Here is a 55,734-nt window from a genome sequence, read left to right as displayed (position 1 = left end):
GAAGTTGGATCCACGGCCATAGGTCGCGACGAGCGCCTGCGCCTGATCGACCAGCGATTGCAGCTTCTGCGTCAGTTCCGGCAGGCGGTCCGAGGCTTTCGACACCGAATTCGCGGCGTTCTGCGCCGCATCGAGGGTCTGGTTCAGCTTGTCGGCGGCATTGGCCTCCTTCAGCTGGTTCAGGATCGCCGCCGTCTGCGTCAGCGTATCGTTGAGCGATTGCGGCAGGTCCTGCGTGCCGGGCTTGTTCAGCAGCGCGTCGATACTGGCGAGGATCGTGTCGAGCTTGTCGCCCACGTCCTTGAGCGGCATATCCGCGATCGCAGAAGCCGCGCGATCCGCGGAAGCGAGCGTCTTGTCGAGACCCGAGATTTCTTCAAGCACCGAAGAAGCAGCCTCTGTCACCCTGTCGAGCGCGGATACCGTCTTGTCTGCGGCATCCTTGTTGTTCAGATCGGTCGCGAAGGTCTTGAGCTGCTCCAGCAGGCCGGACAATTCGCGCGGCACCTTACGGGTGTCTTCGCTCTCGGCCACGGCGGAGATCGAGTCGAGTGTGCGGATGGCAGAGTTCATCACTTCCTCGATCGGCAGGCCTTCGATGCGCTTGAACACCCCTTTCGCCGATTTCGCCAGATCGTTCTCGGCCGCAGGCGCGGTCGGGATCGTCGGATAGGGATCGGCATCCAGATTCATCTCGGCATTCGGTAGATCCGGCACATCGGTCAGTTCGATCACCATGGTGCCGCCCAGAAGGCCGGTATTCGCGATACGCGCCCGCAAGCCGTTCTGGATTTCGCCCTGCAGGAACTGGGTCACGGCCTCTTCGCCGGCGTCGCGCGACAGCCCGAGCCGGTCCGGCGACAGGGCGATCGTCAGCTGTTGCTGCGCGTAGCGCTGACCGGTGCTGTCCTTGCGGATCTTGATCGCGAGCGCGGTGACCTCGCCCGCCTCGACGCCCCGGAACTGCACTTTCGAGCCGACTTCGAGCCCTTGCACAGGGTCGTCGAAGAGCAGCGTGTATTTTGGCGGATCGACCACATCGGACTGGAAGACAGAGTTTTCCGCAGTGTCTTTGCTGTCATAGAGCCGGAACGCTTGTTGATCTTCGACGATCCCGCCGCCGCTGGTGAAGGTGTCGAACTCCACCCCACCCTGTACCAGCGTCGCAAGCGAGCGCACGTCGAGGCTGAGACCCGAGGTGTCGAATTTCACGGAGAAGCCCGACGTGTCCCAGAACCGGGTCTGGGTGGTGAGCAGCTTGTTATGCGGCGCTTCGATGAATGCGTCCACGATCACGCCGGAGCCGTCGTCGTCGAGTCGCAGGTTCTGAAGATGGCCCACGGTCAGCCCGTGATAGAGAACCGGCGCCCCATCTACGATCCCGCCCGCGTCCTTCGCACGCAACTCGATGATGGTGCCCTTGCTCGGATCGGGAGAGACCGGCGGCTTGTCCAGTCCCTGAAACAGGGTCTGCGAACCGTTGGGCTTGTTGTTCCAGAAGCCCTCGATATAGGTGCCCGACAGCACCGTCCCGAGGTTCTGAATACCACGCGCCGACACTTCAGGGCGGACCAGCCAAAATTTCGCATCCTGATCGACGTAAGGTGCGACCTCGTTGTCGAGGCGCACGCCCAGCCGCACCTGCTCCAGATCGTGGGTGAACGAGACGCTCTCGACCTTGCCGACCTCGACCTCGCGGAACTTCAGAGGCGTGCCCACCTCGACTCCGGTCGCGTCCTTGAAATCGATATGGATCAGCTCCCCGCGATCCGAGACCGTCTTCCAGGCGACACCAAGCGTGATCAGCAATGCGATCAGCGGTACGATCCAGACCACGGAAAGCCGCGTCCAGATCGGGCGCGGGGCGTTGGAGGTTTCCAGTTCTGCCGGGCCGGTCTCGGGGGTGTCGTTCATGAACTCACTCTGTCAGGGCCGCGCCAGATCAGGCGCGGGTCGAAGCTTTGTGCGGATAGCATGGTGAATGCAACCGAGAGGGCGAAAGACGCGGCGGCAGGGCCGGGATGGATCGAGGCTACGAAGCCAAGCTGCACCAGCGCGGAGAGGATCGCCACAACGAAGACGTCGATCATCGACCATCGACCGATGAACTCCACCACCTCGTAGAGGTGCAGATGCGGATGACCACCCTTGCGGCGCTCGTTTCCGACCGCGATGGCGAGATAGGCGATGGCGATGAATTTCCCGATCGGGATCATCACAGAGGCCCCGAAGACGATCAGCGCCACGCCGTAATTGTGATGGCGCCATAGCTCGATCGCGCCGCCGACGATGGTGTTTTTCTGCTCGTGACCGAGCGTCGCCGTAACGAGCATCGGGTAGAGGTTGGCCGGGATGTAGAAGATCAGCCCCGCGAACCACCATGCCCAGACCCGCTGCAGCCCGGTCTTGTCGACCTTGTGCAGCGTCGCGCCGCAGCGCTCGCAATGCGCATGATCAGGCGTCCAGACCCGACCGCAGCGGGTGCAGCCGATCAATCCGGCATCGGTGGCGGTCAGCACGTTCATTTTCGCTCGATCGCGTCCCATATCGTCCATTTGCTGACAAAGGAGTTCTTGAGCGCGATCACGATGATGAGCACGCAGAAGGCCCAGAAGGCGGGCCCGAGCGACACCTTGGCGAGACCCCCGAGTTTCACCAGCGCCACAGCTGTCCCGATGATGAAGATCTCCGCCATCGCCCAGGGCTGGCTCTCTTCGGCGAGGCGAAACATGGTCGCGGCGTGTTTCCATGCGGGCTTGCCATTGGCGAGCGGCCAGAGCGTGTAGATCAGCGCGACGAAGCGGAAGATCGGCAGCGCCACGATCATCGACAGCACGAAGAAAGCCAGAGGCGCGATCCAGCCGTCGGAAAACGCCATCGCGACGCCGAAGATCGAGCTCTCGTGACTCAACCCGCGGGTGGAGATTTCGAGGAAGGGGAAGAAGATCGCCCCGATCATCAGGATCATCCCGGTGAAGGAGAATGCGACGACGTGCAGAAAGGACCTCTCGCGCGGCGAGATCAGAACGGTTCCGCAGCGCGCACAGGTCGCCCGCTTGCCGTCGGGCAGATGCGTGGCGCGGTACAGCGCGTCGCATTGCGGACAGGCAATCAGATCGGCCGGGTCAACGTTCATTGTGTTCGGGTCCCCATCCATCCGCTAAATCTAGCGACTGCCAGCGCCACGACAAGGGAAGACGCCGATAGCGCGCTTTTTATCCATCAATCACCTGTTAACACGCGACCACTATAGCGGACGCGGGTGAAAAGAGGTGGTGGAATGAGCAACCGCGAAAACGCCGCGCCAATTATCATCAAGCGCAAGAAGGTCACCGGCGGCGACGGACATCATGGCGGGGCGTGGAAAGTCGCCTACGCTGATTTCGTCACTGCGATGATGGCGTTTTTCATGCTGATGTGGTTGCTGAACGCGACGACCGAGAAACAACGCAAGGGCATCGCGGATTACTTCAATCCGACGATCCCGATCAACCGGATCTCCGGTGGCGGCGAAGGGGCTTTCGGCGGCGATTCCGTCTTCTCCGAGGATCAGATCGCGCAGACCGGCACTGGCGCCATCTCGCAGCGCCCGACCGAAGAGCGTCAGGCCCGTGGCGAGAAATCCGCCGAGGACAAGCAGAACAACGACAAGGCCGCTTTCAGGGAGGTGGCCCGGGCCATCGAACAGGCGCTGATGGGCGTCGGCGGAGAGTCGATGGTCAGCGAGCAGCTCGCCCGCCACATCGTGACCCGGGTGACCGACGAAGGTCTGATCATCGAGATCTCCGATCTACCCGACGCGCCGCTGTTCGTCGGTGACACGGCCAAGCCGCAGCCGGTGCTCACCGATCTGGCGAAGATTCTTACGCGGGTCTTCTCGATCGTCGCGAATAACGTGGCGATAAACGGCTACACGAAATCCTATCCGAAAATGTTGGCCAAGGACCCGGTCTGGGAGCTTTCGGCCGCGCGTGCGCAAGCGATGCGTGAATTGCTGAACGGGGCCGGGTTCCCTCCCGAGCGCTTGCAGCGCGTAAGCGGCTTCGCCGATCGCAAACCGAAGGTCACGCGCGCGATGGATCTGCGCAACAACCGTCTCGAAGTGATCGTTCTGCGCAATGGCCGGTAAGGCGCCCTTAGCGAAGAGGTAACCACAGAGGTAAAAGGACGGACTCGTTAGGGCGATCTTAAATACCCGCGCGCAAAGGTAAGGGGAATTTCGGACTTAGCAGCAGAAAGGCGCATCCATGTCCATTTCTTCCTCGCTCAATGCGGGCGTGGCCGGCTTGGCCGCGAATGCCACCCGCCTTGCAACGATCTCGGACAATATCGCCAATTCGGGCACCTACGGCTACAAGCGCGCCGTCACCGAATTCGAGAGTATCGTCATCAATCAGGCCGCGAAGACCGGCTCCTATTCCGCCGGTGGCGTCCGCGCAGCCACGAGCCGCTTGATCGAGGAGCGTGGCTCGCTCGTCTCGACATCGAACGCGCTCGATATAGCGGTGTCCGGCCGCGGCATGCTTCCCGTGATGACTGCGGTCGCGCTCGACAATTCGACGGGAGACGAGCCGCTGAAGATGACGACGACCGGCGCCTTCCGCAGCGATGTGAACGGGACGTTGATGACGGAATCCGGGCTCGTTCTCCTCGGTTGGCCCGCCAGCGCGGACGGGACGATCCCGACCTTCGCGCGCGACACGATGTCGGGCCTGGAACCCGTCGTGATCAATGCCAACCAGACCGCCGGCGACCCGACCACGACACTCAATCTCGGCGTCAACCTTCCCGCCACCGACACGGAGGCCGGGGCGAGCGGCGATACGCTGCCGCTCTCGGTCGAATATTTCGGTAATCTCGGAACCTCCGAAACGCTCGATATCACCTTCCATCCGACGGTCCCCGCAACTGGCTCCTCCAACGAATGGGCGATGGTCATTCGGGACAGCGCGACGGTCGATGATCCCGGCACCGCCGGAATCGATGAAAGCGTCATCGGGCGCTACGTGCTGACCTTCGACGACAGCCGCAGCAGCGGCGGCACCCTCGCCTCCGTCAATGTCATCGATGGTGGCTCCTACGATTCCGCAACCGGCACGCTCGATCTCACCGTGGCAGGCGGACCGCTCAGCGTCACGATCGGCAAGATCGGTGATACCAACGGGCTGACCCAGCTATCCGACAGCTTCTCGCCCACATCGATCACGAAGGATGGCTCGCCAGTCGGTAATCTCACTGCGGTCGAGATCGACAAGGACGGCTATATCAAGGCGACCTATGACACCGGCTTCATCCGCACCGTCTACCAGATTCCGCTCGTCGACGTGCCCAATCAGAACGGCTTGATCGCGCTCGACAACCAGACGTTCGAAGTGTCGTCGAAGTCGGGCTCCTTCTTTCTCTGGAATGCTGGCGACGGTCCCACAGGCTCGATCGAGGGATATGCCCGCGAAGGATCGACAGTCGACGTCGCAGAGGAGTTGACCAATCTGATCCAGACGCAGCGCGCCTATTCCTCCAACGCCAAGGTGATCCAGACGGTCGACGAAATGCTGCAGGAAACCACCAATATCAAACGCTGATCCTGATCGGACCGGCTAAAGGAGGTCAAAATGGGAATCTCGCAAACGCTGTCCAATGCCTTGTCGGGGCTCACCGCGGCTTCGCGTATGGCAGAGGTTGTCGCCTCCAACACCGCGAATGCGCTTACCGAAGGTTACGCCAGGCGCGAGGTTTCACTTGGTGCCCAGATGGTCGGACGGCAAGGCGCCGGAGTCCGCGTTCTGAGCGTGAATCGTATCGTCAACGAGACTCTTCGAAGCGATCTTCGCCTCTCCGAGGCCGCAACACAAAACGCGTCGATCCGCTACGATTTCCTGTCGACCTTCGAAGCCCGTATCGGCACACCAGAGGACGCGAGTTCCCTGTCGTCCAAATTTGCGCAGTTTGAAGCTTCACTCGTTGAAGCTGGCAGCCGCCCAGAAAGCGAAGCCCGCCTAGCCACTGTGCTTGACTCCGCCCGGGCCGTCACCGATCACTTGAATGCGCTTTCGGCACATCTGCAGGACAGCCGAATGACTGCAGACCGGCAAATCGCGGCACAGGTCGACACCCTGAATACCGCCCTCTCGCAGGTCGACGAACTCAACGCTTCGATACTGGCTGGAAAGGCCGCGGGCCACGACACGAATGCGCTCAAGGATCAACGCCAAACATTGGTCGACCAGATCTCCAGCATCGTCCCCATCCGGCAAGCCACCCGCGAAAACGACCAAATCGCCCTCTTTACCACGGGCGGCGCTGCTCTTCTCGAAGGGAACCCCGTAGAAATCGGTTTCACATCAACCGGCATTATCACACCGGATATGACCTACGTCGGAGGCACCCTCTCCGGCTTGACCCTCAACGGAAACACCGTCTCAATGGACGAGGGCGGCTTCCTCGGCGGCGGATCACTGGGTGCTCTCTTCACGATCCGTGATACGCTCGCCCCAGACCAGCAAATCCAGATAGATGCACTCTCTCGCGACCTCATTGAGAGGGTCAGCGATCCGGCGATCGACCCGACACTCAGCGGCGGCACAGCAGGGCTTTTCACCGATGATGGAGGCCCGCTCGATCCGCTCGATGAAACCGGCCTCGCCGGCCGGATCGCTATCAACCCGCTTGCGGACCCTGAACAAGGCGGCGCGCTCTCCCTGCTGCGCGACGGGCTCGGTGCCGCCTCCCCCGGCCCTGTGAGCAACGCGGAAAATCTTTTTGCCCTCGCCTCCGCCTTCACGACCCCATCCGCGCCCAGCTCTGGCAATTTCGGTTCCTCGCATCATTCGAGCGCGGAACTTTTCGCGAGCTTTCTCTCCCAAGTAACGAGCGACCGACAACGCAATGAAGCGACACAAACCTACGCAAAGACCCGCTACGATACATTGAAAGAACAGGCGCTCGCGGATGGCGTTGATACAGATCACGAAATGCAGAAACTTCTGCAAATTGAAGAACTTTATAGCGCCAACGCGCGGGTCATCCAAACCGCGGACGCGCTGATCAAACAGCTTCTGGAGATTTGAGATGAATTATCTCTCGTTCGGAGACATGGCGCTGAATTTCCAGATGCGACGCCACAGCGCCGCGCTCGATACGAGACTGGCAAGCCTTACCCGAGAAGTGACGTCAGGCGTAAAATCCGACCTCGGCACCGCGGTTGCGGGCGATTTCAGCGCGCTCACTGCGATCAATCGAAGCCTCAGACTGTTCGATGCATTCGCTCTGGCTACCAGCGAGGCGCGCCAATACACCGAAGCGATGCAAAGCAGCCTCGAGCGTGTTGCCAACCTCGACGATGGCGTCAGCATGGCACTCATGTCCGCGGCGACAACCGCCAGCAAGACAATGATCGACACAACCGTAGCGTCTGCTGCCGAAAAGTTTGACGCCTTGATCGCAACTCTCAACACGAATTCAGTCGGGCGATACATATTCGCGGGCGACAGCGGCGACACGCCCCCGCTGCCCGATTCAGAAACGATTCTCGTCTCCCTTTCCACGGAGATCGCGGGAGCGACCAGTGCGACGGACGTGCTCATGACGCTCGATGTTTGGTTCGACGATCCCGCCGGATTTAGCGCAATCTTCTATCAAGGCGGCGAAGCGCGAGGTAAATTTCACATCGCAGAAAGCGAGACCGCGGCAATCGACGTCACCGCGGACGATCCACGCATCAAAGATACGATCAAAGGCTACGCCATAGGCGCGCTTCTGGACCGCGGGTTGTTTGACGGAGATCTAGTCCAGCGAAGTGCGCTCGCAAAGGGGGCAGGCGAGAGAATTCATTCGGGATCTCTCTCGACTGTCGAACTGGCAGCGAAAGTCGGCTCTGTCGAAGGCAAGATCGCCTCGGCCGCTACGCGAAACGATGCCGAACGCGCCAGTCTCGAAATCGCACGAACGACACTCATCGGGGCCGACCCCTACGAGTCCGCGACCGCGCTCGAAGCGGTACGGTCTCAGATCGAGACGCTCTACCTACTGACCAGCCGGCTCTCTAACCTCTCGATGACGGGTTACATGTGATGTGGCGCTATTTTCTTATTGCGCTTTTGATCATTCCGCAGCTCGTCCTAAGCGCACCGATCCGGATCAAGGATCTCGTCGAGTTCGATGGCGTGCGCGGAAATGACCTCGTCGGCTATGGGCTCGTCGTTGGGCTGAACGGAACGGGCGATGGGTTGCGCAACGCTCCCTTTACCGAAGAAATCATGTCAAACATGCTCGAACGACTGGGCGTTAACGTTACCGGGGAGCAGCTTCGACCGAAAAACGTCGCTGCCGTCATGATCACGGCGAGCCTGCCGCCCTTTGCCCGCGCAGGAAGTAAAATCGACATCACGGTCTCAGCAATTGGCGATGCGAAGAGTCTCCTCGGCGGCACCCTCGTCATGACCCCCCTGAAGGCGGCGGATGGAGAGATTTACGCGGTGGCGCAGGGCGCCATCATTGCCGGCGGAGCGGTAGCACAAGGGAACGGCGCTTCGGTGACTCAAGGGGTGCCGACCGCGGGAAACATTCCTTCCGGCGCGCGCGTCGAACGTGAAATCGCGTTTGAGATAAATGATCTGGAGACGGTGCGCCTCGCGCTACGCACGCCAGACTTCACCACCGCAGCCCGGATAGAAAACGCGATCAACCGCGAATACGGCCGGCGCGTCGCGGAAATGCTCGATGGCGGCACGGTCGCATTGCACATCCGCGAGACGCGCGCGCGCTCGGTCGCACATGCAATCGGGCGAGTGGAGAATCTCAGCGTCGAACCGGAGCAGCGCGCTCGGGTGGTAGTCGACCAGCGTTCGGGCACGATCGTCATGGGCCGCGACGTGCGGATATCGCGGGTCGCCGTCAGCCAGGGGAACCTAACCCTCAAAGTGGAAGAAAGTCCCCTCGTGGTGCAGCCCAATCCATTTTCACAAGGTGATACGGTCGTGGTGCCCAGATCGCAGGCAACGCTGACGCAAGAGCCCGGCATTCGTATGGCTGAGGTCGCGCAGGGCAGCTCGCTATCGGAAGTGGTGGCGGGACTGAACGCGCTCGGCGTCAGTCCGCGCGATATGATCGACATCCTCAAAAGCATCAATGCCGCGGGGGCATTGCATGCTGAGTTTGTGGTAAATTGATCGAAAGGCACTCGAAAAACGAGGCGGAAACAAGCGAGGCGGAACCTTGCGGTTCCGCCTTTGCGCCTGAACTTTCAGGAAGTGGTGCCGGTGATAGGACTCGAACCTACGACCCCATCATTACGAATGACGTGCTCTACCAGCTGAGCTACACCGGCACTCTGGCGGGCGATTACCATGCTCTTTCGGGGATGTGTAGCCCCAAAATGATCAAGCTGTCGCAGTTCGGCTTTGTGCCTCCTTCGATGCGCCTGCAGCATCGCCCTCATCCTTCGGCGGGTCGACGATTTCAGCGTCCTGAATGGCAGCGTCCTCCGACTGAACCTCCTCCTTCGACGCGGGCTCCGCAGCCGGTTTGCCGACGATCAAGGGCAGCATCTCCGCCCCATGCGGCAGCGGCGATTGCGCCTGTTGCGGCTCGCGCCAGCTGAGCGTGTCGAAACCGTTGCAGTTATCACAGATCGGTGTCCATTCGGATTGGATGTTCTGACACTTGTCGCAGCACCATTGCGGACCGCGCGGCGCGGTCAGGGCGCGGGCCAACCAGCCGCGCACGACGACATCTTCCGCCCCTTCGCCACGCTCGACCGCGGCCATGATCGTCAGCGACCGCGCCGTCGGATGCGTCTCGACGAGATCGCCCAGCGCCCGGCGCGCCGCCGGGAAATCCTCGGCCGCGATGTTCAGTTCGGCTTTCAGAAGCCGCGTTTCCTCATGGTCTGGACGACTCGAAAGCAACTTCGAGAATCGCTTCAACCGTGCATCGGGCGACTCGTCCGGGGCGATCTCGGCGAAGGCGGTGGCAAGATCGGGATGCGGCTGAACTTCCCACGCCTTGCGCAGGATCCGCTCCGCCGCGCCCTTCTTACCCTTGTCGATATAGGCGCGCGCCGCCATCACCACGGCCGGCACCAGATCGGGCGACGCCTTGGCGGCCGAAATCGCGGCCTCACGCGCCTCGACGCTCGCTCCTTCTTCCCAAACACCCTTCGCCTCTTGCAGCGCGAGCACCGCGTCGCGGCGTTTATGCACATCACGCGGCAATTCGCCCTGACGCATCTTCGCCTGAAGGATCTCGCGCGCACCTTTCCAGTCGCCCGTTTCGGTCTGCAGGCTCAGAAGCGTATCCTGAACCTCGCGATGGCGCGGTTTGATCGCATAGGCTTTCTGCGCGAGCTTCAGCGCGGTTTCGGTGTCACCCGCTTCGAGCTTCTGCCGCAGCAGCCCCCTAATCCCGACGAACCGCGTGCGATCATCCGCCAGAAGCCGCTTGTAGACTTCGGTCGCTTTCTTCGAGTCGCCCGAGGCTTCGGCAGCCTGCGCGGTGAGAAGGTTGGTCAGCTCCGGGCGTTGCAGATAGCGTTCGGCCTTCGCCGCTTTCGACATCGCGAGCTTGCCCTCGCCGGACGCCGCCGCGAGCAACCCTTCGGACAGCGCCTGATAGCCTTTGCGTTCGCGATGGCGGTCGAAGTAGCGGGTAATCGCGGTTTCGTCGCCCGCCAGGAAGCGCAAGAACGCCACCACCAGACCGACGATACGGATCACGATCCAGATCGCGATGAACAGGACAATCGCCGCGATCACCGCCTGAAGCGGGCCGAGGGTGAATTCCATGCCGAGCGTGGTGATCCGAAGACCGCCCGTCATCTCGGCGAGATGCGCGAGGCCCAGCGTCGCGGCGGCGACGACAATCAGAAACAGCGCGATTTTGATGAATGACCAGATCATGTCTGTCTCCTTATTGCGTCGCGCCAAGCTGGTTGGCCGCGTCGATCGCCGCCATCCGCGTTTTCGCCCGGTTCACCCAGTCGGACATCGCCTCCTGCGCCGGGTCGGGCAGCTTCGCGATCTCGTCGAGCGCATCGGAGAGCGCGCCGCGATCGACATCGGCCTGCGCCCGCGACAGCACCGCATCCGCCCCGTCGCCCTCTCTAGGCGCTACCGACCGGGCCCCGGTCTGCGCCAGAAGGAAGGCGCCAACTCGATCGCTGATCGAGCCACCCGTTTCGGTCCGGCGCGCCGCCTGAAGCGCGGCTCGCGCGGCATCCGGGAAACTCGATTGCAACGACTGAAGGCTCGGGATGTCGCCGTTGAGCGCCGCCGGAATGTCGACACCCGCGTCGCGCAGATCGGCCAGCGGCGCGTCGAGCGACGTTCCCGCATCGAGCGCCGCTTTCACGCGCGCCGCCGCGGCCTGCGTCATCGCCGCCTTGGCCGCCGCCTCGCTTTGCGATTTCAGACTCTGGGCCTGCGCTTCGGCCTCTTTGATCCGAGCCTCGGCGGCTTTCGCTGCCGCCTCGATTTCGTCCTGAGCCGCGCTGCCGCCATTGTCGCTTTGCAGGGACGCGATCTGCGATTTCAAGTCCTCGAGCGCCGATTTATTCGTCCGGATATCCGCGTTGACCTGATCGAGCGCGCCCTGCACACCGGACAGATCCGGCGCCGGCGGTTGCGACGATTTCAGGGTCGCGAGCTCTTCCGAGAGCTGGCTGATCTGTTTCGATTGATCGTCTAGCTGGCTTTGAATGGCGGCCCCATCGACCGGGGTCGGCGCGTTCGGAAGCCATCCCGAAAGCTGCGGCGGCAGGTTCGGGATCGCCCAGATCGCAACGCCGGCCCCAATCACGGCAGCAATCACGCCTCCGAGGAAAGCAGAGCCGAACCCGCCCCGCTTTTCGATCACAGGCTGAGACGACGCGCCGGACGTTGCCGTATCGCTTTTCGGCGAGGTCTTGTCGGCGTTCGAGCTGCTCGTCGAGCTCGTCGCAGTCGCCGGCTTCGTGGTCTGCGACTTATTCTCCGAGCCGCTCGCTGTCTCGCTTTTCTTCGGCTCGATCTCCCCCTTGGCGCTGCTCGTAGCCGGAGTCGAAGTCGTCTCAGCCTTCGCAGGTGTAGAGCTGGACTTCGACGCGGCATCCGATTTTGCGGGGGTGTCGGATTTGGTCGCTGGCGCTGAGGTCGGAGTGGAGGTCGACTTGGCTGCCTCATTCGCGGTCTTGGAGGTATCCGTTTTGGACGAAGACGTAGAGGTGGAGGACGGCTTCGCCGACGCGCTCGATTTCGCAGCGGTGTCCGTTTTACTGGCGGCAGCCGTGCTCGGCTTATCTTTCGCCTCGGGCGACGCCGCCGCCTTGGTGTCCTTCGACGAGGTTTGAGAAGTGGCGGCGTCGGTTTTGGCCTCGGACTCGGCGGTCGATTTCGCGTCTTCCGGCTTACTCGTCTCGGAAGATTTTCCGGTTGTCCGTTTCGCCATCGTCTAAGCCCTCCGCTGCCGCACCAAATTGCGCGTTCATATCAACTTAGAAGTCCGCCCGCGCCTGCTCAACCCGCCTTTTGCCTTTGCAGCAAGACGGCAAGCGCATCGAGCATCCCTTGCGCGTCAGGATGCCGAGCGACTTCCAGATGGCACAAGCTAGCGCTTTTGAGGCGAGACGCCACTGCCTCGCTCATGGCTGCGACAAAGAGCGGCGGGTGCGGCGCCTGCGGCAGCGCATCAAGGAAGCGGTCCGCCGCATTCGGCGAGAAAATCGGTGCCAAAACAGGGCGCGATGCGCGCAGAACCGCCTTCGCCTCGGCGCTCAACGGACGCGGAAGCTGGCGGTAGAGGATCATCGATTCAGTCTCTATTCCCGCGGAATTCAGCCGTTCCTCAAGGTCGTAGGCAATCTGCTCCCCTCTCAGGAAGAGCAGTTTTCCGCCGAGTTGCTGCCGGGCGATCAATTCGCTCAGAGCCTCGGCATCGCCCGGCCCGGCGATCGCGTCGAACCCGGCCTCGCGCGCCGCTCGTGCCGTGCGCAGCCCCACGCAATAGGCTTGACGGCCCCTTCCCTGCGCCATCCGATGAAACGCGGCCACCGCATGTTGCGATGTGAAGATCGCTGTCTGGAACTCGGGGATCGGCGTGTCCAGCAACTCGATCTCGGTCAGTGGCGAGATTACAGCCGGCCAATCGGCGCCAAACCTGTCGCGAAAGGCCCGAACGAATCCCTCTGCCGCAACAGCGGGTCGCGTAACGAGGAGAATCGGTCTCTCAGACTGGCTGTCCATGCACCGCCCCGGGATTGTGCGAACGCTTCCCCGGTGTTACCTGCGTTGGATAACCCACGCAACAGGCACCCGGATGACCGACACGCTGACCTTTCTCGGGCTTGAATCGAGCTGCGACGATACGGCGGCGGCGATCGTGCGCCTCACGGATGGCAAGCCGGAAATCCTCTCGAGCGTCGTCGCCGGGCAGACCGATCTGCATGCGGCCTTCGGTGGCGTGGTCCCCGAAATCGCCGCGCGCGCCCATGCGGAGAAGCTCGATCTCTGCGTCGAAGAGGCGCTGGAGCAAGCCGGGCTTGGGCTCGGCGCATTGGATGGCATCGCCGTGACGGCGGGTCCGGGGCTGATCGGCGGGGTGATGTCGGGGGTAATGTGCGCCAAGGGGCTCGCAGTTGGGGCAGGTCTGCCTTTGGTTGGCGTCAACCATTTGGCGGGCCATGCGTTAACCCCGCGCCTGACCGACGGGTTGGAGTTTCCCTATCTCATGCTGCTCGTCTCCGGCGGGCACTGCCAGTTCCTGATCGCGAAGGGGCCGGAAGATTTTTCGCGGCTCGGCGGCACGATCGACGACGCGCCAGGCGAGGCCTTCGACAAGGCAGCGAAACTGATGGCACTGCCCCAACCCGGCGGCCCCTCCGTCGAGGCCGAGGCGCGCAAGGGCGATCCCAAGGCTTTCGCCTTCCCGCGGCCCCTTCTGGATCGGCCCGGCTGCGATATGTCCTTCTCCGGGCTGAAGACGGCACTGCTGCGCGCCCGCGATCGGGTGGTCGCGGAGCATGACGGGCTGCCGCGCCAGATCCGCGCCGATCTTTGCGCCGGTTTTCAGCAGGCAATCGCGGATGTTCTCGTCGAGAAATCGCGTCGTGCCTTGGCGGAATATCTAAAGCTTTCGCCCGCCAATCCCGGTTTCGCGGTCGCAGGTGGCGTCGCGGCAAATCAGGCCATTCGGGCCGGATTAGAGACTGTTTCACAAGAAATGGGCGCCGAATTCGTGGCCCCTCCTTTAAAGCTTTGCACCGATAACGCGGCGATGATCGCGTGGGCCGGGATCGAACGGTTCCGCAGCGGCGCGCAGGACGGGATGGATCTGGTCGCCCGCCCGCGCTGGCCGCTGGACCGGAGCGCCGCGCCGCTTCTCGGATCGGGAAAGAAAGGGGCGAAGGCATGACGATTTCGATCTTGGGCGCGGGCGCTTTTGGCACCGCGATGGCGGTGAGCCTCTCTCAAAACGGACCGGTGACCCTCTGGGCGCGCGATGCCGAGCAGGTTCGGAACATGCAGGCAAGCCGGGAGAACTCGCGCCGCCTTCCGGGTGTGAAGCTGCCCGAAGACATCACTGTTTCGGCAGACATCGAGGACGCGCTCGCCGCCGAGACGCTGCTTCTCGCGATGCCAATGCAGAAGATGGCCGGGTTTCTCGATGCCCATTCCGAGACGCTCGCGGGCAAAACCCTGGTCTCCTGCTCCAAAGGAATCGACCTCTCCACTGGCCAAGGGCCGACGGCCCTGATCCGCGCCAAGGTGCCCGGCGCCCGCGCCGCCGTGCTGACGGGGCCGAGTTTCGCAGCCGATATCGCGCGCGGTCTGCCGACCGCCCTGACGCTTGCCTGCGCCGATCATTCCGAGGAATTGCAGGCCGAGCTGTCGACGCCGACGCTGCGGCTTTATCGCACGACCGATACGACCGGGGCGGAACTCGGCGGTGCGCTGAAGAACGTCTACGCGATCGCCGCGGGCACCGTGATCGGCGCGGGGCTCGGGGACTCCGCGCGCGCCGCGCTGATGACCCGCGGCTTCGCCGAAATGTTGCGGATCGCGACGGAACTGGGTGCGCGGGCCGAGACGCTGTCGGGTCTGTCGGGCTTCGGCGATCTGGTGTTGACCTGCACCTCGACGCAGTCGCGCAATTTCCGGTTGGGCTGCTCGATCGGGTCCGGCGAAGGCTTCGATCCATCGATCACCGTCGAGGGCGTCGCGACCGCCGGGGCCCTGAACAAGCTGGCGCATCGGCGGGGGCTGGAAATTCCCGTCGCCGCGATGGTTCTTGCGCTTACCGAACGAACAATCAGCGTGGACGAGGCGATGCAGGCCCTGCTCGCCCGCCCCTTGAAGGAGGAATGAGATGTATTTTGCCGTGATCTGCCGCGACAAACCCGGCGCCCTGCAAACCCGGTTGGACAATCGCGAGGCGCATCTCGCCTATATCGAAGAGACCGGCGCGGTCTTCATGGCGGGCCCGTTCATCGAGAATGAACAGATGGTGGGTTCACTCGTGATCCTCGAAGTCGAGAGCCTCAAAGCCGCGCAGGATTGGGCGGCGAACGATCCCTATGCCAAGGCGGGCCTGTTCGAGGATGTGCAGGTCAAGGCGTGGAAAAAGGTGATCGGCTGATGCGGTACTGGCTGTTCAAATCGGAACCCAACAAGTTTTCCTGGGACGATCTGGTCGCCAAGGGCGATACGGGCGAGGAATGGGACGGCATCCGCAACTATCTCGCGCGCAACAACATGCGCGAGATGAAGATCGGCGATCGCGGCCTGTTCTATCATTCGAATATCGGCAAGGAGGTCGTCGGCATCTGCGAAGTCGTCGCCGAGAGCCATCCGGATTCGACGACCGACGATCCGCGCTGGGATTGCGTGGATCTCAAGGCGGTGCGGCCGTTCACCAAGCCTGTCACGCTGGCCGATGTGAAAGGCGAGCCGCGCCTGTCGGAGATGTCGCTCGTCACCTCGATGCGGTTGTCGGTTCAGCCCGTCACGGAAGAAGAATGGAAGATCGTCTGCGACATGGGCGAGACCGATCCGAACTGAGCCGGAAAAACTGGAGGGTTCCGGCACCTCGGCCAGAACCCTCCGTCACCCCGCGCGCACCCCTGCGCACCACGTGAAACAAAATCTCGGGTCTGGCCGTCCTAGCCTCTCTGATCTCCGTATATCCAAAGAAATGCTCGTGCAAATGGCATCTGCGGACAATACTCTTAAAATTCATAGCGTTAATGCAGAATTCACGCGGGAATAGGGCAGTTGCCAAGGGACGCCGCCGCGCTAATCTAAGCCCATGCAACCGGTCATTCTCGTCGCACATGGATCCCCGTCAGAGCCTGAAACTCAGGAAAAGTCCCTGCTGTCCTTGGCCGAAAAGGTTGCAGCAGAAAGCTCCGGGCGCTCGATAGACGCGGCGACGCTCGCGAATCCGGGGGCTTTGGAGGCCGCTTTGGCGCGGCACGAAAACCCTTTGATTTATCCCTATTTCATGGCCCAGGGATGGTTCACAAAGACCGAACTTCCGCGACGGCTGGCGGCTGCGGGATCTGATGCGCGCCAGCTCGATCCGTTCGGCGTCGATCCGGCGCTGCCAGATCTGCTGACCAAGGTCATTTTCGAGGCGCGTGAGTCAGAAGATGTCCCGACCGACTCGCCGGTGATTCTCGTGGCGCACGGGTCGAAAATCTCGCGGAAATCGCGCAATTCGGTTTACGACATGGCGGAAACTCTGGTCCGGAATCCGCTCATGCCGGAGATTCATGTAGCCCTGATCGAGGAGCCGCCCTACCTTGAAGACGTGGCCCGCGCACACCCGGATGGCGTGTGTTTGCCGTTCTTCGCGCTGCGGGCAGGACATGTGACAGGCGATATTCCTCAGGCGTTGCAGGCGGCTAGCTACCGGGGGAGCCTTTTGCCCGAAATCGGGGCGCATCGTGAGGTTCCCGTCCTGATTGCACAGGCGATTTCGCGAGGCTGATCACGATCCTTCACGGACTCGTAGATTGTCACATAGCTGTTACATAATGTTTGCATAAGCGTCACCGAAGACGCCTAGGACCGCGCTGAGGCCACACGACGGCCCAAATTTCAGAACACTGGGAGTGATCTATGAAATCGTTCAACCTCGCCGCTTCCGCGATCGCGATCGTCGCCGTTTCGGGCACCGCCGCCATCGCGCGTGACAACATCCAGGTCGCCGGTTCCTCGACCGTGCTGCCCTACGCCTCCATCGTCGCCGAAGCTTTCGGCGAAAACTTCGATTACCCGACCCCGGTCGTGGAATCGGGCGGCTCCTCGGCTGGCCTGAAGCGCTTCTGCGAAGGCGTTGGCGAAAACACGATCGACGTCGCGAACGCTTCGCGCAAGATCAAGGACAAGGAAGTCGCGACCTGCGCCGACAACGGCGTCACCGACATCATGGAAGTTCGCATCGGCTATGACGGCATCGTCTTCGCGTCGCAAAAAGACGGCCCGGCCTTCAACGCGTTCACGCCCTCGGACATCTTCAACGCGCTCGGCGCGAAGGTCCTGAAGGACGGCAAGATCGTCGACAACAGCTACGCCAAGTGGAACGAGTTCAACTCGGACCTGCCGGATGCCGACATCGTCGCTTTCATCCCGGGCACCAAGCACGGCACCCGTGAAGTCTTCGAAGAGAAGGTTCTGGAAGCTGGCTGCGAAGCCACCGGCGCCAAAGAAGCCTTCATGGCTTCGGGCATGGACGACAAGTCTGCCAGCAAAGCCTGCATGGAAGTCCGCACCGACGGCAAGGCTGTCGATATCGACGGCGACTACACCGAGACCCTCGCCCGCATCGGTTCGAACCCGAACGGCATCGGCGTCTTCGGTCTGGCATTCTACGAGAACAACACCGACAAGCTGAAAGTCGCGACCATGTCGGGCGTCGAGCCTTCGACCGAGACCATCGCGTCGGGCGACTACCCGGTGTCGCGTCCGCTCTACTTCTACGTCAAGAAAGCGCATATCGGCGTGATCCCCGGCCTGAAGGAATACGCTGAGTTCTTCGTCTCCGACGACATGGCTGGCCCCGACGGCCCGCTCGCTCAATACGGCCTCGTCGCCGACCCGGAACTGGCGAAGACCCAGAAAGCCGTGGCGAACGAAGTGACCATGGGTTCGGGCTCGTAATCGAGACCGCTATCTTCAGGGGGCGGCATATTTCGCCGCCCCCTTTTTCCTTTTTGGTAATTTCCAACTGGTGGGGCTGAAATGCCTGTTTTGTGGATCGTTGTGATCGTGGTCGTGCTGGCGGGAGTCGGCTTCGTGATGGGTCGAATGCGCGCGCTGCATTCGGCGGGCGAAGACCGACGTTCCCTGCACAGTTTGCCGAATTATTACGGCTTCAACGTCGCGATGTTCACCGCGGTCCCGGCGCTTCTTCTCCTTGTGGTCTGGATGGTGGCACAGCCGCTGATCGTGAATGCTCGCGTCTCCGCCGAGATTCCGGAAACGTTGCTGGAAGGCTCGAACATGAGCCTCGTGATGTCGGATGTCCGGCGCGTCGCCGACGGGCTCGATATCGCGATTTCGGAAGGCGCGCTGAGCGCACGACAAGCCGCGAATCTCGATCTTCAGACCACGGACCTGCGCGACGTTCTCGGCTCGGTCGGTGTCGCGCTCGGCTCCAATGTCGATCCGGCGACGCTGAAGGCGGCACAGACCTACCGCGATATGACCTCGACCGGTGATCTGGCGATGACGATCTTCGTCCTTCTCGCCGCAGCCGCGGGTTTCGCCGTCACCTATATACGCACGAACAAGGACTTTCGTGCCCGCAACACGGTGGAGCACGGGGTTCGCGTTCTTCTGATCGCCGCCGCCTCGATCGCGATCCTGACCACGATCGGTATCGTCCTCTCGCTTGTCTTCAATACGATCGAGTTCTTCCGCCTCTATCCCATCACCGATTTCTTCTTCGGCACCACCTGGTCGCCGAGCTTCGGCGGCGGGTCGGAGCTGGGTATCCTGCCGCTTCTCTGGGGCACGCTCTACATCTCGCTCGTGGCGCTTCTCGTAGCGGTTCCGATCGGGTTGTTCGCGGCCGTCTACCTGTCGGAATACGCGACGAAATCGGTGCGTAGCGTCGTGAAACCGCTGCTCGAAGTGCTCGCCGGGATCCCCACCATCGTGTACGGCCTTTTTGCCCTGCTGACCGTCGGACCCTTCTTGCTGTCGATCTTCGGCCCCTCGGGTCCGACCGCTGCGATGGCAGATGGCGGCTGGATGCATGCGGGCACGGCGGTGATGACCGCGGGTCTGGTGATGGGCATCATGCTGATCCCCTTCGTCTCCTCGCTGTCCGACGACATCATCAACGCGGTGCCGCAATCGCTGCGCGACGGCTCCTACGGCCTCGGCGCGACGAAATCCGAGACGATCAAGCAGGTAATCCTGCCCGCCGCCCTGCCCGGCATCGTCGGCGCGGTGCTCCTTGCGACCTCGCGCGCCATTGGCGAGACGATGATCGTCGTGCTGGGTGCAGGCGCCGCCGCGCGCCTCAGCATGAACCCGTTCGACGCGATGACCACCGTCACCGCCAAGATCGTCTCGCAGCTCACCGGCGATGCCGATTTCGCTTCCCCCGAGGCGCTGGTCGCCTTCGCGCTCGGCATGACGCTGTTCGTCCTGACGCTGGGGCTCAATATCTTCGCGCTCTACATCGTGCGCAAATACCGGGAGCAATACGAATGAGTGATGCGACCCAACACGGCGCAAGCCAGCCCGCGACACGTTCGCTGCATCATGTCGATGCCCGCACGAAGCGCCGCAACGCCTCCGAGAAGCGTTTCAAAGCGCTCGGCATCGGTGCGATCGGGATTGGTCTCGCCTTCCTCGTGATCCTGCTGGTGACGATCGTCTCCAACGGTGCAACCGCATTCCAGCAGACCTTCATTCAGGTGCCGGTCTACCTAGACGCCGCGAAGCTCGACAAGAAGGGCAACCGCGACCCGGCGGATCTTAAGAAGGCCACCACCTTCACCTACAAACCGCTGATCGAGAAAGGGCTTCTCGACGCGGTGGAGAAATCCGGCGCGACAACCGATCTCGCCAAGGCGAAGGACATGAAGAACCTGATCTCGGCCTCTGCCGCGAGCCAGGTGCGCGATACGGTCCTCGCCGACCCGTCGCTGATCGGCCAGACGGTGAATTTCGAGATACTCGCATCCTCGCGGGTCGACAGCTATCTCAAGGGCCGGGTGCATCGCGACGAGATCGCCAAGGACAAGAACATCACCGTGGCGCAGCTCGACCTCGTCGATCAGCTTCGCGACGCGGGCATCATCCACAAGAGCTTCAATTGGGATTTCATCTTCGGCGCCGACGCCTCGGACAGCCGCGCCGAGCAGGCCGGAATCGGGATCTCGATGCTGGGCTCGTTCTACATGATGCTCGTGGTGCTGGTTCTGGCCCTGCCGATCGGGGTCGCCGCCTCGATCTATCTCGAAGAATTCGCACCGAAGAACCGCTTCACTGACCTGATCGAGGTGAACATCTCGAACCTCGCCGCAGTGCCGTCGATCGTCTTCGGTATCCTCGGCCTCGCGGTGTTCATCCAGTTCGCGCATCTGCCGCAATCGGCCCCGCTGGTCGGTGGCCTCGTGCTGACGCTGATGACCCTGCCGACGATCATCATCTCAACCCGCGCCGCGCTGAAAGCCGTGCCGCCCTCGATCCGCGACGCGGCGCTCGGCATCGGCGCGTCGAAGATGCAATCGGTCTTCCACCACGTTCTGCCGCTGGCGATGCCCGGCATCCTGACCGGCACGATCATCGGTCTGGCGCAGGCCTTGGGCGAGACCGCGCCGCTCCTGCTGATCGGGATGGTCGGCTATATCGCAACGAACTCGCCGGACGGGTTCTGGGACGGCTTCGTCTCTCCCAACTCCGCCATGCCTGCGCAGATCTACGAATGGGCCAAGCGCGCCGACCCGGCATTTTACGAACGCGCCTGGGGAGGTATCATCATTCTACTGATCTTCCTTTTGGGCATGAACATCATCGCCATCATCCTTCGCCGCAAGTTCGAGCGCCGTTGGTAAGGGAGTGCGAGACATGGAAGACATGAGCCTGACGGAGAGAGCCGTGACCACTGACGACATCAAGATCACCGCACGCAACGTGCAGGTCTACTACGGCGACACCCACGCGATCAAAGACGTCAATGTCGACATCCTCGACAAGACTGTCACCGCCTTCATCGGCCCCTCTGGCTGCGGGAAATCGACCTTCCTGCGATGCCTGAACCGCATGAACGACACGATCGACGTCGCCCGCGTCGAGGGAGAAATCCTGCTCGATGGCGAGGACATCTACGACAAGCGCGTCGATCCGGTGCAGCTGCGCGCCAAGGTCGGCATGGTGTTCCAGAAACCGAACCCCTTCCCCAAATCGATCTACGACAACGTCGCCTACGGCCCGAAAATCCACGGCCTGACCAAAAACAAGGCCGAGCTGGATCAGGTGGTCGAGGATTCGCTACGCAAGGCCGCGCTGTGGAACGAAGTGAAGGATCGCCTCCACGCTCCCGGGACCGGGCTTTCCGGCGGCCAGCAACAGCGCCTGTGCATCGCGCGCGCCGTCGCGACCTCGCCGGAAGTGCTGCTGATGGACGAGCCCTGCTCGGCGCTCGACCCGATCGCGACCGCGCAGGTCGAGGAACTGATCGACGAACTTCGGGCGAATTTCTCGGTGGTGATCGTGACGCACTCGATGCAGCAGGCCGCGCGCGTCAGCCAGAGAACCGCGTTCTTCCACCTCGGGAATCTCGTCGAATACGACGATACGGACAAGATATTCACCAACCCGTCCGACAGCCGGACGGAAAGCTACATTACCGGCCGGATCGGCTGAGGAGGCAAATAATCATGAGCGAGCATATCCTTTCCGCCTTCGACCGCGACCTTGAAGCCGTGCAGGCCCTGGTCGTGAAGATGGGCGGCCTCGTCGAGGAACAGATCCTCGAAAGCGCCCGCGCCCTCGAAGTGCGCGACCTCGAACTGGCCGAGCAAATCCGCGCCCGCGACCGTGCGGTCGACGAACTGGAAGAGAAGATCAACGAAGAAGCCGCGCGCCTGATCGCCCTGCGCGCACCCGCCGCACGCGACCTGCGCATGGCGCTCTCGGTCATCAAGATCTCGGCGAGCCTCGAGCGCGTCGGCGATTACGCGAAAAACATCGCCAAGCGCACGCAGGTTCTGTCCGACGGCCCGCAGATTACCGGCACCGCCACCGCGATCCGCCGCATGGCGGGCACCACGGAAGCGATGCTGAAGGACGCGCTCGACGCCTATATCCAGCGAGACGCGAAACTGGCCGCCGATGTGCGCGAGCGCGACCTCGAAGTCGACCAGATGTACAACGCGCTGTTCCGCGAATTCCTGACCTACATGATGGAAGACCCGCGCAACATCACGCCCTGCATGCACCTGCATTTCATCGCGAAGAATATCGAGCGGATGGGCGACCACGCGACGACGATCGCCGAACAGGTGATCTATCTCGTGACCGGCGAAATGCCGGAGGATGCGCGTCCGAAAAGTTCCAGCGTGGCCTGACCGGAGACCCTGAAAAATGTCGCCAGCCCAACAGCCCTGCGTCCTCGTGGTCGAAGACGAAAACGCCCAGCGCGAAGTTCTCAGCTACAACCTCGAAGCCGAAGGGTTTCGCGTCGTGATGGCGGAGAACGGCGACGAGGGCCTGCTGTTCGTGAAGGAAGAAAAGCCCGATCTGATCGTGCTCGACTGGATGCTGCCCAACGTTTCCGGCATCGAGATCTGCCGCCGCGTGAAGGCCAATTCCGACACGCGCAACATCCCGATCATCATGCTCTCGGCGCGCTCGGAAGAGGTGGACCGGGTGCGGGGTCTGGAAACCGGCGCAGACGACTACGTCGTGAAACCCTATTCGGTAGTCGAGCTCATGGCGCGGGTGCGCACGCAACTGCGCCGCACCCGCCCCGCGACGATGGGTGAACGGCTGAGCTTCGAGGACATCATCCTCGACGCCGAGGAACACCGCGTCTTCCGTAACGGCCAGCCGCTGAAACTCGGGCCGACAGAGTTCCGGCTGCTGTCCACGATGATGGAAAAACCGGGCCGCGTCTGGACCCGCGACCAGCTGCTCGACCGGGTCTGGGGACGCGACATCTATGTCGACACCCGGACCATCGACGTCCATGTCGGGCGGCTCCGCAAGGCACTGATGGCGAATGGTGGAGATGATCCGGTGCGCACGGTGCGCGGCACGGGTTACGCGCTAGGATAAAGCGACAAAGGCGCGCGGATCACCGCGCGCCTTTTTCAAATCATTCCTTCAGGCAGAGCTTGCACGCGGTGAGCGCCGCCATGTTCAGGATATCGTTCACCGTCGCGCTCGTGGAACAGAGCTGCACGGCATGGCTCGTCCCGGTCAGGATAGGTCCGATCACGGTCGCGCCCGCCATTTCCTGCATCAGCTTAACCGAGATCGACGCCGAATGCCGCGCGGGCACGACGAGGATATTGGCTGGGCCGGTTAGACGGCAGAACGGATAGTTCTTCATCTGCTCCATGTTGAGCGCCACATCGACGGTCATCTCGCCATCGTATTCGAAATCCACGCCGCGCTGGTCGAGGATTTTCGGTGCGACATGCATCTTCGTGGCGCGCTCCGAAACCGGGTAGCCGAAGGTCGAAAAGGAGCAGAACGCCACGCGGGGTTCGAGCCCGAGCCCGCGCGCCACATGCGCCCCCGCCGTCGCGATATCCGCCAGATCGTGCTCGTCGGGCCATTCATGCACCAGTGTATCGCCGATCAGCACGACGCGGCCTTTGTTCAGCACGGCAGTGATCCCGACCGCGCCATCCGAAGGCCGCGCGTCGATCACCTTGTTGATCAGTTCCAGCACATGCGCCGATTTGCGCGTCGCCCCGGTCACCATCCCGTCGCCATGGCCATGGACCAGCATCAGCGCCGCGAAGACATGCCGGTCACGCGTCGCCATTTTATGCGCGTCCTGCCGGTCGATGCCCTGCCGCTGCAGGCGTTTGTAGAGGAAATCCTTGTAAGTCTCAGTATGCTTGGAATTGGCCGCATTCACTACGCGCAGCTCGCGATAGGCATCGCCCAGACCTGCCGCTTCCAGCTTTTCCTTCACGTCCTGCTCGCGGCCCACGACCAGCGCCTCGCCCATGCCGGAGCGCTGATAGGCCACGGCAGCGCGCAGCACCCGCTCGTCATCGCCCTCGGCGAAGATCATCTTCGCCTGCGCCTGACGCGCGCGGCTGTGGATGCCCTGCAGGATAGAGGCGGTCGGGTCCATCCGCGCCTTCAGGCTTTGGGCATAGCCTTCCATGTCGATGATCGGACGGCGCGCCACGCCGGTATCCATCCCGGCTTTCGCGACCGCCGGCGGGATCACGTGGATCAGCCGCGGATCGAAGGGCGTCGGAATGATGTAATCGCGCCCGAAGCTCAGCTTGCGCCCATAGGCCATCGCGACCTCGTCGGGCACGTCTTCGCGCGCCAGCTCCGCCAGGGCGTTGGCGCAGGCGATCTTCATCTCGTCATTGATCGCACGGGCGTGAATGTCGAGTGCGCCACGGAACAGGTACGGAAAGCCGAGGACGTTGTTCACCTGGTTCGGATAGTCCGACCGCCCCGTCGCCACGATCGCATCGGGACGCACCGATTGCGCCTCTTCCGGGGTAATTTCCGGGTCCGGGTTCGCCATCGCGAAGATAACCGGGTTGTCGGCCATCGACTGAACCATCTCGGGCGTCACAGCCCCCTTGGCCGACACCCCGAGAAACACGTCGGCATCCTTCATCGCCTCTTCCAGCGTGCGGGCATCGGTCACCGCCGCATGGGCCGATTTCCACTGGTTCATGCCCTCGGTGCGGCCCTGATAGATCACGCCCTTGGTGTCGCACATGATGCAGTTGTCGTGCTTCGCGCCCATCGCCTTCACGAGTTCCAGACAGGCGATGCCCGCAGCCCCCGCGCCGTTCAGCACGATCTTGCAGTCCTCGATCTTCTTGCCCGACAGCTCCAGCGCGTTAATCAGACCCGCCGCACAGATCACCGCCGTGCCGTGCTGATCGTCGTGAAACACCGGGATGTCCATCAACTCCTTGAGCCGCTGCTCGATGATGAAACATTCCGGTGCCTTGATATCCTCGAGGTTGATCCCACCGAAGGTCGGCCCCATCAGCTTCACTGCGTTGATGATCTCTTCGGCATCCTCGGTATCGAGCTCGATATCGATCGCGTTCACATCGGCGAAGCGCTTGAAGAGAACCGCCTTGCCTTCCATCACCGGTTTCGAGGCTAGCGCCCCGAGATTGCCCAACCCAAGAATGGCCGAGCCGTTCGAGATCACCGCGACCATGTTCCCCTTCACGGTGTAGTCGTAGGCGAGCTCGGGGTTCTCCGCGATCGCCTCCACCGGCACGGCAACGCCGGGGCTGTAGGCCAGCGACAGATCGCGCTGCGACGTCATGGGCTTCGACGCCGTGATGTCGTATTTCCCCGGATGCGGGTCGAGGTGATAGGCCAACGCCTCTTCGGGCGTGATACGGTTCTTGCTGGGCATTGGGCCGGTGCTCCTCCTGCAGGTCCGAACCGGTTTAACGTCCCGCGATCCGTCACTCAACGGAATTGCGCCCGAATCCGGGGTTTTGTAGGGTCGCGCGACCAGCAAATGGGGGGCACATGGCCAAGCCGACCGTCACACCGATGATGGAACAGTATCTGGGGATCAAGGAGGCCAATCCGGGCGCACTCCTGTTCTATCGGATGGGTGATTTCTACGAGATGTTCTTTCAGGACGCGGTCGATGCTGCGGCCGCGCTCGACATCGCGCTGACCAAGCGTGGTCAGCACATGGGCGAGGATATCGCGATGTGCGGCGTCCCCGTGCACGCGGCCGAGGGCTATTTGCTGACGCTGATCCGAAAAGGCTTCCGCGTGGCGATCGCCGAGCAGATGGAAGACCCTGCCGAAGCGAAGAAGCGCGGGTCGAAATCCGTCGTGAAACGCGATGTGGTGCGGCTGGTCACGCCCGGCACGCTCACTGAGGAAAGCTTGCTGGAGGCGCGCCGCCACAACTTCCTCGCTGCCTGGGCCGAGGTGCGCGACGAAGCCGCGATTGCGTGGGTCGATATCTCTACCGGCGAGTTCCGCGTGACGCCATGCCCGCTGTCGCGGCTGGGCCCCGAGCTTGCCCGGCTTGCGCCTCGTGAAGTGCTGGTCAGTGAAGCGAAAGAGGCCGATTGCGCCGAAATAGTCTCTGATATGCGAGCCGCAATGACGCCCTTGTCGCGGGCGAGCTTCGACAGTCAGGCGGCCGAGACGCGGCTTCTGTCGCTCTATTCCATCGGCTCGCTCGATGCGTTCGGCAGTTTCACCCGCGCCGAGATGGCCGCGATGGGGGCGATCGTCGATTACCTCGAGATCACGCAGAAAGGGAAACTGCCCCTGCTGCGCCGTCCCGTGCATGAAGACAGCGGCGCAGCGATGCAGATCGACGCCGCGACGCGCCGCAATCTGGAATTGACGCAGGCACTTTCGGGCGGGCGCGACGGCTCGCTCCTGAATGCCATCGACCGCACCGTTACGGCAGGCGGCGCGCGGCTTCTGGAACGCCGGATCTCCGCCCCGTCCCGGAGTCTGACCGAAATCCACGCGCGGCACGATTCCGTGCGTTTTCTGCTGGAACAGGGTCGATTTTCTGAAGATATCCGCGCCGATCTGAAGCGCTGCCCCGATATGGATCGAGCGCTTTCGCGCCTCGCCCTCGACCGCGGCGGCCCGCGCGACATGGCCGCGATCCGCAACGGGTTGGCGCAGGCCGAGCGGATCGCCGAAGCGGTTTCCGCCGTCGAGGCCCCGCCACTGCTTGCCGAGGCCACCAAGGCACTGATGGGCCATGACGACCTCACCGCCCTTCTGGATACGGCGCTCATCGCGGAGCCCCCGCTTCTTGCGCGCGACGGCGGCTTCATTGCGGCAGGCTACGACGAAGATCTCGATCAGACGCGCCAGCTGCGCGACGAGGGCCGTGGCGTGATCGCGAAAATGCAGGCGGAATATATCGAGGCAACGGGGATCAATTCGCTCAAGATCAAGCACAACAACGTGCTGGGCTACTTCATCGAAACCACCGCCACCCATGCCGAGAAGATGCTTGCCCCGCCGCTGTCGGAGCGCTTCATCCACCGTCAGACCACTGCGAACCAAGTGCGCTTCACGACGGTCGAACTGAGCGAGATCGAGACCCGCATTCTGAACGCCGGAAACCATGCGCTTGAGATCGAAAAAAGGCTCTATTCCAGCCTGAGACAAGCAATTCTTGACCGCGCGGGTCCGATCAACGAGGCCTCGCGCGCACTTGCCGAAATCGACCTCGCCAGCGCTTTCGCGACGCTCGCGCGCAACGAAGACTGGGCAGAACCCACAGTCGATGACAGCCACGCTTTCGAGATTGAAGGCGGGCGGCATCCGGTCGTCGAAGCCTCGCTCAAGAAATCCGGCGAGCCGTTCATCGCGAATGACTGCGAACTGACCGAAGGCGCGACCCCCGCGATCTGGCTGCTCACCGGTCCGAACATGGCCGGTAAATCGACCTTCCTGCGTCAGAACGCCCTGATCGCGCTTCTCGCACAGGCAGGCAGCTTCGTTCCGGCGAAATCCGCCCATATCGGTCTTGTGTCACAACTCTTCAGCCGCGTCGGCGCGGCGGACGATCTGGCGCGGGGCCGGTCGACCTTCATGGTCGAGATGGTGGAAACCGCCGCGATCCTCAATCAGGCCGATGACCGCGCTCTGGTGATCCTCGACGAAATCGGCCGCGGAACGGCAACCTATGACGGGCTCTCGATCGCCTGGGCGGTCATGGAGCATCTGCACGCGTCCAACCGCTGTCGAGCCCTCTTCGCGACCCATTACCACGAGATGACCGCGCTGTCGGCCAAGCTAGACGGCGTCGAAAATGCGACTGTCGCGGTGAAGGAATGGGAAGGCGAAGTGATCTTCCTGCACGAGGTTCGCAAAGGCGCCGCCGACCGCTCCTATGGCGTTCAGGTCGCACGGCTCGCCGGGCTTCCGCATTCCGTCGTGGAACGCGCGCGGATCGTGCTCGATGCGCTGGAGAAGGGCGAACGCGAAGGCGGTGGCAAGAAACAGGCGGTGATCGACGATCTGCCGCTATTTTCAGTGTCTAACACACCGCAACCCGCCGCCCCGCCAACCGGTCCGTCTCCGCTGGAGGAACGCCTGAAATCGCTCATTCCGGACGACATGACACCGAAAGACGCGCTCGACGCCCTCTACGAGCTTCGCGCGCTTCTCACGGAGTAGTCTTCCTCTTCTTGATGGAAATATCCCGGGGGTCTGGGGGCAGTGCCCCCAGCCTTACCGATCAGGATTTCGGAGTGGAGCTGACGCCCACTTTCGCCGGCCGCAGAAGCCGGTCGTGGATCATGAAGCCGTTCTCCATGACCTGGATGATGTCGCCGGCCTTGGTGCCGGGCGCGGGCGCTTCGAACATCGCTTCATGCATCTGCGGGTCGAACTTCTCGCCGACTTCAGGCGCAACGGTGGTGATGCCGTGACGAGCGAACACGTTGAGCAATTCGCGCTGGGTCAGTTCGACCCCTTCGAGGAACGGCCCGGCCTGCGAACGCACGTCCTCATTCGCGGCCTCGAGCGCACGCGACAGCGCGTCGAACACCGGCAGCATGTCGCGCGCAAGACGCGTCCCGCCGTAATTCGAGGCTTCCTGACGCTCTTTGTCGGCCCGTTTGCGTGCGTTCTCGGCATCTGCCAGCGCACGCATGAAACGGTCGCGATAATCGTCGCGCTCCGCACGCAACGCCTCGAGCTCGTCGGCTTCATAAGACATCACGTCTTCAAAACTCTCGTCGATATGCGCCTGATCCTCGGCAATCTCGTCTTTTTTCTCGCTCATGCCATTCATCCTTTGCCCTGGCCGGAGATCATCCGCCCGACCAGTTGCGCTGTGTAGTCCACGATCGGCACGATGCGCCCGTAGTTGAGCCGGGTCGGCCCAATCACGCCCACCGCACCAATGATCTTTCGGTCAGCGTTCATATATGGAGAGACAACCAAAGAGGAACCCGAAAGAGAGAAAAGTTTGTTCTCTGAGCCAATAAAAATACGCACACCTTCGCCATCCTCGGCCAGATCGAGGAATTCGGCGATGTCGCGCTTCCGCTCGAGATCGTCGAATAGCGAGCGGATGCGGTCGAGATCGTCTTCAGAGCCCAAGAGGTTGGCGCGACCACGCACGATCAGCCGTTCGTAGCGCTCGCCCTTGTTCTCCCAAGCGGCCAGACCGCTGTCGATCAGTTCAGTCGCGAGCGAATCGATTTCGTTACGGTGATTTGCAATCTGGCGGGCGATGTGGCCCCGCAGCTCGGACAGGGTTCTTCCCTCCGCCATCGCGTTGAGGAAATTGGCGGCCTCCCGCATCGACGAAGGCGTCTGTCCCAGCGGCGGCGTGAAGACGCGGTTCTCTACCTGCCCGTCCGCGAAGACGAGCACCACCAGTGCACGGTCGGGCGCCAACGAAACGAATTCGATATGGCGGATCGGGGCCTCGTGTTTGGGCGTGAGAACGAGGCTCGCGCCCTGCGTCATTCCCGAAAGCGCGCTCGACACTCGGTCCAACAAAGACCCTACATCGCCTGAATTCGCGCCCATCGTTGCATCGAGCGCCGCGCGGTCCTCGTCCCCGAGGTGGTTCACTTCCATCACCCCGTCGACGAACAACCGCAGACCCATCTGGGTCGGAACGCGCCCCGCAGAGACATGCGGGCTGTCCAGAAGCCCGAGATATTCGAGGTCCTGCATAACGTTGCGGATCGTCGCCGCCGAGACCTTCTCGTTCATCTCTCGGGTCAGACTGCGCGAGCCCACGGGACCGCCAGTCGTCAGATAGCCTTCGACCACCCGGCGAAACACTTCGCGGGAGCGGTCGTTCAGTTCAGAAAGAATATCGTTCTGGTCACTCATCGCGCTTCATCCAAGCTGACTTAAAGCCGCGCGAAGCCGAAGGTCAATCTCGGCTCGGGGGTTGCATCGCTGCGCATGGGCGATCAAATGGGGTGAATTCAGTAGAAAGGACCCCACGATGCGCCCTTCCGGCAGAGAGTTAAGCGAACTTCGCCCGATTTCAATCGATACCGGGGTTACGAAACACGCAGAAGGGTCATGCCTCATCAAAATGGGCGACACCCATGTGCTGTGCACCGCCACCATCGAGGATCGCGCCCCATCCTTCCTGAAAGGCTCCGGCCTTGGCTGGGTAACCGCAGAATACGGCATGCTGCCGCGCGCGACCAACACGCGTAACCGTCGCGAGGCCGCGGCGGGCAAGCAAGGCGGAAGAACCGTTGAAATTCAACGACTTATCGGACGCGCTCTACGCGCTGGCGTAGATCGTTCGGCGCTTGGCGAGCGTCAGATCGTCGTCGATTGCGATGTGATCCAGGCCGATGGCGGCACGCGTTGCGCCTCGATCACCGGCGGTTGGGTCGCGCTGCGTCTCGCAGCGAACAAGTTGATGAAATCAGGCGCCTGCACCTCGGATCCGCTGCTCGACCATGTCGCAGCCTTGTCCTGCGGCATTTATGCGGGCCAGCCGGTGGCCGATCTCGACTATGCCGAGGATAGCGAAGCGGGCACCGACGGGAATTTCATCATGACCGGGCGCGGCAAGCTCATCGAAGTGCAGATGTCGGCCGAAGGCGCGACCTTCTCGCGCGAGCAGATGGATCGGCTTCTCGATTTGGCCGAGGAAGGCGCGGCGAAGCTCGTCGAAGCGCAGAAAGCGGCGATCGGATGAGGAGCTTCACCGAGAAGAAGCTGCTGGTCGCGACCCATAACGCTGGGAAGCTCGAGGAGATCAAAGCTATCCTCGCGCCTTTCGGCGTCGAGGTGGTCGGCGCGAAGGAAATGAACCTACCCGAGCCGGAAGAGACCGAGAGCACCTTCGTCGGCAATGCCCGGATCAAGGCGCACGCCGCTTCCAAGGCGACGGGCCTGCCCGCCTTGGCTGACGATTCCGGGATTGAAGTCGACTGTCTCGACGGGGCGCCGGGCGTTTATACCGCCGATTGGGCGACGACCCCGAACGGTCGCGATTTCACCATGGCGATGGAGAAGACGTGGAAGGCTTGCGATGATATCGAGGCCCCCTCGCCACGGACTGCGCGGTTCCGCTCGACCCTGGTTCTCGCCTGGCCCGACGGGCATGACGAAGTGTTCGAAGGCCGCGCCGAGGGTCAGCTGGTCTGGCCAATGCGCGGCGCGCTTGGCCATGGCTACGACCCGATGTTCCAGCCCGAGGGCTACGATCTCACCTTCGCGGAGATGGACCCCGCGCAGAAGAACGAGATTTCGCACCGTGCGGACGCTTTCCGCAAATTCGTTACGGTATTCGAGGCGAAATGACCGAGGATTGGCGGCACGGGGGGTTCGGCCTCTACCTTCACTGGCCATTCTGTGCTGCCAAATGCCCTTATTGCGACTTCAATTCGCATGTCGCGACCGCCATCGACCAAAAACGATGGCTCTCTGCCTATCTCAGCGAACTCGACCGCTATGCCGCTCAGACCGAAGGCCGGATCCTCAACACGGTTTTCTTCGGTGGCGGCACTCCATCGCTAATGGATCCCGAGATCGTCGCCGCGATCATCGAACGCATTCGCAGAAACTGGCAAACCAGCAACGATTTCGAGATTACCCTCGAAGCAAACCCCACAAGTGTCGAATCCGGGCGGTTTAGAGCCTTTTCCGAGGCTGGCGTGAACCGCGTCTCGATGGGGATGCAGGCGCTGAACGACGAAGATCTGCGTCGTTTGGGCCGGATGCATTCGGTCGCAGAAGGCCAGAAAGCCTTCGACATTGCGCGCAGGCAATTCGACCGTGTGAGCTTCGATCTGATCTACGCGCGCCAGCACCAGACGATCGAAGATTGGAAGTCAGAGCTGGACGAGGCGCTGCGAATGGCAGTCGACCACCTCTCCCTCTATCAGCTGACCATTGAACCCGGCACCGTGTTCGGTGCGCGGCACGATGCAGGCAAGCTCCGCGGCATTCCCGAGGACGATATCTCCGCCGAAATGTATTTCGCGACGCAGGAAATCTGCGAGAAGCACGGCCTCCCCGCCTATGAAATCTCGAACCACGCGCGCCCCGGCGCCGAGAGCCGCCACAACCTGATTTACTGGCGCTATGGGGACTATATCGGCATCGGTCCCGGCGCGCATGGGCGCCTGACCGAAAATGGTGTCCGTCACGCCACCGATACGCTCAAACAACCCGGCGCCTGGCTTGCGCAGGTGGAAAAGACCGGTGCCGGAGAGAATGAACGCGCCGCCCTGCCCCGCGAAGAGCAGGCAATCGAGTATCTTCTATTCGCGCTACGCCTCTCCGAAGGGCTCGAGATGGAACGGTTCAACACGATCTCGCGTTCACCGCTAGACGAGGCCACGATGCGCCATCTTGAGGATATCGGCATGATCGAGAGAGAGAACGGATTTCTGCGCGCGACGGATCAAGGCCGCCCGGTCCTGAACGCCATCATTCGCGACCTCATCCCCTGATGCGCATCGTCTGGCTCACGCTTGGCATCGTCTCGACCGCCATCGGTATCATCGGGCTGTTTCTGCCGCTTGTCCCTACCGTTCCCCTGATGCTTCTAGCGACGTTCTGCTTCGCGCGGTCCTCCGATCGCCTGCACAACTGGATCATCACCCATCCGCGTTTCGGGCCACAGGTCATCGACTGGCAGGAACGGCGTGCTATCGCGAAACGCGCAAAAATCGCGGCAACAGTGTCTGTTTTCGCGGCTTTTGGCCTGTCGTTAGCCTTCCGGTTGCCAGTCGGCATCTTGGCGATTCAGGGGATTACGCTGCTCGGCGTTCTGATTTTCATCTGGACTCGCCCGAATAGCTGATCAGCCGTTGCTGAGCATCTGGCAAAGACGGTCGAGCTCCTCCAGATCACCGTAGGAAATCGTGATCTTACCGCTTCCATTGCTCGTGTGATCGATCGCGACCTTCATCCCGATCGTCGCGGAAAGATCGCCCTCGAGCGCGCGCGTATCGGCATCCTTCTGGGGCTTCGGACGCGCCTTGCGCTCTTCCCCGCCCTGCTGCTTCTTGGCGAGCTTTTCGACATCGCGCACGGACAGCGTCTTTGCCACGGCTTGCCGGGCCAGACCGACCGGATCCTCAGCGGTAATCATCGCCCGCGCATGACCAGCGGAGAGTTTCCCCTCGCGCAGGTAGCCCTGCACTTCTTCGGGAAGTTGCAGCAGACGCATCAGGTTGGCGATATGACTACGGCTTTTCGACAGCGCCTCGGCCAGCTTTTCTTGTGTGTGGCCGAAGCGGCTCATCAATTGCTTGTAGGCCAGTGCTTCTTCCAACGCGTTGAGGTCGGCGCGTTGAATATTCTCGATAATCGCGACTTCAAGAACTTCCGTGTCGTTGAACTCGCGAATGATGACCGGAAGCTGGTGCAGCTTGGCCATCTGCGACGCGCGCCACCGGCGTTCACCGGCCACGATCTCATAATGATCCGGCTTCGTCGGGTGTTTGCGCACGATAAGCGGCTGAATCACGCCTTTTTCGCGGATCGACGCCGCCAGTTCTTCCAGGGCGGCGGGCTCGAAATCGCGACGCGGCTGGTCCGGGTTCGGCTCGATCTTCTCGACCGGCACATATTGCTCCGGCCGGCGCGGCGACGCTGTTGTCTCTGCTGGATTCAAATCGACATCCGCCATCAACGCCGACAAACCTCGCCCCAATCCACGCTTTTCGCGTTCTTTCGCCATGCTCACACCGCCTTTGCCAATTCGTGCCGCGACATCAATTCGCTCGCCAGGTTTCGATAGGCCACCGCCCCGCGCGAGCTGCTGTCATAGTTGAGCACCGGCATCGCGTAGGAAGGCGCCTCGGAGACCCGCACGTTCCGGGGAATCATCGTACGGAAAACCAGCTCACCCAAGGTCGCGCGCGCATCCGCCTCCACCTGCTGCGAGAGATTGTTCCGCACGTCATACATCGTGAGAACGATCCCTTCTATCCGCAGGTTTCGATTTGCGCTGAGGCGGATCTCCCGGATCGTCAGCATCAGCTGCGAAAGCCCTTCGAGCGCGAAGAATTCCGCCTGAAGCGGCACCAGCACCGAATGCGATGCGACCATCGCGTTGATGGTCAGCAGGCTAAGGCTGGGCGGGCAGTCGATCAATATATAGTCGAAGCCATAGGTATCGACATCAGGATGTCGTAGCGCGTCATGCAGAAGAAAGCTGCGCTTTTCGGTCGAAACGAGCTCCATATCGGCCGAGGACAGGTCCGTTGTCGCTGGACAGAGGTAAAGACCGTCGATTTCCGTCTTGTGCAAGACTGACGAAACCGGCGCATCCTCGATCAATAGATCATAGGTCGTCAGTTCGCGGTCATCAGGTTCGATTCCGAGCCCCGTCGACGCGTTCCCCTGCGGATCCAGGTCGATAAGAAGCACCTTCCGCCCGGCCTCAACGAGCCCGGCAGCGAGGTTGATCGCCGTTGTCGTCTTGCCCACGCCGCCCTTCTGGTTCGCAATCGCAATAATTTTCGGTTCGTTTGCGCGAATTGGGTCAGACACGCTCGGCTCCGTGGATTTTCAGGACAACACTGTTTGGATCACTGAGGCTTTCGATCGCCTCGTGGTCAAAGGACCAGCTTTCCCGCGCCTGCGCAAGTTCTTCCTGCCAGCGTGCGCCTTTCGGAAAGAGAGCCGTCCCGTCCGGCTTCAGATGTGGAGCGGTGAATTCCAACAATTTTGGCAGGCTAGCGAGAGCACGGGCAGAAACGACGTCCGCGTCCAGCGGAGCGATTTCTTCGATTCTCTGCGCGATAACGCGGGTATTGAGCGACAATTCGCGACTGACCGTCGACAGAAAAGCAGATTTGCGAAGATCCGACTCGACGAGAACCACTTGCCTCTCGGGCTTTTTTTCTGCTGACAAAACCGCGATCATCAGGCCGGGAAACCCTCCCCCTGCCCCGAAATCCGCCCATATCTGCGCATTTTCAGGCGCCATCGCGAATATTTGGGCCGAATCGAGGAAGTGGCGCGACCACATATCCTCCAAGGTCGATTTCGCGACGAGGTTGATCGCCGGGTTCCATTTCTTCAGGAGGACTTCGTAGGCTAGGAGCTTATCCAGTGTTTCACGTGAAACATCGAATCGCTCCGCAAATTCCTCGGCTTCGGGCGTCGTCATGCAGAGCGTTCCCGCTTTGACTGCCGCAGGCGCGCTAAGATCAAGGTTAGCGCAGCCGGCGTCACTCCATCTATACGCCCCGCCTGACCTAAAGTCTTGGGCATCGCGCGCTGAAGCTTCCCCTTCAGCTCGTTCGAAAGCCCTTGCAAAGAATCGAAATCGAAATCTTCGGGGATTTCCCAGCCCTCATCGCGCTTGAGAGAGGCCGCGTCGACCTCCTGACGCGCCACGTAATTCGCGTAAAGCGCATCGATCGACAATTGCCGCGCGGCATCTTCGGAAAGATTTTTCAGTTCCGGAAGCGCCTCCTGCAAAGCGGGCATTGTGATATCCGGGAAGGACAAGAGATCGAACGCCGTCCGGCGAGTCCCATCCTCGTTAACCTTGAACCCCTTCTCCTTCGCTTCCTTCGGCGTAAGCGAAATCGACCGCAATAATTCGCCTCCAGCCGCAAGCTCGGCGGACTTTTTTTCAAACTGCACACGGCGCGCTTCGCCAACGCAGCCAATCTCGATCCCCATCCCGGTCAGACGTTGGTCGGCGTTATCAGCCCGAAGCGACAGGCGGAATTCGGCGCGCGAGGTAAACATCCGGTAAGGTTCGGTAACGCCGCGTGAGGTCAGGTCGTCAATCATCACGCCGATATAGCTTGAGGTCCGGCTGAATTGCACCGGTTCGCCCGACTTGGCGGAAGACGCCGCATTCAACCCCGCGACCAAACCTTGGGCGGCGGCTTCCTCATATCCTGTGGTTCCGTTTATCTGTCCCGCAAGATATAGGCCGGGCACGGCGCGCAACTGCAGCGTCCCGTCCAGTGCCCGCGGATCGACATAGTCATATTCGATCGCGTAACCGGGTTGCAGAATCTTCGCATTTTCCAGGCCAAAGATCGAATGGACGTAATCTTCCTGAACATCGACAGGTAGCGAAGTCGAAATTCCGTTCGGATAGACCGTATCGTCGTCCAGCCCTTCCGGTTCAAGAAAGATCTGATGCGAATCCTTGTCGGCAAAACGGACGACCTTGTCTTCGATAGACGGGCAATAGCGAGGGCCAACCCCAGAAATATGCCCGCCATACATTGCTGAGCGGTCGAGATTGCCCCGGATGATGTCGTGAGTCTGCCCATTCGTATGGGTGATCCCGCAGGAGATCTGCCGCACTTCGGGCGACCGGTTAAGGAAGGAAAACATCACCGGATCATCATCGCCCGGCTGGCTCTCCAATTTTTCCCAAGCGATCGTCTTCCCATCCAGCCGCGGCGGCGTACCGGTTTTCAGACGGCCCATCGGCAGTTCCATCGCATAAAGCCGCTCTGCGAGTGCACGCGACGGCCGATCCCCGATGCGACCTCCTGGACGCTGCTGATCGCCGATATGAATCACCCCATTCAGGAACGTTCCCGAAGTCAGGATCGCCGAATGACAGCTAAGCGCTACGCCATCTGCAAGCATCACGCCGGTCACACGACCGCTTTTGACGCTCAGGTCGGTCACCTCCCCTTCGATCACCTCAAGATTGGGTTGCGCCGCAGTCGCCCTCTGGGCGGCCTCACGGTAGAGTTTACGATCCGCCTGAGCGCGGGGACCCTGTACCGCTGGCCCTTTACGTCGGTTAAGAAGGCGAAATTGAATCCCCGCCGCATCGGCTAGCCGCCCCATAACGCCATCCATCGCGTCGATCTCGCGCACCAAATGGCCTTTTCCAAGCCCACCAATCGCGGGATTGCACGACATTACCCCGATCGCATCAGCGCGCAGGGTCACCAAGGCCACCTGCACGCCCATCCGGGCGGCGGCGTGGGCTGCCTCGGTTCCGGCGTGCCCGCCTCCGATCACGATGACGTCGTAATGTTTCACGTGAAACACTCCTTACTTTCCGATGCAGAAGCTCGAGAAAATTTCGTCCAACAGGTTCTCGACATCCACCCGCCCGAGCAACGCTTCCAGCGCCCAAGCTGCTTGGCGCAGTGATTCCGCAGCCAGCTCGCTCCGGTCGGACCCGCGCAATACCTCATCTCGCGCCGATTCCAAAGCCCCGAATGCACGTTGCATTGCAACCCGGTGTCGCTCGCGCGTCATCACACCGGCGCCCTCCCCAAGCCCGGACAGCCTTTCTTCGATTGCGGAGATAAGTTCTGCCAGACCTGCTCCTGTTTTCCCGGACACGTTCAGCCCGTCATGCTCGGCGATATCCGATTTGCCATGCACCACCAGATCGCCCGGTTCCGGCGCGATCAAAGGAACTTCTTCGCCGTCGAGCAGGAACACGCGCAGGTCGGATTGCCGGGCGCGTTCCAGAGCCCGCTCCACCCCAATCGCTTCCACGACATCGTCGGTTTCGCGCAGGCCAGCGGTGTCGAGCAAGGTCACCGCCTGCCCGCCGATCTCCATTCGCACCTCGATGACGTCGCGCGTCGTGCCTGCGACTTCAGAGGTGATGGCGGCTTCGCGCCCTGCGAGCGCGTTGAGTAAGGTTGATTTCCCGGCATTCGGACGCCCGACAATCGCGACCTCAAACCCTTCGCGGATCCGTTCTGCCGCACCGATCCGGCGTAACTCATCGCGAATTCCGGCTGCGACCGCGTCGATCAGCTCCAACACCTCGGGCGAAACATCGACCGGAACTTCCTCATCAGCGAAGTCGATCGTCGCCTCGACCAATGCCCCCGCCCGGATCAGTTTCGCCCGCCAATCCTCGACCAGAGCGCCAACCGCGCCTGACAAAACCTTCAACGCTTGTTTGCGCTGCGCCTCTGTCTCAGCCTCGATCAGATCGGAAAGTCCTTCGACCTGTGCCAGATCGAGCCGTTCGTTCTCCAACGCCCGCCGGGTAAATTCACCAGGTTCTGCAAGCCGCAACCCGTCGATCCATCCAAGCGCACGCAAGACAGCCGAGACCGTCGCGATCGCCCCGTGGATATGCAGTTCCGCGACCTCCTCGCCGGTAAAGCTGGCCCCATTCTCAAAGCACAGCACCACCGCCTCGTCGAGTTCCTCACCCGCGAGCCGCAGCCTGCGCAGCCCGGCGATGCGCGGTTCCGGCAAGGTTCCCGCCAGTTCCCGCGCCGCAAACCAGGCTTGCGGTCCTGAAATACGAATGACGGCCACGCCCGCTTTTCCGCGGGCCGTGGCCAGAGCATAGATCGTGTCCATAGCAATCCTCTTCCGAGCGGAAGATAGGACGGCCTCAGCCGTTCATCGAGTCGAAGAATTCCGAGTTCGTCTTGGTCTGCTTGAGCTTCGAGATCAGGAACTCGATCGCATCGGTCGTACCCATCGGATTCAGGATGCGGCGCAGAAGGTACGTTTTCTGAAGATCCTTCTGGTCGACGAGCAGATCCTCTTTCCGGGTGCCGGATTTGAGGATGTCCATCGCCGGGAAGACACGCTTGTCGGCAACCTTGCGGTCCAGCACAATCTCCGAGTTACCGGTGCCCTTGAATTCTTCGAAGATGACTTCGTCCATCCGCGAGCCGGTATCGATCAGCGCGGTCGCAATAATGGTCAGCGAGCCGCCCTCTTCGATGTTCCGCGCAGCCCCGAAGAACCGCTTCGGACGCTGCAGCGCATTCGCGTCGACACCACCGGTCAGCACCTTGCCCGAGCTCGGAACGACGGTGTTGAAGGCGCGGCCCAAACGGGTAATAGAATCCAGCAAAATAACGACATCGCGCTTATGCTCGACGAGGCGCTTGGCCTTTTCGATGACCATGTCGGACACCGCAACGTGGCGCGTCGCCGGTTCATCGAAGGTCGAAGAGATCACCTCGCCCTTCACCGATCGCTGCATGTCGGTGACTTCTTCCGGTCGTTCGTCGATCAGCAGAACGATCAGGTAGCATTCCGGGTGGTTACGCTCGATCGAGGTCGCGATGTTCTGCAGCAGAACCGTCTTACCGGTCCGCGGCGGGGCGACGATCAGCGAACGCTGGCCTTTCCCGATCGGCGCGACGAGGTCGATGATCCGGGCCGAACGGTCCTTGATCGTCGGATCCTCGATTTCCATCTTCAGGCGCTCATCGGGATAGAGCGGCGTGAGGTTGTCGAAAGCGACCTTGTGGCGCGCCCTCTCCGGCTCCTCGAAGTTGATCCGCTCAACCTTCGTTAACGCGAAATACCGCTCGTTCTCGCCGGGGGCGCGGATCACGCCTTCGACGGTATCGCCGGTGCGCAGGCTGTGCTGGCGGATCATGTCGGGCGAGACGTAGATATCGTCGGGACCCGGCAGATAGTTCGCCTCGGTCGAACGCAGGAAGCCGAAACCATCCTGCAGAACTTCGAGGACGCCATCGCCACCGATGACCCAATCATCCTCGGCATGCTCCTTCAGGATCGAGAACATCATCTCACCCTTGCGCATGGTCGAGGCGTTTTCGATCTCCCATTCTTCGGCCAGCGCCAGAAGTTCCTTCGGGCTCTTGGCTTTCAAGTCGGAGAGATTGAGGCGTTCATCGCTCATCGGATTACCTGCAGCTGGCGCCTCACCAGAGCGATGGGCGCAAAGATTCGTCTTGTCTCAGAAAAACCGGTCGGCCAGAACGGCCGGGGCTTGGCGAGGCAGATAAGCGCAAAGCGTCGCTGAGTCAACGAAAGTCAGAATTTCACGATCACCGACGCGACGATAACGATCATGAAGATCGTCGGGATCTCGTTCATCATGCGGTAGTAGCGCCCGCTGCGGTTCGCCCTGCCCTCTGCAAGCGCCTTGCGTTCCTTCGCGCACCACATGTGGAACCAGGTCATGCCGAGAACGGCGGCTGCCTTCGTCCACGGCCAGATGCTCGACCAATCGACGATCCCCGGCGTGAAGACCAGCATCAGGCCGAAGAGCCAGCTCGCGATCATCCCCGGGTTCATGATGGCCTTGAGAAGAAGCCGTTCCTGATGCCGGAACAGAAGCTCCTGATCGCTATCGCGTTCCATGCCCGCCTTGTTCAGCCCCTCGACGTGGTAAACGTAAAGCCGCGGCAAATAAAACAAGGCCGCCATCCATGTGATGATCGCCATCACGTGGAACGCTTTGATCCACAAATACCATGTGCTCAGGAAATCGGTCATCTCGCCTCCGGCTGACAGCTGCCATCATCTTCAAAAAAGATTCTTTAAAGAAAAAGATGATGATGATGTAGGGCCTGTTGATGATGTGGATTAACACTTTATCAAGAGTTTCTCCACAGGCGGAAAACATCTGGTGGGAAGGAATCTTTCGGCTGGCTAGTTTCTCCTAAAACATTGATACTGCGTGCTTATGTCTCGAAGAGTCTCAACGTCATCCTGTGGATAACTCTTTGGAGAAAATTGTGAAGTCCCCACCGTGTCCCCAACGGCTCGAATCCGAATTCCACAGGTGGACAAGTTTCGTAAATCTGCCATGAAACGTGCCGATCCGGTGGAGTAATCCGCCGATCCGCGTTATGCCCAATTCGACCCCGAGACTTCTGCGCCTGCTTATCCACAAGTTCATGAACATCCTCCTTGCCTCCGCTTCAGAAATCCGCGCGCAGCTTCTGCGCAACGCCGGTCTGTCGGTGACGGTCGCGCCCGCGCGCATCGACGAAGACACGATCAGGCGGAGTTTGGAGGTCGAAGAGGCAAAGCCGCGCGATGTCGCGGACCTTCTCGCCGAGATGAAGGCTGCGAAACTGTCGGCGCGCCATCCCGGAGAACTGGTGATCGGCGCGGATCAGGTTCTGGAGCTTAAAGGCACGGTCTTGTCGAAGCCGGAGACACCGGAGGACGCGAAATCGCAGTTGCGTGCCCTCTCCGGCCAAACCCACAAACTGCTTTCCGCGATGGTTGCGATCCGGGATGGCGAGCCGCTTTGGCGTCATGTGTGCGAAGTGCGTCTAACGATGCATGAGCTTACTGCGCCCTTCATCGACGATTACGTCGCCCGGAACTGGGAGAGCATTCGCTGGTCCGTGGGTAGCTACAAGCTCGAGGAGGAAGGCGTGCGTCTTTTCTCCCGCGTCCAAGGCGATTATTTTGCCGTCCTGGGCCTTCCCTTGATCGAATTCCTTAACTGGCTTCATGCCCGAGGAGATTTCACGACATGACGGATCATCCGCGCATTCCCCTCGCTGGCGTCATCGGATCGCCGGTTGCGCATTCGCGCTCGCCGCTCCTGTTCCGCACCTGGTTTGCAGAATACGGGATCGAAGGGTTCTATGTTCCGATGGATGTGGCCAGTGACGATCTGGAAACCGTGCTTCGGACCTTGCCCAAGGCGGGGTTCGTCGGCACGAATGTGACGATCCCGCACAAGATCCGCGCGCTCGAGATTGCCGATGTCATCTCCGATCGCGCGGCCCTTATCGGCGCTGCGAATACCTTGGTGTTCCGCCCGGATGGCAAGATTTACGCAGATAATACAGATGGTTACGGTTTCATCGCTAATCTGAGGCAGAATGCGCCGAACTGGGACCCGAAGTCTGGCCCGGCTGCCGTTCTCGGCGCAGGCGGGGCCGCGCGCGCCATCGTCGCTTCGCTTCTGGAAAGCGGAGCGCCGGAAATACGTATCTCGAACCGGACGCGGGCGCGCGCCGATGCGCTGCGTCAGGAATTCGGGGCGCGTCTGGTCGTTTACGATTGGGTGCGGGCGGGCAATATGCTCGAAGATGCGGCGACGGTGGTGAACACGACGTCGCTCGGTATGATAGGCAAGTCGGAGTTTCGCGTTCCGCTCGATGCATTGCGTCCCAGCGCGACTTGCTGTGATCTCGTGTATACACCCCTTAAGACCAAATTTCTCACCGAGGCCGAAGACGCGGGATGCACCGTGGTCGACGGGCTTGGCATGCTTTTGCATCAAGCCGTCCCGGGATTTGAGCGTTGGTTCGGCCAGCGCCCGGAAGTCGGTGAAACCGTCCGCAACGCGGTGCTCGGGGGATGAGCAAGCCTTTCCTGCTCGGTCTGACCGGCTCCATCGGGATGGGGAAATCCACGACCGCCGCGATGTTCGCCGAGGCCGGCGTGCCCGTGTGGGATGCGGATCAGACGGTGCATGATCTCTATGCGAAGGATGGTGCGGCCGTTGCGCCGATCGCCGCTGCTTTTCCCTCTGCGATCAAGGCGGGCGCAGTGGATCGGGTGGAGCTGAAAAAACTGCTCGCGAACGACAAAACGGCTCTAAACCGCGTTGAAGAGATCGTTCACCCACTCACGACGGCCTCTCGTAGCCAGTTCATCGCGGATCACTCAGAGGCGGATCTGATCCTCCTCGACATCCCTCTTTTGTTCGAAACCGGGGCTGATGCTGCTTGCGATGCCACTCTTGTCGTTTCCGCGCCGGCGGAGGTTCAGCGCGCGCGCGTCCTGGAGCGGCCCGAGATGACCGAGGCGCAGCTCGATTTCATCCTGTCGCGACAGATGCCGGACGCAGAGAAACGCCGCCGCGCGACCTTCATCATCGAAACCGTCGATCTTGAGCAGACCCGCCAAGATGTGCGAAACCTGATCGCGCAGATCAGGGGTGAGCAAAATGCGTGAAATCGTTCTCGATACCGAAACCACGGGTTTCGAGCCGGAAGACGGCGATCGGATCGTCGAGATCGGCGCGGTTGAGCTGTTCAATCACATGCCCACCGGTAACACCTATCACCAATACATTAACCCCGAGCGCTCGATGCCGCAGGAAGCCTTCCAAGTGCATGGCTTGGGCGACGAATTCCTGTCGGACAAGCCCAAATTCGCCCAGATCGGCCTCGATTTCCTGAATTTCATCGGCACGGACTCGGTCCTCGTGATCCACAACGCCAAGTTCGACATGAAATTTCTGAATGCCGAGCTTCGCTGGGCCGGAATGCCTCTGATCCCGGATGAACGCGCGCTCGATACGCTCGCGATGGCACGGCGTAGATTTCCTGGCTCGCCGGCGACGCTCGACGCGCTCTGCCGTCGCTTCGGCATCGACAACTCGTCGCGGACTTTGCACGGCGCACTGCTCGACAGTGAGATTTTGGCTGAGGTCTACCTCGAGCTGATTGGCGGTCGGCAGCCGGGCTTTGGACTGCAACCCGTTGAAACCGGTCAGAAATTGCAAGCCGGCGCAAATCAAGGCTGGCGTCCGAAGCCCCGTCCGGAGCCCCTGCCCCCACGTTTGACTGCTGAAGAAGCCGAAGCCCATGCTGCCTTTGTCGCCAAGCTGGGAGAAGCGGCGATCTGGAACCGTTACGACTGACGTCGGCGCCTTTTCTATCAAAATAAACAAGTTTCCCATTTAACCGAGCGTCAACCTCCCTTAAATCGGGGGCTTCTTAGGGAGAGAGCGGGAGTACCGTCCATGCTGGACCTGACTGAAATGCGTGCCACGCTGGCCGAGACCTATGATCTTGCGCCGTCCATCGAGCTGGCCGAGGAGATGCACGAGATCCACGCAAAGATGGATCGCGTTATCCCCCTTCCGGATTTCGCGCGTTACGCGCCGTATATCCGCGCAATCAACCAGTTGAAGAGAGAGAAGAACGCGGTAATTCTTGCTCACAACTACATGACGCCGGAAATCTACCACGGCGTGGCAGATGTAGTAGGTGATAGTCTGCAGCTTGCTATCGAAGCGACCAAAGTTCAGGCGGGCACGATCGTCCAATGCGGCGTGCACTTCATGGCCGAAACGTCAAAAATCCTGAACCCGGCCAAGACCATCCTGATCCCAGATATGAAAGCCGGCTGCTCGCTGGCGGAGTCGATCACCGCTGACGGCATTGCGGAGATGCGCTCGAAATACCCGGGCGCGCCCGTGGTAAGCTACGTTAACACAACAGCCGAGGTGAAAGCCGCGTCCGACATCTGCTGCACCTCGTCCAACGCCGCGCAGATCGTGCGGGCGATGGAGAGTGACACGGTCATCATGACCCCGGACCAGTACCTTGCGCAGAACGTGGCGAACGAGGTTCCCGAGAAGAATGTGGTTTGGTGGGAAGGTTCGTGCATCGTCCACGAGCAGTACACTGCCAAGGATATCAGTGACTTCCGCGCGATGCACCCAAATACCCGGATCATCGCGCACCCGGAATGCCCGCCGGACGTTGTCGCGGCCTCCGATTTCTCGGGCTCGACGTCGGGGATCATTAAATACGTCGAAACCAACAAGCCGAAAGAGGCCATGTTGGTGACGGAATGCTCGATGGCATCCAACATCGCCGACGCGCTACCGGAAGTAGATTTTGTGGGTCCGTGCAATATGTGCCCCTACATGAAGAAAATCACGCTCGAAAAAATCCTGTGGTCGCTGCATACCGGGACCGAAGAAGTGATCGTCGACCCGCAGATTGCCGAGAAAGCGCGCGTCGCGGTCGAGCGGATGATCGAACTCTCCCGGACGCTGGCGAAGTGATCGAAACGCAGCGGATCGTCATCGTCGGCGCGGGCTTGGGCGCACTTTACGCGGCCCTAAGCCTCGCGCCCCGCCCCGTTCTCATCATCTCGCCGGAAACTCTGGGCGAAGGCGCATCATCGGCTTGGGCCCAGGGGGGTGTCGCGGCGGCGATGTCGGTCAGCGACACGCCTGCGGCGCATGCACGCGACACGATGATCGCCGGAGCAGGCACTGTTTCACCGCAAATCGCCCATTTGGTCACCGAAGAAGCACGTCAGCACATCCTCGCATTGACCGAACTCGGAACGCCCTTCGATCGCGATCTCGAGGGCGACTACGTGATGTCGCGCGAGGCAGCGCACAGTCACGCGCGGGTCGTCCGGGTGAAAGGCGATCAGGCGGGTCGCGAGATCATGCAAACTCTCGTCGCGGCAGTCCGGCAGGCACCCTCGGTTCAGGTTCTCGAAGGCGTCCTGGCCACGTATCTGGAGACCGAAGACGACCGCGTGACCGGCGTGTGGATCGAACGCGCATTTGAGCCTTCAGGGCCCGTTCTGATCAAAAGCCCGGCGGTTTTGCTTGCGGGCGGCGGGTCCGGCGGGCTGTTCTCCGTTACGACAAACCCGCCTCGGATCCGTGGGCAGGTCATCGGGATGGCTGCGCGCGCTGGCGCGCGGATCGCCGATCCAGAATTCGTACAGTTCCACCCGACCGCGATCGCCAGTGGCGAAGATCCTGCTCCGCTCGCGACCGAAGCGCTGCGCGGTGAAGGTGCAATACTCGTTAACGCGGATGGCGAGCGCTTCATGCTCTCCGTTCATCCCGACGCGGAGCTTGCTCCGCGCGATATTGTGGCGCGGGCGGTTTACCTGGAGCGACAGGCCGGGCGCGAACCCGCTTTGGATACGCGTGCAGCCCTAGGGGCTGAAGTCCTGACCCGCTTCCCCGCCGTTGCCGAAGCCTGCGAACGGGCCGGAATAGACCCTGTTTCCGGCGTCATCCCCGTTGCGCCGGCCGCACATTATCATATGGGCGGAGTCGATACCGATACGGAGGGACGCAGTTCGCTCGACCGGCTCTGGGTTTGCGGCGAGGCCTCGTCGACCGGGCTGCATGGCGCGAACCGCCTGGCGTCGAACGGGTTGCTTGAGGCTTTGGTTTTCGCACGGATTTGCGCTGTCGGTATCGCTGCTGAGCTTGGAGATATCGCCGACGCTGAGCCGGTAACCCCCGCGTTTCCCGACGGCGATGTCCCGGTGAACGAGGCAGCCGTGCAGGTGCTGCGCAACGCGATGACCGATGGTGTCGGTGTCGTGCGCGATGCGGAGGGATTGAAGGCGGCCCTGCGCGTCATTGCGAAGATCGAGGCGGAGGCCCGAACGGAAACGATGCGGAACATGACCGCTACGGCCACGTTGATCGCTGCAGCGGCGCTTGCGCGCCAAGAGAGCCGCGGCGGCCATTTCCGTTCCGATTTTCCGGACATGGACCCAAAATTGGCGAAAAGAACGAAAATCACGCTGGAGGAGGCGCTGAAAATTCGCGCCGCAGCCCTGGAGGACTGACATGTTGCCCGATTTGCTGATCGAACCAATTGTCCGCGCCGCGCTGGTCGAAGACCTTTCGCCGATGGGCGACGCGACGACGAAGGCGGTGATTCCGGCGGGCAAGACCTATTCCGCGCGACTGAAAGCGCGGGAAGATGGCGTCGCTTCAGGTATGCAGGTCGCGGCGATGGCGTTTCGACTGGTCGATCCGACGTTGCGCGTCTCGATACTGATCGCGGATGGCAAACCGTGCCAAGCCGGGGAGACCTTGTTGACGGTCGATGGCTCGGCCGCGTCGATCCTGATGGCGGAGCGGGTGGCGCTGAATTTCGCGGGACGCCTCAGCGGGATTGCCACGAAAACCGCGCGCTTCGTCGCGAAAACCGAAGGCACGAAGGCGCGTATCACTTGCACCCGGAAGACCACCCCGGGTCTACGCGCGCTCGAGAAAGCAGCGGTGACCCATGGCGGCGGTTTCAACCATCGTTACGGCCTGTCGGACGCGATCCTGATCAAGGATAACCATATTGCGGCCGCCGGGAGCGTGCGCGCGGTGCTCGAAGCAGCGAAAACGGCGCGCAGCCACATGATGCGGATCGAGCTGGAAGTCGACACGTTGCGCCAGATGGAAGAGGCGCTGAAAATCGGTGGCGCCGATGTCATCCTGCTCGACAATATGGACAGCGCGGAGCTGCGTGCGGCCGTGGCGCTTAATGCGGGCCGCGTCGTACTGGAAGCCTCGGGGAACATGACGCTCGAGCGGATTGCCGAAGTGGCAGCGACCGGCGTGGATTACATCTCTTCCGGTGCGCTCACCCATTCGGCGCGGACGCTCGATCTGGGCCTCGATTTCTGAGAATTCAGCCGAGATAGTCTCTGAATTCGGCGCGAACGGCCTCGTAGACCGAGCGTTTGAAGGGGACGATCTTCTCGACCAGTTCGTCGAAGGGCATCCACTGCCAGACCGAAAATTCGGGATGGTCCGTGTCGATGCGCACCTGATCGTCGGAGCCGAGGAAGCGCATCAGGAACCATTTCTGCTCCTGCCCGCGCCAGCGACCGTTCCAGATTTTCGGCACAAGATCGTGCGGCAGGTCGTAGCGTACCCAATCGGAGGTTTTCGCGACGATTTCGACGAGATCGGGGTTCACCCCGGTTTCTTCTTCCAGCTCGCGCAGTGCGGCTTCTTTCGGCTTTTCACCCTTGTCGATCCCGCCCTGCGGCATCTGCCAGGCCGGTCCAGGATTGTCGATGCGCTGGCCCGCGAAGACGAGGCCCGCGGGGTTCATCAGAACGACGCCGACATTGCGGCGGTAAGGAAGTTTAACGATTTCTTCGGGAGTCATATGAAAAAGGGGCCCGAAGGCCCCTTCCCCTCAATTCTGCTGCGTGTCGGTTTTGCTGTCGGCGCTCGGCGCTTCGGCTTGCTGCGTCGACGCGGTGTCAGCCTTGGCTTCCGGCGCGATGGCCGAGAGGCCTTTGATCAGGTCAATCGCGTAGGACATCTGGAAATCTTCCATCCGGCGCTTCGCGGCCTCTTCGGCTTTCGCGCGCTCGTCCTCGGCCTGTTTCTTCTCGTCCTCGGTCATCGAGTCGTTGGTGATTGCACCTTTCAGATCGGCCTCGGAGGTCATCTTGCGGGCTTTGTCGCCTTCAGCGGCCGCCTTATCCTGCGATTTCGGCTGATCGGGCTGCGGCACGACAACGTCGGGAGCAATGCCCAGCGACTGAATCGAACGACCCGACGGCGTGTAGTAGCGCGCGGTGGTCAGACGCATCGCGCCCTCGCCCTGGATCGGCATGACCGTCTGGACCGAGCCTTTGCCGAAGCTCTTGGTGCCGACGACGATCGCGCGGTGATGATCCTGCAGCGCGCCGGTCACGATTTCCGAAGCCGACGCCGAGCCGCCGTTGATTAGCACGACGATCGGCTTGCCGTCGGCCATGTCGCCCGCGGTCGCGTTGAAGCGCTCGCTATCCTGCGGGTTCCGACCGCGGGTGGAGACGATCTCACCCTTGTCGAGGAACGCATCCGCCGTCTTGATCGCCTGCGTCAGAAGACCGCCGGGGTTGTTGCGCAAGTCGATGATGAAGCCGTCGACCTTGTCCATGCCGCCGACCTCTTTCACCTGCTCCTTGATCGAGGATTCGAGGTTCGGGAAGGTCTGGTCGTTGAAGGTGGTGATGCGCAGAATGACGGTATCGCCGTCATGGCGCCCCTTCACGGCGGTCAGCTTGATCGTGTCGCGGGTCAGCGTGACGTCGAACGGATCCTGCTCGCCTTCGCGGACGATGGTCACGGTGATGTCCGAGCCGACCGGCCCACGCATCTTGTCGACTGCCTGATCGAGCGGGATACCCATCAGGGACTCGCCATCGACCGCGGTGATGAAATCGCCGGACTGAATGCCGGCTTCGGCCGCGGGCGTACCGTCCATCGGCGAAACCACCTTCACGAAGCCGTCTTCCTGCGTGACCTCGATACCGAGACCGCCGAACGAACCGCGCGTCTGCACGCGCATATCGCTGTAATCGGAGGGCGGCAGGTAGCTGGAATGCGGGTCGAGAGAGCTGAGCATGCCGTTGATTGCGGCTTCGATCAGCTTCTTGCTATCGACCGGCTCGACATAGTCCTGGCGGATCTTCTCGAAGATGTCGCCGAACAGGTCCAGCTGCTGGTAGACGGTTTCGTTGCGTTTCGTTTCCTCGGCCATCAGCGGCGCCGCGACTTGCGTGGACAGAAGCGCGCCCGCAAGCGTCCCGCCAACCGCTGCCATCATGAACTTTTTCATACTCAACCCTTGTCGTCTTTTGTCTGGATGAACCACGGCGTCGGGTCCACGGGCTTGCCGCCCTCTCTCAGTTCCAAATAAAGCGTCTCGCTGCGATCTGCACCAGCGCCATCTGTCGCCGCCTGCACGAATTCCTTGCCGAATTCCTTCGCTCCCGGCTGAATTCCGCCCATCAAGCCGATGGGCGTGCCCTTTGGCAGCACGTCTCCGACCTCACCATAGACGGTTCCGAGGCCCGCAAGAACCAGAAGATATCCATCTGCGGGTTCGAGGACCATCACATTTCCGTAGTCGAGCAAGGGACCGCGGTATCGGATCGTCGCAGCCCAAGGCGTCGTGACCAGAGATCCCGGCTCACTGGCAATCACGAGGCCGGGACGTTTGATCCCTGCCGCATCCGGTTCGTTGAAGCCACGCAGCACCGAGCCGATAACCGGCAAGTTCAGCGTGCCCTTTGCGCCCGCGAAATCCCCGCGCGGCGGACCGATATCGTTTTCCATATCGCTCAACCCGGTCGCGAAGCCTTCGAGCGTATCGGCGCTTTGCACCAGCGCGGTCAGCTCCTCGGGTTCCTCGAGATAGCGCTGCGGCAGCTTTTCGCGGCGCTCGGAAATGGCCTCCGACAGCGCTGTGCGGGCCTTGGTCACCGAGACCATCCCCTTTTCGAGCGTCTCGCGCGCGTTTTCCTGCAGTTTGCGCAGGGTCGCAATTTCCTCAAGGTGGACGCTCAGCTTCTGCGCCTCGTCCTGCAAGGCGGGCGCGACCGAGGACAGTACCATCCCGGACCGCGCCGAGCCTTCGGGACCGGACGGATGCAGCAGCAGCAGCGGCCCGTCGGATTGCTGCATGGTCGACATGACCGCCAGCAAACTGCCAAGCTCTTCGCGTTTCGCGTCGAAGCCTTGCTTGATCTCGCGCTCGCGGATCGCTGCGCGGCGCAACCCGTCGCGCAGCGCGCTCAGCCCTTGTTCATAGGCATGGATCGTTTTCGTTAGTGCTGCAATGCGATCCGACTTCGACTGCGCCGCGTCGAGCGCGGTGATCGCCTTGCGCAGATCGGCCGAGGCCTTGAGTGCGGCGTCGCCCGATCCGTCCGCCCAAAGCGGCCCGGCCGAGATCAGAAGAGCTGCGAGTGCGGCGCGGATCACGATACGATCAGGCTCTTTCCGGTCATTTCTTCGGGTTGATCGATCTGCATCAGGTCCAGTAGCGTCGGCGCGAGATCCGCAAGCCGTCCGTCGCGCAGCTTGGCGCCCTCCGGCCCGCCAACCAGCGAGACCGGCACGAGGTTCGTGGTATGCGCGGTGTGCGGACCGCCGGTTTCCGGATCGATCATGGTTTCACAATTGCCGTGATCGGCGGTGATGATCATCGCGCCGCCCGCAGCCTCCAGCGCCTCGACGACGCGGCCGATATCGTGGTCGATCTCTTCCACCGCAGCGATCGCGGCTTTCAGCGAGCCGGTATGGCCGACCATATCGGGGTTGGCGTAGTTCACGATGATCAGGTCGTACCCGGTCTCGATCGCCTCGACGAACTTGTCGGTGACTTCCGGCGCGCTCATCTCGGGCTGCAGGTCATAGGTCGCGACCTTGGGCGATTTCGGCATGTAGCGGTCTTCGCCTTCCCACGGCTCTTCCTTGCCGCCGTTGAGGAAGAAGGTGACGTGCGGATATTTCTCTGTCTCCGCCAAGTGGAATTGGCTAAGCCCTTGTTTTGATATCCACTCTCCGAGCGTGTTTACGATTTCGCGCTTCGGATAGGCGGTCTTCATATAGGCGTTATGCTTGTCGGAATACTCGACCATCCCCAGCAGCGCCGCCCATTTCGGACGCGTTCCCGTCTCGAATTCCGAGAAGTCCGGCTCGCCGATCGCGCGCAGGATTTCGCGCGCGCGGTCGGCGCGGAAGTTGAGGCAGAAGAAGCCATCGCCATCCTTTGCGCCCTCGTAATCGCCAATCACGGTGGGCTTGATGAACTCGTCCATCTCGTCCTTGTCGTAGCTGGCTTCGACCGCGGCCACGGCGGTGTCTGCCCCCTGCCCTTTGCCGTTGATCATCGCGTCATAGGCAAGGCCGACGCGGTCCCAGCGGTTGTCGCGGTCCATCGCGTAATAGCGGCCATCGACGGTGACGACGGTGCAGCCCTCGGGGAGCCGGTCGCAAAGATCCGAAACGAAGGACTTCGCGCTATCGGGGGCGACATCGCGCCCGTCGGTGATCGCGTGGATCAGCACGGGGACGCCTGCCTCCGAGACCATTTTCGCCGCAGCGAGCGTATGTTCGATATGGCCGTGCACACCACCATCCGAGATGACGCCCATCAGATGCGCGCGCCCGCCGCTCTCTTTCATCGTGTCGATGAAGGACAAGATCGCCTGGTTCTCGAAGAAAGAGCCATCCTCGATCGCCAGATCAATCTGGCCCAGATCCATCGCCACCACCCGTCCCGCGCCGATATTGGTGTGGCCGACCTCGGAATTGCCCATCTGACCGCTCGGCAGACCGACATCGGGGCCGAAGGTCACCAGCGTCGATTTCGCCGGGTTGTTCCACAGGACACGGTCGAGGTTCGGGGTGTCGGCCAGCAAGGGCGCGTTGCCTTCGCGCTCCTTTCGCTCGCCAAAGCCATCGAGAATGCACAGGACGACGGGTTTCGGGCGGGTCATGGCGGCCTCCTAATCTGTTGCCCCCTCATACGCCTCGCAGGCCGTCGCGGCAACCGGGGGCATGCGAGGCTCAGGCCTGGAACATGATCCGCCGCGCTTTCTTCTCGTAGCTGAGTATCTCGGTCTGTCGCGTGACTTCGAGCAGCGAGGCGAGCGCCGCGTCTGGCTTTTCCATATAGCGCCGGCGCAGGTCCAGCACGACAGCCCCACCGTCCCGGATCACCCGCATCATCAGGTCGAGATAATCGCCGATCGGATAATGAAAGCCGCAGGAAATCAAGCTGGTGACAAGATCGCCCGTGACTCCGTCCAGCGCCTCAGGCTGCTTGACCGGGTTGAGTGTCTCGACCGCGCGGGCGCCATTGTCGCGCAGGAACGCTGCTGCGGCGTCGAGCGAGGCATAGCCTGCACCGGTATCGCTCCAGAAATGATATTGCTCCGGGGTTTCCTCGATATCGATCAGGGTCACGGCGCAATCGTAATCCTTGATCAGCAATGCGTCGTTGAGCCCCTGCCCACAGCCGATGTCGACCACATGGGTCGGACGGCGGCCGGTTTCCTCGAGCGTCTTGCGCAGCGGTAGATACTCGGTGAAGACCTCGGCGAGCGCGCCGCGAAAGATCTCCTCGTTGCGGGTCTCGACTTCTTCGAACGCGGGCCCCCTGTCACCGTCTTCCCAAGCCTTTCGCGCAGTGCCGGAAATCTGGCGCGTGCGCTGGAACCCCAGTAGCATCATTGCCTCGCGGGAAATGGACGCGCCGGATATGTTCATGTCTCGAAGAGTATTCATCGGGCCTGACCTGCTGCACATCATTTTCGGACGCAGCGTAACGTCGTCGTGATGCGGTGCAAGCTGTCGATCAGACGCGGTGATAGGGTGTGCCGGCGATGATCTGTCCGGCGCGGTAAATCTGTTCGGTCAGCATGACGCGGGCCAGCATATGCGGCCAGACCATCTTGCCGAAGGAGATGGAAAACTCGGCGCGGCTGCGCAGGGCCCGGTCGATCCCGTCCGCACCGCCGATCACGAAAGCCACGTCGCGCGCCTGATCGCGCCAGCCTTGCAGTTTCGTGGCGAATTCCGGCGATGAGATCAGGCTGCCGCGTTCGTCAAGGGTGACGATGACCGATCCCTCGGGAATGGCGCGGCTGAGCAACTCTGCTTCCGCGCCCTGCCCCAAGCCTTTCTTGTCTTCGACCTCGACGACGGAAGCCGGGCCGAGCCCGAAGGCGCGCCCGGATTTCTCGAAGCGTTTCAGGTAGTCGTCGATCAGCTCGCGCTCGGGCCCCTTGCGCAAGCGGCCCACCGCGCAGATCGTGATCTTCATGCAGCCGAACTCAGACGGGGGCGCCCGCAGGCATCCACATCTTTTCCAGCTGATAAAACTCGCGCACTTCCGGGCGGAAGACGTGAACGATGACGTCGGAGCTGTCGATCAGCACCCAGTCGCCCTGATCCTTGCCCTCGACTTTGCAAGCCCGGTCGAATTCGTGCTTCAGCCGCTCGGTCAGGTTTTCGGCTATGGCACTGACCTGACGCGTGCTGCGCCCGGAACAGACAACCATATAGTCGCCGATCGAGGACCGACCGCGCAGGTCGATGGTCACGATATCTTCGGCCTTGTCGTCTTCGAGGGAAGAGATGACGCGCGCGAGGATTTCTTCGCTCGTCGCTTCGGCGTTGACGGCCCGTGTATTCATGGCCGCTGCCTTTGTGCCGGCATCACTCGGCACGAGGGAAAGATGAGACAGGACATGGTCCTCCAGATGTTACGCGCCACAATAGTCCCGGCGCTGGACGTCTTTCAAAAGTAGCATTCCGCAGGTCCGATTTCAATTTTCCTGCGGCGAATTTTCGCTATGCGTTTCCGGAGCCTGTTGCAAGTCAAGCTGTGACCCTTCGAGCACGCGCACTTCGCGCTGCGGGAACGGGATCGAAATGCCGTTCGCCTTGAACGTATCCCAGAGCGCGAGAAACACTTGGCCGCGCACATTGGTCAGTCCCTCGACCGGGTCGGTGATCCAGAACCGCAGGAGGTAATCGACCGAACTGTTGCCGAAACCGGTCACGTGGCAAACCGTCGGGCGGTTCTTCAGAACGCGGTTCACCGATTGCGCGGCCTCCACCGCGAGCTTGCGCACCAGATGCGGGTCGTCGTGATAGGAGGTGCCGAAGGGCAGGTCGATCCGGACGAATTCGTTGGAATGGGACCAGTTGACCACCTGCCCCGTGATCAGGTCTTCATTCGGGATCAGGTATTCCTTGCCGTCGCGCGTGACGACCGAGACATAGCGCGCGCCCAGCGAATTGATCCAGCCGAAGGTTTCGCCAAGGCTGATCACGTCGCCGGGCTTGATCGATTTATCCAGCAGGATGATCACGCCCGAGACGAGGTTTGACACGACTTTCTGCAGACCGAAGCCAAGGCCCACGCCGATCGCACCGGACAGAACCGCAAGCCCGGTCAGGTCGAAGCCTACCGCCTTGATCCCGATGAACAGCGCCGCGCCGTAAAGCAGAACCTGCATCACCTTGATGACCAGCTCCGACATCGACGGGCTGATATCCTCGTTGGTCCGCAGCCGCGCCGAGGTCTGCCCAGAGATGATCCGCGCCACCGACAGGAGGATCGTCGTCAGCACCAGTGCCTTGAGAACCCCGTAGGCCGTGATGCGGAAATCACCGAATTCGACCGCGGTCCCGTTCAAGAGCCGCACCGTTTCGTCCCAAAGCCCGAGGTAATAGAGCGTGACCCAGATCCACGCGCCCCAGCGCACGATACCGCGCAGGAGCGCATTTCGGATCAGCCGCGCGACGAGGCCGACGACGAGCCATGCCGTGACGAGCGTGGCGGCCAGCACCACGAGGAAGCGCCAGGAATAAAAACCCTTGGTTGCCTCGAGCACGAACACCGACGCCCATGCGAACACGATGAAGAGAAATCCGCGCAGACGCTTCCGGAGCAGGATCAGCCAGCGAAGCTGACGGGTCGAGAGCTCACGCCTCCGCCCCCAGTCGTCGACTTTCGGCGCGAGCCAGATGCGCCCGAGATGGGCCAGCGCAAAACACGCTGCGATGATCCCGAATTGCCAGAGCCGCGAGGGCAAGACCATAGAATTGAGGAAGATTTCGATCTGCGCCCAGATCGAACTCAAAATCTTGACGATGTCCCCGTTCGCGAAATCCATGGAAATGACGTTAGCCCGGTTTTGCGATCAGGCCAAACACGGACTCTTCGATTGCCTCAGCGCCGGATTCGCCGTATTTAGCGCCCCATGACACTCGTTTTCGACATGGATGATCGCGCCCGCCTCCGCGAGCGCTTCTACGGCGAAAGCCGCTCGGTGCTGGCACGACTTTGATGCTCTGCGCCCGCGGGCGCATATCTGCGCCTGCTGTCCCATGTCTGACAAACGGCCGTTTTATAGGCCAGCCATCCAAAGAAAGTGAGAGCCATGTCTGCTCCGAAGACCCTCTATGACAAGATCTGGGACGCGCATGTCGTGTCCGAAGACGAAGACGGCACCAGCCTGCTCTATATCGACCGCCACCTCGTCCACGAAGTGACCTCGCCGCAAGCCTTCGAAGGGCTGCGCATGGCGGGCCGCAAGGTGCGCGCGCCGGAGAAAACCATCGCCGTACCGGATCACAACGTGCCGACCACGCTCGACCGCGCGAAGGGGATCGAGAACGAGGAAAGCCGGATTCAGGTCGATGCGCTCGACAAGAACGCCAAGGACTTCGGGGTGAACTATTACCCGGTCTCCGACGTGCGTCAGGGCATCGTGCACATCGTCGGTCCTGAACAGGGCTGGACGCTGCCGGGCATGACGGTCGTCTGCGGCGACAGCCACACCGCGACCCATGGCGCGTTCGGTGCGCTCGCTCACGGCATCGGTACCTCGGAAGTGGAGCATGTTCTGGCGACCCAGACGCTGATCCAGTCGAAGTCGAAGAACATGAAGGTCGAGATCACCGGCAAGCTGCGTCCGGGCGTCACCGCCAAGGACATCACGCTGTCGGTCATCGGCGCGACCGGCACTGCCGGCGGCACTGGTCATGTCATCGAATATTGCGGCGAAGCGATCCGCGAGCTGTCGATGGAAGGCCGCATGACCGTCTGCA

Annotated in this window: 54 protein-coding genes and 1 tRNA gene (2 of these 55 running past the window's edge); 30 read left to right on the top strand and 25 right to left on the bottom strand. The window is 61.7% G+C overall.

The window, feature by feature from the left end; genetic code table 11:
* The 3 genes in view from B6V75_RS13040 to B6V75_RS13030 are tightly spaced (each overlapping or abutting the next) and all read right to left on the bottom strand, a layout consistent with a single transcriptional unit that may run on beyond the window.
* A protein-coding gene (locus tag B6V75_RS13040; protein ID WP_088719970.1) for an MlaD family protein crosses the window boundary here: on the bottom strand, positions 1–1,914 show its 5' portion. The gene continues 111 nt to the left of window position 1, outside the view; the window shows 1,914 of its 2,025 coding nt (coding positions 1–1,914); it begins with the start codon at positions 1,912–1,914; the stop codon falls past the left edge of the window.
* Positions 1,911–2,525: a paraquat-inducible protein A gene (locus B6V75_RS13035; protein ID WP_233243066.1), complete on the bottom strand. Its 615-nt coding sequence runs from the start codon at positions 2,523–2,525 to the stop codon at positions 1,911–1,913. Before B6V75_RS13035 ends, B6V75_RS13040 begins: the two co-directional genes overlap by 4 nt.
* Positions 2,522–3,136 carry a paraquat-inducible protein A gene (locus B6V75_RS13030; protein ID WP_240496962.1) on the bottom strand — a complete coding sequence of 205 codons (615 nt, stop codon included), beginning with the start codon at positions 3,134–3,136 and terminating at the stop codon, positions 2,522–2,524. The genes B6V75_RS13035 and B6V75_RS13030 overlap by 4 nt, the downstream gene beginning before the upstream one ends.
* A gap of 144 nt (positions 3,137–3,280) precedes the next feature.
* Here B6V75_RS13030 and B6V75_RS13025 point away from each other — a divergent pair, with 144 nt between their 5' ends.
* The 5 genes from B6V75_RS13025 to B6V75_RS13005 all read left to right on the top strand — a co-directional run bounded on the left by B6V75_RS13025 (position 3,281) and on the right by B6V75_RS13005 (position 9,167).
* On the top strand, positions 3,281–4,129 hold the full coding sequence (locus tag B6V75_RS13025; protein WP_088719968.1) for a flagellar motor protein MotB: 849 nt from the start codon (positions 3,281–3,283) through the stop codon (positions 4,127–4,129).
* A 118-nt stretch (positions 4,130–4,247) separates the two neighbouring features.
* Complete coding sequence (locus B6V75_RS13020; RefSeq protein WP_075776701.1) at positions 4,248–5,582, top strand: flagellar hook-basal body complex protein; 1,335 nt, start codon at positions 4,248–4,250, stop codon at positions 5,580–5,582.
* Between the two features lie 30 nt (positions 5,583–5,612).
* Positions 5,613–7,067 (top strand): flagellar hook-associated protein FlgK, encoded by a 1,455-nt coding sequence (gene flgK, locus B6V75_RS13015; protein WP_088719967.1) that lies wholly within the window; start codon positions 5,613–5,615, stop codon positions 7,065–7,067.
* A 1-nt stretch (position 7,068) separates the two neighbouring features.
* Complete coding sequence (locus tag B6V75_RS13010) at positions 7,069–8,070, top strand: flagellin (protein ID WP_088719966.1); 1,002 nt, start codon at positions 7,069–7,071, stop codon at positions 8,068–8,070.
* On the top strand, positions 8,070–9,167 hold the full coding sequence (locus tag B6V75_RS13005; protein WP_088719965.1) for a flagellar basal body P-ring protein FlgI: 1,098 nt from the start codon (positions 8,070–8,072) through the stop codon (positions 9,165–9,167). The genes B6V75_RS13010 and B6V75_RS13005 overlap by 1 nt, the downstream gene beginning before the upstream one ends.
* A gap of 82 nt (positions 9,168–9,249) precedes the next feature.
* On the opposite strand, the gene B6V75_RS13000 is transcribed toward B6V75_RS13005, so the two are convergent.
* From B6V75_RS13000 to B6V75_RS12990, 3 genes are all read right to left on the bottom strand, one after another.
* Positions 9,250–9,325 (bottom strand) — tRNA-Thr (locus B6V75_RS13000).
* 52 nt (positions 9,326–9,377) lie between these two features.
* Complete coding sequence (locus B6V75_RS12995; RefSeq protein ID WP_088719964.1) at positions 9,378–10,895, bottom strand: heme biosynthesis HemY N-terminal domain-containing protein; 1,518 nt, start codon at positions 10,893–10,895, stop codon at positions 9,378–9,380.
* Positions 10,896–10,905: 10 nt separating this feature from the next.
* The gene (locus B6V75_RS12990) at positions 10,906–11,805 is read right to left on the bottom strand and encodes a hypothetical protein (protein WP_146735139.1); all 900 of its coding nucleotides are present in this window, start codon (positions 11,803–11,805) and stop codon (positions 10,906–10,908) included.
* A gap of 94 nt (positions 11,806–11,899) precedes the next feature.
* On the opposite strand from B6V75_RS12990, the gene B6V75_RS12985 reads away from it, so the two are divergent.
* The gene (locus tag B6V75_RS12985) at positions 11,900–12,322 is read left to right on the top strand and encodes a hypothetical protein (RefSeq protein WP_088719962.1); all 423 of its coding nucleotides are present in this window, start codon (positions 11,900–11,902) and stop codon (positions 12,320–12,322) included.
* A 166-nt stretch (positions 12,323–12,488) separates the two neighbouring features.
* On the opposite strand, the gene B6V75_RS12980 is transcribed toward B6V75_RS12985, so the two are convergent.
* Positions 12,489–13,214, bottom strand: coding sequence for a uroporphyrinogen-III synthase (locus tag B6V75_RS12980; protein ID WP_088719961.1), 726 nt, complete (start codon positions 13,212–13,214; stop codon positions 12,489–12,491).
* A 73-nt stretch (positions 13,215–13,287) separates the two neighbouring features.
* Here B6V75_RS12980 and tsaD point away from each other — a divergent pair, with 73 nt between their 5' ends.
* The 11 genes from tsaD to phoB all read left to right on the top strand — a co-directional run bounded on the left by tsaD (position 13,288) and on the right by phoB (position 23,267).
* A complete protein-coding gene (gene tsaD, locus B6V75_RS12975) occupies positions 13,288–14,382 on the top strand; it encodes a tRNA (adenosine(37)-N6)-threonylcarbamoyltransferase complex transferase subunit TsaD (RefSeq protein ID WP_088719960.1) in 1,095 nt (364 codons plus the stop codon).
* Positions 14,379–15,335: an NAD(P)H-dependent glycerol-3-phosphate dehydrogenase gene (locus B6V75_RS12970; protein WP_088719959.1), complete on the top strand. Its 957-nt coding sequence runs from the start codon at positions 14,379–14,381 to the stop codon at positions 15,333–15,335. Before tsaD ends, B6V75_RS12970 begins: the two co-directional genes overlap by 4 nt.
* A 1-nt stretch (position 15,336) precedes the next feature.
* Positions 15,337–15,606 (top strand): YciI family protein, encoded by a 270-nt coding sequence (locus B6V75_RS12965; protein WP_075776711.1) that lies wholly within the window; start codon positions 15,337–15,339, stop codon positions 15,604–15,606.
* On the top strand, positions 15,606–16,028 hold the full coding sequence (locus B6V75_RS12960) for an EVE domain-containing protein (protein WP_088719958.1): 423 nt from the start codon (positions 15,606–15,608) through the stop codon (positions 16,026–16,028). Before B6V75_RS12965 ends, B6V75_RS12960 begins: the two co-directional genes overlap by 1 nt.
* A 319-nt stretch (positions 16,029–16,347) precedes the next feature.
* Positions 16,348–16,959 (top strand): CbiX/SirB N-terminal domain-containing protein, encoded by a 612-nt coding sequence (locus B6V75_RS12955; RefSeq protein WP_168174478.1) that lies wholly within the window; start codon positions 16,348–16,350, stop codon positions 16,957–16,959.
* A 131-nt stretch (positions 16,960–17,090) separates the two neighbouring features.
* Entirely contained in the window at positions 17,091–18,131 is a 1,041-nt protein-coding gene (locus tag B6V75_RS12950; RefSeq protein WP_088719956.1) for a substrate-binding domain-containing protein, read from the top strand.
* A gap of 81 nt (positions 18,132–18,212) precedes the next feature.
* Positions 18,213–19,694 (top strand): phosphate ABC transporter permease subunit PstC, encoded by a 1,482-nt coding sequence (gene pstC, locus B6V75_RS12945; RefSeq protein ID WP_088719955.1) that lies wholly within the window; start codon positions 18,213–18,215, stop codon positions 19,692–19,694.
* Entirely contained in the window at positions 19,691–21,043 is a 1,353-nt protein-coding gene (pstA, locus tag B6V75_RS12940; protein ID WP_088719954.1) for a phosphate ABC transporter permease PstA, read from the top strand. The genes pstC and pstA overlap by 4 nt, the downstream gene beginning before the upstream one ends.
* Before the next feature lie 13 nt (positions 21,044–21,056).
* Positions 21,057–21,854: a phosphate ABC transporter ATP-binding protein PstB gene (gene pstB, locus B6V75_RS12935; protein ID WP_075776717.1), complete on the top strand. Its 798-nt coding sequence runs from the start codon at positions 21,057–21,059 to the stop codon at positions 21,852–21,854.
* 14 nt (positions 21,855–21,868) lie between these two features.
* Complete coding sequence (gene phoU, locus B6V75_RS12930; RefSeq protein ID WP_199224649.1) at positions 21,869–22,558, top strand: phosphate signaling complex protein PhoU; 690 nt, start codon at positions 21,869–21,871, stop codon at positions 22,556–22,558.
* 16 nt (positions 22,559–22,574) lie between these two features.
* The gene (gene phoB, locus B6V75_RS12925; RefSeq protein WP_075776718.1) at positions 22,575–23,267 is read left to right on the top strand and encodes a phosphate regulon transcriptional regulator PhoB; all 693 of its coding nucleotides are present in this window, start codon (positions 22,575–22,577) and stop codon (positions 23,265–23,267) included.
* 40 nt (positions 23,268–23,307) lie between these two features.
* Here phoB and B6V75_RS12920 read toward each other — a convergent pair whose 3' ends face one another.
* The gene (locus B6V75_RS12920; RefSeq protein ID WP_088719953.1) at positions 23,308–25,575 is read right to left on the bottom strand and encodes an NADP-dependent malic enzyme; all 2,268 of its coding nucleotides are present in this window, start codon (positions 25,573–25,575) and stop codon (positions 23,308–23,310) included.
* A gap of 119 nt (positions 25,576–25,694) precedes the next feature.
* Between B6V75_RS12920 and mutS the strand changes: the two genes are divergently transcribed.
* Positions 25,695–28,340: a DNA mismatch repair protein MutS gene (gene mutS / locus B6V75_RS12915; RefSeq protein WP_088719952.1), complete on the top strand. Its 2,646-nt coding sequence runs from the start codon at positions 25,695–25,697 to the stop codon at positions 28,338–28,340.
* Positions 28,341–28,401: 61 nt separating this feature from the next.
* Here the strand turns inward: mutS and B6V75_RS12910 are convergent, their stop codons facing one another.
* Both B6V75_RS12910 and hrcA read right to left on the bottom strand, forming a co-directional pair.
* Entirely contained in the window at positions 28,402–28,950 is a 549-nt protein-coding gene (locus B6V75_RS12910; RefSeq protein WP_075776721.1) for a nucleotide exchange factor GrpE, read from the bottom strand.
* 5 nt (positions 28,951–28,955) lie between these two features.
* Positions 28,956–30,017, bottom strand: a complete 1,062-nt coding sequence (gene hrcA / locus B6V75_RS12905; RefSeq protein WP_088719951.1) for a heat-inducible transcriptional repressor HrcA — start codon at positions 30,015–30,017, stop codon at positions 28,956–28,958.
* A 118-nt stretch (positions 30,018–30,135) separates the two neighbouring features.
* Here hrcA and rph point away from each other — a divergent pair, with 118 nt between their 5' ends.
* The 4 genes from rph to B6V75_RS12885 are packed head-to-tail and all read left to right on the top strand — an operon-like array spanning position 30,136 to position 32,964.
* Positions 30,136–30,849 (top strand): ribonuclease PH, encoded by a 714-nt coding sequence (gene rph / locus B6V75_RS12900; protein WP_088719950.1) that lies wholly within the window; start codon positions 30,136–30,138, stop codon positions 30,847–30,849.
* Positions 30,846–31,457: an RdgB/HAM1 family non-canonical purine NTP pyrophosphatase gene (gene rdgB / locus B6V75_RS12895; RefSeq protein ID WP_075776724.1), complete on the top strand. Its 612-nt coding sequence runs from the start codon at positions 30,846–30,848 to the stop codon at positions 31,455–31,457. Before rph ends, rdgB begins: the two co-directional genes overlap by 4 nt.
* Positions 31,454–32,611, top strand: coding sequence for a radical SAM family heme chaperone HemW (hemW, locus tag B6V75_RS12890; RefSeq protein ID WP_088719949.1), 1,158 nt, complete (start codon positions 31,454–31,456; stop codon positions 32,609–32,611). Before rdgB ends, hemW begins: the two co-directional genes overlap by 4 nt.
* On the top strand, positions 32,611–32,964 hold the full coding sequence (locus B6V75_RS12885; RefSeq protein ID WP_075776726.1) for a YbaN family protein: 354 nt from the start codon (positions 32,611–32,613) through the stop codon (positions 32,962–32,964). The genes hemW and B6V75_RS12885 overlap by 1 nt, the downstream gene beginning before the upstream one ends.
* Here B6V75_RS12885 and B6V75_RS12880 read toward each other — a convergent pair whose 3' ends face one another.
* From B6V75_RS12880 to B6V75_RS12850, 7 genes are all read right to left on the bottom strand, one after another.
* On the bottom strand, positions 32,965–33,846 hold the full coding sequence (locus tag B6V75_RS12880) for a ParB/RepB/Spo0J family partition protein (protein ID WP_075776727.1): 882 nt from the start codon (positions 33,844–33,846) through the stop codon (positions 32,965–32,967).
* Between the two features lie 2 nt (positions 33,847–33,848).
* Positions 33,849–34,661 carry an AAA family ATPase gene (locus B6V75_RS12875; protein WP_075776728.1) on the bottom strand — a complete coding sequence of 271 codons (813 nt, stop codon included), beginning with the start codon at positions 34,659–34,661 and terminating at the stop codon, positions 33,849–33,851.
* Complete coding sequence (rsmG, locus tag B6V75_RS12870) at positions 34,654–35,283, bottom strand: 16S rRNA (guanine(527)-N(7))-methyltransferase RsmG (protein WP_075776729.1); 630 nt, start codon at positions 35,281–35,283, stop codon at positions 34,654–34,656. Before rsmG ends, B6V75_RS12875 begins: the two co-directional genes overlap by 8 nt.
* Positions 35,280–37,142 (bottom strand): tRNA uridine-5-carboxymethylaminomethyl(34) synthesis enzyme MnmG, encoded by a 1,863-nt coding sequence (gene mnmG / locus B6V75_RS12865; protein ID WP_088720047.1) that lies wholly within the window; start codon positions 37,140–37,142, stop codon positions 35,280–35,282. Before mnmG ends, rsmG begins: the two co-directional genes overlap by 4 nt.
* 12 nt (positions 37,143–37,154) lie before the next feature.
* Positions 37,155–38,438 carry a tRNA uridine-5-carboxymethylaminomethyl(34) synthesis GTPase MnmE gene (gene mnmE, locus B6V75_RS12860; RefSeq protein ID WP_088719948.1) on the bottom strand — a complete coding sequence of 428 codons (1,284 nt, stop codon included), beginning with the start codon at positions 38,436–38,438 and terminating at the stop codon, positions 37,155–37,157.
* Positions 38,439–38,472: 34 nt separating this feature from the next.
* Positions 38,473–39,744, bottom strand: coding sequence for a transcription termination factor Rho (rho, locus tag B6V75_RS12855; RefSeq protein WP_075776732.1), 1,272 nt, complete (start codon positions 39,742–39,744; stop codon positions 38,473–38,475).
* 134 nt (positions 39,745–39,878) lie between these two features.
* A complete protein-coding gene (locus tag B6V75_RS12850) occupies positions 39,879–40,343 on the bottom strand; it encodes a CopD family protein (RefSeq protein ID WP_088719947.1) in 465 nt (154 codons plus the stop codon).
* A 356-nt stretch (positions 40,344–40,699) separates the two neighbouring features.
* On the opposite strand from B6V75_RS12850, the gene B6V75_RS12845 reads away from it, so the two are divergent.
* From B6V75_RS12845 to nadC, 7 genes are all read left to right on the top strand, one after another.
* Positions 40,700–41,341, top strand: coding sequence for a Maf family protein (locus tag B6V75_RS12845; protein ID WP_240496961.1), 642 nt, complete (start codon positions 40,700–40,702; stop codon positions 41,339–41,341).
* A complete protein-coding gene (locus B6V75_RS12840) occupies positions 41,338–42,177 on the top strand; it encodes a shikimate dehydrogenase (RefSeq protein ID WP_075776734.1) in 840 nt (279 codons plus the stop codon). Before B6V75_RS12845 ends, B6V75_RS12840 begins: the two co-directional genes overlap by 4 nt.
* A complete protein-coding gene (coaE, locus tag B6V75_RS12835; protein ID WP_075776735.1) occupies positions 42,174–42,773 on the top strand; it encodes a dephospho-CoA kinase in 600 nt (199 codons plus the stop codon). The genes B6V75_RS12840 and coaE overlap by 4 nt, the downstream gene beginning before the upstream one ends.
* Complete coding sequence (gene dnaQ / locus B6V75_RS12830) at positions 42,766–43,464, top strand: DNA polymerase III subunit epsilon (protein ID WP_088719946.1); 699 nt, start codon at positions 42,766–42,768, stop codon at positions 43,462–43,464. The genes coaE and dnaQ overlap by 8 nt, the downstream gene beginning before the upstream one ends.
* A gap of 102 nt (positions 43,465–43,566) precedes the next feature.
* Positions 43,567–44,619: a quinolinate synthase NadA gene (gene nadA, locus B6V75_RS12825; RefSeq protein WP_088719945.1), complete on the top strand. Its 1,053-nt coding sequence runs from the start codon at positions 43,567–43,569 to the stop codon at positions 44,617–44,619.
* On the top strand, positions 44,616–46,166 hold the full coding sequence (locus B6V75_RS12820) for an L-aspartate oxidase (protein ID WP_075776738.1): 1,551 nt from the start codon (positions 44,616–44,618) through the stop codon (positions 46,164–46,166). The genes nadA and B6V75_RS12820 overlap by 4 nt, the downstream gene beginning before the upstream one ends.
* Before the next feature lies 1 nt (position 46,167).
* The gene (gene nadC, locus B6V75_RS12815; protein WP_088719944.1) at positions 46,168–47,004 is read left to right on the top strand and encodes a carboxylating nicotinate-nucleotide diphosphorylase; all 837 of its coding nucleotides are present in this window, start codon (positions 46,168–46,170) and stop codon (positions 47,002–47,004) included.
* A 4-nt stretch (positions 47,005–47,008) separates the two neighbouring features.
* Here nadC and B6V75_RS12810 read toward each other — a convergent pair whose 3' ends face one another.
* From B6V75_RS12810 to B6V75_RS12775, 8 genes are all read right to left on the bottom strand, one after another.
* The gene (locus B6V75_RS12810; RefSeq protein WP_088719943.1) at positions 47,009–47,494 is read right to left on the bottom strand and encodes an RNA pyrophosphohydrolase; all 486 of its coding nucleotides are present in this window, start codon (positions 47,492–47,494) and stop codon (positions 47,009–47,011) included.
* A gap of 30 nt (positions 47,495–47,524) precedes the next feature.
* A complete protein-coding gene (locus B6V75_RS12805; protein ID WP_088719942.1) occupies positions 47,525–48,940 on the bottom strand; it encodes a S41 family peptidase in 1,416 nt (471 codons plus the stop codon).
* Positions 48,941–48,942: 2 nt separating this feature from the next.
* Entirely contained in the window at positions 48,943–50,088 is a 1,146-nt protein-coding gene (locus B6V75_RS12800; protein ID WP_075776741.1) for a peptidoglycan DD-metalloendopeptidase family protein, read from the bottom strand.
* On the bottom strand, positions 50,085–51,608 hold the full coding sequence (gpmI, locus tag B6V75_RS12795; RefSeq protein ID WP_088719941.1) for a 2,3-bisphosphoglycerate-independent phosphoglycerate mutase: 1,524 nt from the start codon (positions 51,606–51,608) through the stop codon (positions 50,085–50,087). The genes B6V75_RS12800 and gpmI overlap by 4 nt, the downstream gene beginning before the upstream one ends.
* A 70-nt stretch (positions 51,609–51,678) precedes the next feature.
* Positions 51,679–52,341 (bottom strand): class I SAM-dependent methyltransferase, encoded by a 663-nt coding sequence (locus tag B6V75_RS12790; protein WP_146735138.1) that lies wholly within the window; start codon positions 52,339–52,341, stop codon positions 51,679–51,681.
* 127 nt (positions 52,342–52,468) lie between these two features.
* Entirely contained in the window at positions 52,469–52,936 is a 468-nt protein-coding gene (gene rlmH, locus B6V75_RS12785; protein WP_088719939.1) for a 23S rRNA (pseudouridine(1915)-N(3))-methyltransferase RlmH, read from the bottom strand.
* 10 nt (positions 52,937–52,946) lie between these two features.
* Positions 52,947–53,309: a ribosome silencing factor gene (gene rsfS, locus B6V75_RS12780; RefSeq protein WP_075776745.1), complete on the bottom strand. Its 363-nt coding sequence runs from the start codon at positions 53,307–53,309 to the stop codon at positions 52,947–52,949.
* Between the two features lie 132 nt (positions 53,310–53,441).
* On the bottom strand, positions 53,442–54,797 hold the full coding sequence (locus B6V75_RS12775; RefSeq protein WP_075776746.1) for a mechanosensitive ion channel domain-containing protein: 1,356 nt from the start codon (positions 54,795–54,797) through the stop codon (positions 53,442–53,444).
* A 267-nt stretch (positions 54,798–55,064) separates the two neighbouring features.
* Here B6V75_RS12775 and leuC point away from each other — a divergent pair, with 267 nt between their 5' ends.
* Positions 55,065–55,734: the beginning of a 3-isopropylmalate dehydratase large subunit gene (gene leuC, locus B6V75_RS12770; RefSeq protein ID WP_075776747.1), read on the top strand. The gene runs 752 nt beyond the window's last position; the window shows 670 of its 1,422 coding nt (coding positions 1–670); its start codon is at positions 55,065–55,067; its stop codon lies beyond the right edge, outside the window.

Origin of the sequence: Thioclava sp. F1Mire-8 (genome assembly GCF_002213165.1) — a bacterium.
GTDB classification, from domain to species: domain Bacteria; phylum Pseudomonadota; class Alphaproteobacteria; order Rhodobacterales; family Rhodobacteraceae; genus Thioclava; species Thioclava nitratireducens.
This window is presented reverse-complemented; position numbering and strand designations above follow the sequence as displayed.

What these genes read in the sequence shown, in the direction of transcription:
- B6V75_RS13035 (WP_233243066.1), bottom strand. Translation starts at nt 2,525, where the DNA reads ATGAACGTGCTGACCGCCACCGATGCCGGATTGATCGGCTGCACCCGC.
- B6V75_RS13030 (WP_240496962.1), bottom strand. Translation starts at nt 3,136, where the DNA reads ATGAACGTTGACCCGGCCGATCTGATTGCCTGTCCGCAATGCGACGCG.
- B6V75_RS13025 (WP_088719968.1), top strand. Translation starts at nt 3,281, where the DNA reads ATGAGCAACCGCGAAAACGCCGCGCCAATTATCATCAAGCGCAAGAAG.
- B6V75_RS13020 (WP_075776701.1), top strand. Translation starts at nt 4,248, where the DNA reads ATGTCCATTTCTTCCTCGCTCAATGCGGGCGTGGCCGGCTTGGCCGCG.
- flgK (WP_088719967.1), top strand. Translation starts at nt 5,613, where the DNA reads ATGGGAATCTCGCAAACGCTGTCCAATGCCTTGTCGGGGCTCACCGCG.
- B6V75_RS13010 (WP_088719966.1), top strand. Translation starts at nt 7,069, where the DNA reads ATGAATTATCTCTCGTTCGGAGACATGGCGCTGAATTTCCAGATGCGA.
- B6V75_RS13005 (WP_088719965.1), top strand. Translation starts at nt 8,070, where the DNA reads ATGTGGCGCTATTTTCTTATTGCGCTTTTGATCATTCCGCAGCTCGTC.
- B6V75_RS12995 (WP_088719964.1), bottom strand. Translation starts at nt 10,895, where the DNA reads ATGATCTGGTCATTCATCAAAATCGCGCTGTTTCTGATTGTCGTCGCC.
- B6V75_RS12980 (WP_088719961.1), bottom strand. Translation starts at nt 13,214, where the DNA reads ATGGACAGCCAGTCTGAGAGACCGATTCTCCTCGTTACGCGACCCGCT.
- tsaD (WP_088719960.1), top strand. Translation starts at nt 13,288, where the DNA reads ATGACCGACACGCTGACCTTTCTCGGGCTTGAATCGAGCTGCGACGAT.
- B6V75_RS12970 (WP_088719959.1), top strand. Translation starts at nt 14,379, where the DNA reads ATGACGATTTCGATCTTGGGCGCGGGCGCTTTTGGCACCGCGATGGCG.
- B6V75_RS12965 (WP_075776711.1), top strand. Translation starts at nt 15,337, where the DNA reads ATGTATTTTGCCGTGATCTGCCGCGACAAACCCGGCGCCCTGCAAACC.
- B6V75_RS12960 (WP_088719958.1), top strand. Translation starts at nt 15,606, where the DNA reads ATGCGGTACTGGCTGTTCAAATCGGAACCCAACAAGTTTTCCTGGGAC.
- B6V75_RS12950 (WP_088719956.1), top strand. Translation starts at nt 17,091, where the DNA reads ATGAAATCGTTCAACCTCGCCGCTTCCGCGATCGCGATCGTCGCCGTT.
- pstC (WP_088719955.1), top strand. Translation starts at nt 18,213, where the DNA reads ATGCCTGTTTTGTGGATCGTTGTGATCGTGGTCGTGCTGGCGGGAGTC.
- pstA (WP_088719954.1), top strand. Translation starts at nt 19,691, where the DNA reads ATGAGTGATGCGACCCAACACGGCGCAAGCCAGCCCGCGACACGTTCG.
- pstB (WP_075776717.1), top strand. Translation starts at nt 21,057, where the DNA reads ATGGAAGACATGAGCCTGACGGAGAGAGCCGTGACCACTGACGACATC.
- phoU (WP_199224649.1), top strand. Translation starts at nt 21,869, where the DNA reads ATGAGCGAGCATATCCTTTCCGCCTTCGACCGCGACCTTGAAGCCGTG.
- phoB (WP_075776718.1), top strand. Translation starts at nt 22,575, where the DNA reads ATGTCGCCAGCCCAACAGCCCTGCGTCCTCGTGGTCGAAGACGAAAAC.
- B6V75_RS12920 (WP_088719953.1), bottom strand. Translation starts at nt 25,575, where the DNA reads ATGCCCAGCAAGAACCGTATCACGCCCGAAGAGGCGTTGGCCTATCAC.
- mutS (WP_088719952.1), top strand. Translation starts at nt 25,695, where the DNA reads ATGGCCAAGCCGACCGTCACACCGATGATGGAACAGTATCTGGGGATC.
- B6V75_RS12910 (WP_075776721.1), bottom strand. Translation starts at nt 28,950, where the DNA reads ATGAGCGAGAAAAAAGACGAGATTGCCGAGGATCAGGCGCATATCGAC.
- hrcA (WP_088719951.1), bottom strand. Translation starts at nt 30,017, where the DNA reads ATGAGTGACCAGAACGATATTCTTTCTGAACTGAACGACCGCTCCCGC.
- rph (WP_088719950.1), top strand. Translation starts at nt 30,136, where the DNA reads ATGCGCCCTTCCGGCAGAGAGTTAAGCGAACTTCGCCCGATTTCAATC.
- rdgB (WP_075776724.1), top strand. Translation starts at nt 30,846, where the DNA reads ATGAGGAGCTTCACCGAGAAGAAGCTGCTGGTCGCGACCCATAACGCT.
- hemW (WP_088719949.1), top strand. Translation starts at nt 31,454, where the DNA reads ATGACCGAGGATTGGCGGCACGGGGGGTTCGGCCTCTACCTTCACTGG.
- B6V75_RS12885 (WP_075776726.1), top strand. Translation starts at nt 32,611, where the DNA reads ATGCGCATCGTCTGGCTCACGCTTGGCATCGTCTCGACCGCCATCGGT.
- B6V75_RS12880 (WP_075776727.1), bottom strand. Translation starts at nt 33,846, where the DNA reads ATGGCGAAAGAACGCGAAAAGCGTGGATTGGGGCGAGGTTTGTCGGCG.
- rsmG (WP_075776729.1), bottom strand. Translation starts at nt 35,283, where the DNA reads ATGACGACGCCCGAAGCCGAGGAATTTGCGGAGCGATTCGATGTTTCA.
- mnmE (WP_088719948.1), bottom strand. Translation starts at nt 38,438, where the DNA reads ATGGACACGATCTATGCTCTGGCCACGGCCCGCGGAAAAGCGGGCGTG.
- rho (WP_075776732.1), bottom strand. Translation starts at nt 39,744, where the DNA reads ATGAGCGATGAACGCCTCAATCTCTCCGACTTGAAAGCCAAGAGCCCG.
- B6V75_RS12850 (WP_088719947.1), bottom strand. Translation starts at nt 40,343, where the DNA reads ATGACCGATTTCCTGAGCACATGGTATTTGTGGATCAAAGCGTTCCAC.
- B6V75_RS12845 (WP_240496961.1), top strand. Translation starts at nt 40,700, where the DNA reads ATGCCCAATTCGACCCCGAGACTTCTGCGCCTGCTTATCCACAAGTTC.
- B6V75_RS12840 (WP_075776734.1), top strand. Translation starts at nt 41,338, where the DNA reads ATGACGGATCATCCGCGCATTCCCCTCGCTGGCGTCATCGGATCGCCG.
- coaE (WP_075776735.1), top strand. Translation starts at nt 42,174, where the DNA reads ATGAGCAAGCCTTTCCTGCTCGGTCTGACCGGCTCCATCGGGATGGGG.
- dnaQ (WP_088719946.1), top strand. Translation starts at nt 42,766, where the DNA reads ATGCGTGAAATCGTTCTCGATACCGAAACCACGGGTTTCGAGCCGGAA.
- nadA (WP_088719945.1), top strand. Translation starts at nt 43,567, where the DNA reads ATGCTGGACCTGACTGAAATGCGTGCCACGCTGGCCGAGACCTATGAT.
- nadC (WP_088719944.1), top strand. Translation starts at nt 46,168, where the DNA reads ATGTTGCCCGATTTGCTGATCGAACCAATTGTCCGCGCCGCGCTGGTC.
- B6V75_RS12810 (WP_088719943.1), bottom strand. Translation starts at nt 47,494, where the DNA reads ATGACTCCCGAAGAAATCGTTAAACTTCCTTACCGCCGCAATGTCGGC.
- B6V75_RS12805 (WP_088719942.1), bottom strand. Translation starts at nt 48,940, where the DNA reads ATGAAAAAGTTCATGATGGCAGCGGTTGGCGGGACGCTTGCGGGCGCG.
- gpmI (WP_088719941.1), bottom strand. Translation starts at nt 51,608, where the DNA reads ATGACCCGCCCGAAACCCGTCGTCCTGTGCATTCTCGATGGCTTTGGC.
- B6V75_RS12790 (WP_146735138.1), bottom strand. Translation starts at nt 52,341, where the DNA reads ATGCTACTGGGGTTCCAGCGCACGCGCCAGATTTCCGGCACTGCGCGA.
- rlmH (WP_088719939.1), bottom strand. Translation starts at nt 52,936, where the DNA reads ATGAAGATCACGATCTGCGCGGTGGGCCGCTTGCGCAAGGGGCCCGAG.
- rsfS (WP_075776745.1), bottom strand. Translation starts at nt 53,309, where the DNA reads ATGAATACACGGGCCGTCAACGCCGAAGCGACGAGCGAAGAAATCCTC.
- B6V75_RS12775 (WP_075776746.1), bottom strand. Translation starts at nt 54,797, where the DNA reads ATGGATTTCGCGAACGGGGACATCGTCAAGATTTTGAGTTCGATCTGG.